This is a genomic window from Trinickia sp. NRRL B-1857, from assembly GCF_050470685.1.
Taxonomy (GTDB): domain Bacteria; phylum Pseudomonadota; class Gammaproteobacteria; order Burkholderiales; family Burkholderiaceae; genus Trinickia.
The window spans coordinates 2652061-2709731 of record NZ_JBFLUK010000011.1 but is presented as its reverse complement, the minus strand read 5'-3'; the positions used below and the strand labels follow the sequence as shown (position 1 = coordinate 2709731).

The following is a 57671-nucleotide window of genomic DNA, read 5'->3' as shown; positions in this document are numbered from 1 at the left end:
AAGAACAGGGCGAAGGCGACCGAAATGGCCACGGTGCCGCCGGCGAAATTACGCCCGGCGAACAGCCGCAAATCGACGACGGGCTTTTCCTCCGTGAGCTCCCAAATCAAGAAGAACACGAAGCCTACCGCTGCCACGATAGTGAGCAGCCAGATCACGGGCGAGTTGAACCAGTCGAGGTCCTTACCCTTGTCGAGCATGATTTGCAGCGACGCCACCCAGACGATCAAGGAAATCAGCCCGATCTTGTCGATCGGCAGCTTGCGCGCCGGCGTCTCGCGTTCTCGATAAATCATCCAGATCGCGCCGGCGGCAAACAAGCCCACGGGAACGTTGATATAGAAGATCCACGACCAGCTATACCGATCGGTGATCCATCCGCCCAGCGCGGGCCCCGCGATCGGCCCAACCGTTGCCGTCATGGCCCAGAGCGACAGCGCGCTCGAACTCTTGTCTTTGGGAAACGACGCCAGCAGCAGCGCTTGCGAAAGCGGCACCAGCGGCCCCGCCACTGCGCCCTGCACCACGCGGGCCGCAAGCAGCACCAAGAGATTCGGCGCGAGCCCGCATGCCGCCGACGACAAGACGAACAGAAGAATCGCCCCGACGAACAGCTTCACTTGACCGACCCGTTGCGTGAGCCATCCCGTTAGGGGAATCGATACGGCATTAGACGCGGCAAAGAGTGTAATGACCCACGTACCCTCATCCACGGACACGCCCAGATTGCCCGAAAGCGTCGGAATGGCAACATTCGCAATCGACGAATCGAGCACGTTCATGAAAGTGGCGAGTGCAACTGCAAACGTGCCGATACCAAATCGGATGCCGGTCAACGGTGCAGCGGCGACTGCCTTGGATTCCATGTTCATGTTTCATCCTTTAGGAGTCTTAACTAATCGGCTACTGTTGCTTCGATCGGCCGATCGATTCGCATTGGCATCCGATCCGTGGAATCGTTCTAAGCTCGACGGAGTTGATCGACGAAGCAATGCGTCGCGATCGACGAACGAAATCGATGGCTAACGCACGAGATCCGCGAGGCCCAGTGACGGAAAGCGCGGCTCCTTCGCGCTAGCACGCGCAGCGTGGCGATGCCTAACCAGGGATGCGTGAGGCATCGACGCACCTGCTCGCTCCGTGCGAAGCCTTGTACGCACCACGTGCAGAAATGCTCGCAGTTGTTCGTCAAAATCCGGTATCTGTCTTCACCCAAGCGCGATTGGGCCCGTGCCACGACATTCATTCCGCGATACACGGCATTGGGCTCCGACTGCACCCCGATCGGTCTGCCCGCAGAAAAACTTTGTAACGAAACGACTTCGACAGGCCGTCGCTCAATTGAGTGATGAAAGCCGCCGTAATGAATCACCTGTCCGTTTCCTGCATATATTCCGTGGTGCGAATAACCTTCGCGTTCGCTGACGAGATGCGCACCCAAGTCGATCGCGCCGGCATCATCCGGCGACGTTGCAATCCAGTCGATATCGAAAGTTTTCATGGCGAGCCACCCACCTCGGCGCTACGATGCGTTCATTGCCCGCAAGCGTTTTGCGAATGAATGCGTCGAAGCAGTAAGATCCCTGCCCGGGTTCGAACGCAAAGCGGCCCCCTCCGAGGCACGTTGCACCTCGGCAGAAATCGATCGCTACATGAAGTCAGTCAGATCGAGCTGTGGCCGCCTTGCGATGACTGCATGGTAGGTGTGGGGTCCGCAGCGCGGTAGATCTGCGCGCGAACACTCACCGTTTCCTGGTGGACACCAATACGCACCGTCGAGGTCGCATCGGCGAATTTAGGGTGATGTGAATTCACCCAGGCAAAGGACGTCGAGCGCCCGAATCTCGGTCGTCATGAAATCGACAAACGCTCGAATGCGCGATGGCAAGTGCTGCCGGCTCAGATAGCAGATAAAGTGGCCGCGGTCGTCGGGCACATAGCGCTTCAACGCGATCACCAGGTCATTGCGCGCGACGTAATCGCAGACTTGATAGCCGGGCAGTTGCGCGATACCGCGGCCATCGAGGACTGCCGTCAGTACCAAATCGATATCGCTGAAAGTCAATCGAGCCGCCGGCAAGTACTTATGAACGCGCCCGTCGACTTTGAACTCCCACTCCAAGACGCGGCCGCCCGCGAGTCTCAAGTTGACGCACGCGTGCTGATCCAACTCTTCGAGCGACGACGGAAGACCGTACTGCTCCGCATACGCCCGCGAGGCACAAAGCACCCTTTCCATCGGCACCAGTTGCTTCGCGATGATGCTCGAATCTTCGATGCGTCCGTCGCGGAACCCCACATCGATCCGTTCGGAGACGAAGTCGACCGGCCGATCGTCGAGCAGCAGATCGATCGCCACCTCGGGATAAGCCGCCATGAATTTTTCGAGCAGCGGGGCCACCACCTTCCTACCGAAACCGACCGTCGAGCTGACGCGCAAAAGCCCACGCGGCGGACCTTCACGGAGCTCGAGCATCTCGTTGACCGCCTCGACGATCCGCTCGACTCCCTGATGACAATTCTCGAAGAATCGCTCCCCTTCGAGCGTCAGGTGAGTCGTCCGCGTGGTTCGAAGAAACAATCGCGTGCTCAATTGCGCTTCGAGCTTTTGCACATTGCGGCACACTGCCGAACGCCCAATGCCGAGCCGCTCTCCCGCCTTCGCGAAACTGCCTTCGGTGGCTACCGCCATGAAGGCGATGATGCCGGCATAGCTCGTCGCGAAACAGGTCGATAAATCGTCGCTACGATTGGGCAAGCCAATGCGAAATCCGACCCGCTGCGTATCCGATTGGTCCATTGGCGCCCTGCTCCGCTTCGCCTGCACATCCGGCGTAGATAGGCTTGCAGTGTAGGACACATCATGTCGATCCGACACGGGGCCCAACCCTCGCTCGTTAAGCGTTTCATCCATAAATAGTGCTTTAGATTGGTGTCGAACGGGAAACACGATGCGTACCGGAACGATGCTACCGCCGGCTTCGAGCGCTGGCCTACCATTGAGTCGACCGTGCCCGTTCAGGGGAACGTGCATGACTGAATTCGAGAATGCCGATGGATGACAAGAACCTCAATTCGCCGCCGCTTGCACTGCTCGACAGGTATAGGGGCCAGGACTTTCTTCCGCTCTATACGACGACGGTCACCGTATCGGGCGGCGCCACCGGCCACGGCCGCGCCTCCGGCGTCGCGCGTTCGGATGACGGGAATTTGGATCTGAACTTGCGCCTTCCCACCGAATTCGGGGGACCGGGCGACGGCACGAATCCCGAGCAACTGTTTGCAGCCGGTTTTGCCGCGTGCTTTCACGGCGCGCTCAATCTGCTCGCCAAGCGTGACGGAATGCGGCTCGACGATATCGTCGTAGCGGCACAAGTCTCGTTCGGGCGCGACCCGATGGACGGCGGCTACGCTTTGGTCATCGATCTTCGCGTCCGAATGCCGAGCGTCGAGAGGCGCGTGGCGGAAGAATTCGTTCGAAATGCCGAACGCTTGTGCCCTTACGCAAAAATGGCACGGCAAGGGACCGTCAATATCGTCGCGGTAATCGACTAACACAGCTTGCACCTCCTGTTGCACGACACTTCTTCTCGGCCGCATACGACTCGCAATGACACGAAAGACGACGCTGAGCCCACCCCCGCTAACGCTGCTCGACAAGTACCATGGGAAGGAAATCCAAACCCTGTACTCGACCACCGTTACCGTCACGGGGGGCGAAGCGGGCCATGGTCGCGCGTCAGGGCTCGCACGCTCCGATGACGGCGAGCTCCTCATCGACTTGCGCCTGCCGAAAGCGCTCGGCGGGCCCGGGGGCGGCACGAATCCGGAGCAGCTATTCGCAGCCGGTTACGCGGCTTGCTTCCATGGCGCGTTGAGCCTGCTTGCGGCACGCGCGGCGATCCCGATTCCCGGCGCGTCGGTCGGCGTCACCGTCGATTTCGGTCGAGACCCCATGGATGGACTGTTCGTCCTCACCGCTCGCATGCGCGTCCATTTGCCGGGAGTCGAGCGGATCGTCGCCGAAGAACTGATCCGCAATACCGAGCGCTTTTGCCCTTACACGAAGATGACGAAGCAGGGAATCGTGAGCATCGTCTCGTTCGCTGAACCCGACCGCGACGTCGACCGATTGTGATGCGGTTGGAACGCCGCATACCCGAGGCGACCGCCGCTGCTTGACCTCGAGGCGGAGCCGTGTCAATAGTGCGAGCAAAGCGTTCGCCTGTAATGAGCCAGTTGCCGACTGATGCGATGGGCCAGTTCGTCCGGCAGAGCGTTCCGGCGTCCCTGTCGCAACCTTCGGGCGGTGAACGCCTGGGAAGGCGTAATCCTCCGAGCAACGGATTTCAAGCCCCATGAACGATCGATACGCTCCGGTATCCGAAACCGCCGCGCGTGAGCGCGAGCCTGTCGTCTGGTCCCTTTTGCTGGGGGCGCCCGACGCGACGGTCGGTTTGCAGCGCTGGCTCTACGACGCGTTGAGACAAGCAATCGTCACGGCACGCCTACCGCCGGGCAGCGCGCTGCCCGGCACGCGCACGCTCGCGCAGCAATACGGGCTCGCGCGCGGCACGGTAGCAAGCGCATACGAGCAACTGCTATCGGAGGGCTATCTCGTCAGCCGTAGGGGCAGCGCCACGCGCGTCAGCACGCAACTGCCAGATCCACGGTACGCCGCCGAACCGCTTACGCACTTGCAAGCCACCCCCGACGGCCGCCCCGGCCGGGAAGCGCAGGGGCCGTGGATCAAACGTCTGACGGAACACGAATCGCCGTTCCCGCTGTCGGGGACAACGTCGTTGCCGCGGCCATTCCATCCCCATCGCAGCGATATCCGTCTGTTTCCCATCGACGTATGGCGAAAGCTGCACGCGCGCCACTTGCGCCCTTCGCGTCTGCTCACGCTCGACGATGCCGATCCGGTGGGTTTGCCGGCCTTGCGCAAAGCCATCGTCGAACATCTGGCCATCTCGCGGGCGGTCACGGTTTCGCCGGAGCAGGTCGTCATCGTCGGCAGCGTGCAACAGGCGCTCGATCTTTGTTTGCGCCTACTCACCGCACCTGGCGATGCGGTCTGGATGGAAGACCCAGGGTATGTGGGCGCTCGCCAAATCATGCACGCGAGCGGTACGCGCATCGTCGACGTCCCCATCGATAGCGATGGGCTCGTCGTAGAGCACGGCGTACGAGAGGCTCCCGGCGCCGCGCTCGCTTATGTCACGCCTTCGCGCCATGCCCCGCTTGGCATATCGATGTCCACCGAGCGGCAGACCGCCCTCTTGCGCTGGGCGCACTCGCACGGGGGCGTGATTTTCGAGGATGACTACGACAGCGAATATTGCTTTCGCTCGAGGCCGCTGCCCGCATTGCGCAGCCTGCCCGGCGCCGAGTCGCACGTCGTCTTGGCCGGCACTTTCAGTAAGCTGATGTTTCCTTCGCTCAGGCACGCCTACGTGGTGCTGCCGCCGCGGCTCGTCGCACCGTTTGTGCGGGCCGCATCGATCACGGCCCGCAGCGCGAGCGGTCTCACACAGGCTGTCCTTGCGGATTTCCTCAGCGAGGGCCATTTCGATCGGCATATCCGTCGCACGCGCACCATCTATGCGGCCCGTGCGCGCGCGTTCGAGCATTTCGCGCAGAAATACTGGCACGACCTCATTCGCGTGGAGCCGATTGCAGCCGGCCTGGACGTCGCCTGCCACCTCTTGCACATCGACGAAAGCACGGCACTTCAAAGACTGAAGAGCGTCGGTATCGCGGCGGCGCCGTTGAGCAAATACACCCATCGCCATCGCCACGGTCCGGCTCTCGTCATGGGCTTTGCGCCCTTCAACGAAGACGAAACGGAACGTGCGGCACAACAGGTCGCGGCAGGCTTGCGCAACGCGGTCTAACGCGCCTGCATAGACATAAACGCGCGAGCCGCGATCGCGTCGATTGGTGCGCGCAAATCAACACTGAGAGCCCGTTTTCAGATCTACCGCGATAAGTCCCGGCCACCTACGATTGATTCCGAGCGGCGCCTTGCCGCCATCCCCATCTGGAGGCTGAACCATGAAGATCGTCGTCATCGGTGGAACCGGGCTGATCGGCTCGAAGACCGTTGCCATCCTTCGCGAGAAGGGCCATGAGGTTATCGCGGCCTCGCCCAATAACGGTATCGACACCATCACCGGCGCAGGGCTCCAAGAAGCGTTGCGCGGTGCGAAGGTAGTGGTCAACCTCGCCAATTCGCCGTCTTTCGAAGATACGGCGGTGATGCAATTCTTCGAAACGTCCGGCCGCAACCTCCACGCGGCGGAAGCGGCAGCGGACGTTGGACATCACGTCGCGCTATCGATCGTCGGAACCGATCGTATGCCCGACTGCGGATATTTCCGCGCCAAGGTTGCACAAGAGAAGCTCGTGAAAGCTTCCGGCGTTCCCTACACCATCGTTCGCTCGACGCAGTTCATGGAGTTTCTCGGCGGCATCGCGGCGACGAGCATGCAAGGCGACGTCGTGCGGCTTGCGCACGGCCTGTTTCAGCCGATTGCATCCGATGACGTAGCCGCGTTCGTTGCCGAGGCCGCACTCGCCGCGCCGCGCAACGACACGGTGGAAATCGCCGGCCCCGAGCGCGCTCCGTTCGACGAATACGTCGCGCGTTACCTGAAAGCCATCGGCGATCCGCACGAGGTCGTTTGCGACCCCGCTGCCCGGTATTTCGGCGGCGTGGTCGAAGAGAAGTCCCTCGTTCCGCTGGGCGAAGCGCGTCTGGGACACATCGGCTTCGACGAGTGGCTGCGGCGTTCTCAAGCGAAAGCGTGATCGATCCCGCGCTCATCCCAAACAACCGAAGGGCAGCTTTATGAAACGCATCCTCTGTTCGTTGCTTATCGCCGCGCTGCCGCTCGGCAGCGCGCTCGCACAAAAGCCGGAATCGAAGAGCGCGAAAGTCACGCTCGTCTACCAGCACGAATTGCCGAACGTTCCCGGCAAGAGCCTGAAGAGCGTACTTGTCGAATATGGCCCGGGCGGGTACTCGCCCGGCCATATGCATCCCAAATCGGCGTTCATTTACGCGACCGTACTCGAGGGGGCGATCCGCAGCCAAGTCAACGACGGACCCGTCACGGTCTACACCGCGGGACAAAGCTTCTCCGAGATGCCCGGCGACCGCCACGGCGTCAGCGCGAATGCGAGCAAAACGAAACCGGCCAAACTCCTGGCCGTTTTCGTGGTGGATTCGAACGAAAAGGAGTTGACGACTCCGCTCGGTCACTAGGAGTAGATTCGCTCCGAATCGGCGCCCCGTCAGTCGAGAATTGGCATGCACTTAGGTAAGTCGTACAAACTCTCCGAATTTTTGTTTTGGACTCGGCGAAAAGTCTATGTCCTTCTCGTCTGCGGGTCGGCGCCCGTCATCCTCTATCGATTGCTCGGCATTACGTGGCTGTGCGTTCCACTGACCATCGTCGTTTTGCTGGGCACGGCGACGTCGTTCATCGTCGGCTTCAAGAACGTGCAAACGTACAACAGGGCCATGGAGGCGCAAGCGATCTGGACCAATATCGTCGCTGCGAGCCGTCGTTGGGGGCAGCTGGCGCGTGATCTGGTCGATGACCGCAACCTCGCGCGAACGCTTGCGGATAGACATATCGCCTGGCTCACGGCGCTCAGATTCGAACTGCGCAGGCCTCGGATATGGGAGAGCACGCAGAAGCGTTTCAATACCGAATATCTTCGGCACTACCGTGTTCCGGAGTGGGAAAGCCATATCGGCGAGCTGCTTCCGAGTTATTTGCCGATACGGGAGGTGGAACGCGCACTGTCTTGCAAGAGCGTTGCGACTTGCATATTGAGTCTACAAGGTGCGGCATTGAAGACGCTGCATGTAGACGGACATACGACGCCGGCCGCCTACATGCAGCTTCAGGCATCGCTTAGCGATCTGTTCTCGCTGCAAGCGGAATCGGAACGGCTGAAGAACTTTCCGTATCCGCGTCAGTATGCAACCGTGAGCGCATTGTTCGTGAAGTTCTTTTGCCTCTTGTTTCCGTTCGGCTTGCTCCAAGAATTCGACAAATTGAATGAGTTCGTCAGCGGGTTCATGCACGGGAACATGGTGTGGCTGGTGGTGCCGTGCAGTACGGTCGTTTCTTGGATGTACGCCTCGCTGGAACAGGTGGGAGAAAGCACGGAGAACCCGTTCGAAGGCGGCGCCAACGACGTGCCGATCACCATGCTGTGCGATGAGATCGAGCGGGACATCAAGGACATGTTCGGGGAACATGCGTGCGACCAAACGGAAGATCGGATCATCGCGCTTTGATTCAGCTCGCCCGCGCGAACGATCGCCCGGCCGCATCAATACGGACTGGCAGCGTATCGACGTTGGATTTCCGTCAGGCACGCGCCTCGCCTCGGGCATGCCTGCATAGGCTGCGCCGATTGTTATCCGAAAGACACCAATGAATTCCGGAATCGCATATTTATCGCCGAGGGGGCGAGGCCTAGACTTCACTCACCTGCTAAACACTGATGTGCTCGCAGAGCCCCTTCAAATAAACGAATCCGGAGGTAGTAATCATGAACGCCCTTATCAAGCAAATCGCCTTAGCTGTCGCCCTGGTCGCCCCTGTCGCCGCATTCGCACAAACCAATCAGCCGTTGACCCGCGGCGAAGTTCGCGCAGATTTGGTGCGCGTCATGCAAGCCGGTTATAACCCGCTCGACCGGCTGCACTATCCGGAAAACATTCAAGCCGCCGAGCAACGCGTCGCTGCGCAAGAGCACATCGCTCAAGCGGATACGAGCGGTTACGGTTCGGATGTACAAAGTGCCTCGCAATCGGGCCACCGCGCGAAAGAAGCTTCCGTCAGCTCTTACTCGCCGACGATTTATCGATACAACTGAAGTTGCTTCACGAAGGATAGCCGGCAAGCAACGCGGAGCAGCGCTCACTGAGGAACGCATGCAACTCGACGATCGACGGCGTCAGTTGCGCACGGTGAGCGCAAATCAAGTGCAGCGGCGCAGGCTCGCAATGCTCCGGCGGAAATATCTCCACCAATCGCCCGGCCTTCAGATCGTCGATGAGATCCAGGCGCGATTTGTAGACGATGCCTTCCCCTGCGACTGCCCAGCGACGAACGGCATCGGCGTCATCGCTGATGCGATTGCCCGTGACGGCCACGGTGCGCTCGCCGCCCGGCGGCGTAAAGCGCCAGCGCTCATGTATCTGCTCGCTCCAGACGTACCGCAGGCAGTTGTGTCGCCGCAAGTCCTCAACTTTGGCCGGCGTGCCATATCGTTGGAGATACGACGGCGCGGCACACAATGCCCGCCGGTTATCGTCGACGAGCTTTAAAGCCAGCAGAGACGAATCGGGTAGCGCCCCGTAGCGCACGACGGCGTCCAGCGGCTGGCGGATGAGGTCGGCCGCGCGATCGCTCATTTTGAGGTGCAGCGACAAACCGGGATGCCGGTGCTGGAATTCATCGAGCCACGGCAACAGCAGGTTTCGCCCGAAGTCGGACGGAGCCGACAGCCGCAGCGGCCCGGACAGCGCCCCCCGCCCGCTTGCCAAGGCTTGCTCGCCTTGCTCCACCGCACCAATCATGACCCGCGCGTGCGGCAAATAACGCTCCCCGGCTTCCGACAGTTGCATGCTTCGCGTTGAGCGTGTGAACAGACGCGCGTCCAGCGCCTTTTCGAGCCGCTGCACCGACGCACTCGCATGTGCGGGCGCGATATTCAACTGACGGGCTGCCTCCGAGAAGCTTCCGTAGTCCACGGTGTGCACGAAAATTTGCACGTCATCGAGTCGAATCGTTTTCATCAAAACGCCGAAAGTGTTTGAGCTCGCGGGATGTTTATCCGTATTTCGGCGAAAGATAACATAGGCTCAAACACGCTTGGAGAACACCTGTATGAAAGCCGTCGGCTTCTATCAAAACCATCCGATCGATCACCCGCAGGCACTGCAAGATATCGAACTGCCCACACCTGAATTGCGCGATCACGACCTGCTGGTGGAAGTGAAAGCGGTGTCGGTCAATCCTGTCGACACCAAGATTCGGCGCGGCGGCGATATCGCGGAAGGGCAAGCGCGTATCGCCGGTTGGGACGCGGCGGGCATCGTCCGCGCAACCGGTCCGTTGGCCTCGCGCTTCAAGCCGGGCGACTGCGTCTGGTACGCCGGGGACATCAAACGGCCCGGCAGCAACAGCGAATTGCACGCCGTGGACGAACGTATCGTCGGCCCGATGCCGGCGACGCTGGACTTCGCAGAGGCCGCGTCGTTGCCGCTAACGACCATCACCGCGTGGGAACTGCTGTTCGACCGCTTGCGCGTTCAGGCAGCGGACCCGACCGTCAATAACGTGCTCCTCGTGATCGGAGCGGCGGGCGGCGTCGGCTCGATTCTTACCCAATTGGCCCGCGAGCTGACTGGGATGATCGTCATCGGCACAGCTTCGCGGCCGGAAACTCGCGAGTGGACGCTGGCTCATGGCGCGCATCATGTCCTCGACCACCATCAGCCCTGGGCGCCGCAGTTGGCCGCGCTCGGTATCGAACATGTCACCCACGTTGCCGGCTTGAACAATAGCGCCGCCTATGTGCCGCAGATCGCCGCCGTGCTTCGCCCGGAAGGCCAATTTGCCCTCATCGACGACTCGGCTGGACTGGACATCGGCCCATTCAAGGGGAAATCCATTTCGATCCACTGGGAACTCATGTTCACCCGGGCGATGTACACGACGGAAACCCTGGCACGGCAACACGACTTGCTGCGCCGTGCGGCGGAATTGGTCGACCAGGGCCGCCTGAAGCACACCCTCACTCGACGCATTGACGGCATCGACGCCACCAATCTCATCCAAGCGCATGCGCTCGTCGAGGCCGGCAATATGATCGGCAAGGTCGTCGTGGCGAACCCCTGAACCCGCTCGAGAAGGAGCATTGATATGACATCGCCCATCATCGGCACGGCAACGATCAGCCTCGAAGCCGCGCAAGAACTTATTGCCGAAGCACGCCGGGCATGCACCGCGCGCGGGTTTGCCGCGACCATCGCGATCACCGATGCAGGCGGTCACCTGCGCGCTTTCGAGCGCTCGGATTCCGTCCCGTTCCTGACCGTCGACGTCGCCATCGACAAGGCATGGACTGCCGTGTCGTTCGGCCTGTCCACGCATCAATGGAACCAATACATGGCCGAGCCTGCCGTCGCCCCGCTGGCCCATCATCCGCGAGTCACGCCGGTCGGCGGCGGCATGCCGATCTTCCACGATGGGCAATTGGTAGGCGGCATCGGTATCTCCGGCGGAACGTCGGTTCAAGACCATGAGGCCGCCGAGGAAGCGCTGCGTCGCGTGGGACTCTACCGCTGACACGGAATGCTAATTGGCCGTTGCCTTATGCTTATGAGCTCCCAGAACTTCACAAGGAGTTACCGACATGCGGCCGACCCTTACCGCCATATTGCCGTGCAACGATCTTGATCGGACCGAGGCGTTTTTTATGCGGCTGGGTTTCAGGCGCGAGAACGACACGCCCAACGACTATCGGATGCTCGCCGACGACTTCGGCGGGCAAATCCACCTTAATCCGGCCGTCGCAGGATGGCTCGTACCTGGCCGTAATCCATTCGGTCTTTACCTCTATCGCGAAGACGTAGACGGACTCGCCGCAATGTTTCCCGGCGAAATTCTCGGGAGCGGCGCGCCGAGCGACAAACCGTGGGGCATGTACGAGTTCGCGCTGAACGCGCCTGACGACTTGCTCGTTAGAGTGGGATGGCCGACGCGCCTTCGCTAACTACAGCTCCCTACCAACGCACGCGGCGAGCGGCGGCTTACGTCGCTTCATCGAATGCGGTACTTCGTGTCAGTGCCTCCCAGGCGTCAAAATCCCGCGCCATCGCAGCCAGTTGTTGACGCGCAAGCTGAAGCGCGTCGGCCCCCAGCAACAAATGTAACGGCGGTTGCTCCGCCTTCAGCGCCTCGATGATCGCGAGTGCACCTTTCGCCGGATCGTTCTGCTGCATTCCGTGCGAGGCGAGCAAGGCATCGCGCTGTTTGCCGAGCGTTGCTGCGAATTCGGGAAGACGAATACGGGACTGCTGCATCGATCGACCGCGAAAATCGGTTCTGAAGGCGCCAGGTTCGACGACCATCGCGCCAATGCCGAATGGTGCTACTTCCTTCGCGAGCGTTTCGGTAAGACCTTCCAGCGCGTATTTGGTCGCGTGATAGTAGCCGACGTTCGGAAATGTGGTCAGTCCTCCTATCGAACCGACGTTGACAATGTACCCCTTCCCACGCTTGCGCATCGTCGGCAGTACGGCCTGCATCATCGCGATGATGCCGTGTACGTTGGTATCGAACTGCGCGCGAATTGCTGCGTCTTCGCCTTCTTCGATCGCCCCGATATAGCCATAGCCGGCGTTGTTCACTAGGACGTCCATCTGCCCGAAACGATCAAGCGCAGCTTTCACTGCCGCGTGGACCTGCTGGGCATCTGTAACGTCGAGGCCCACCACGAGAGCTTGCCCGTCGAAACGTTCCGCCAAGTCGCGTACGTCATCCGGCGTGCGGGCGGTCACGACCGCACGGTAGCCGTGATCCAGAACCGTCTCGGCCAGTGCACGACCCAGGCCCGAAGAACATCCAGTGATCATCCACACCGAGTTGTCTTCAATCATTTCTTTCTCCTTTTACCACCTCAAAACGGCGGCACCGGTTTGGTCCAATGCCTTGACCATGAGAAAGGATAGATGCGAGCATTCGTTCAATCATCCCGGATAATTCGCAAGGGTCATGCAATCCGATCGAACGATGTCGCGCGGGGTACTGGATGACCTCGCGGTATTCGCAGCGGTGGCGCGGACACGAAGCTTTTCGCGCGCGGCGGCGGAGCTGAACCTGTCCAATTCGATGCTTAGCTACACGATCAAGCGTCTGGAGAACCGTCTCGGCTATCCGTTGCTTCGACGAACAAGCCGTAGCGTCGCACCCACCGCCGAAGGTCAAGCGCTGCTATTGACGCTGGGGCCTGCATTGGACGCAATCGATGGTGCGTTGACCGACCTTAGTCGAAGTCGCGATCGCATTTCGGGCACGCTTCGGATCACTGCCACACGACAAGGGTATGAGGCAGTCCTTCGTCCTGTCTTGAGCGATTTCTGCGCGACGTATCCGGATGCAACCGTTGAGGTCATCATCGACTACGCATTCAGCGATCTCGTCTCCGGACGTTTCGACGCCGGCATTCGGCTGGGCGAGAAGCTGGAACAGGACATGGTGGCGTTGCCGGTCGGACCGATGCTTAGAATGGCTGTCGTCGCGTCACCGGAGTACCTGTCCCAACACCCCACTCCGTCGTCGCCGGAAGCGCTTCGTCATCTGCGCTGCATCAACTACCGGATGGAAAGCGCGGACACGCTTTATTCGTGGGAGTTTGAAAACGGTGGGAAAAAACTGAAGATCGCGCTGTCGGGGCCACTGACGTTCAACGAGCCGGACCTGATGATGCAGGCCGCAATGGACGGTCTTGGCGTGGCATATGTGCTCGAGCATGAGGCCGCACCGCTTATTGAAGCGGGACGTTTGGTGCGAGTGCTGGAGGACTGGTGTCCGCCGTTTGCCGGATTCTTCCTCTACTATCCGTCGCGCAAGCAGGTCTCGCCGGTATTGGCAGCGTTATTGAAACGCCTGCGGGCACCTTGAACGACTTTCGTGGCATCGCTTCGACCTCTTCATGACAGGAAAAGAATTGACCGCGAAGCCGGCTGCTCGACGTGCCGCTGAAGTCGCATCGCACTCGAAGTCGTCGAGCTAGCGTTGGATAGGGAGCGCTGCGGCTATGTGGGCCTGCGCGCGCCGATTGTCTGCGGCAGGCGTACGATAAGCTGCATCGTCCCGTTGTGGGACGGCCTGATGAATGGAGGGTCGAGATGAGACGCCTTTATTTCCTGGCACCCGATACGGCGACGGCCAAGGCCATCGTAGACGACTTGCTTCGTGCGCGGATCACATGGCGCCACATCCATGTACTCGCGAATCACAGCGTCGCACTTGAACAGTTGCCCGAGGCATCCTTGCTGCAAAGCAGCGATGTCGTGCATTCGCTCGAACGCGGCGTGGCGCTCGGCGGTGCCACCGGAGCGCTGCTCGGCCTCGTGGCGCTGGTGTTTCCGCCCGCGGAGCTCGCTATCGCGGGCGGGGCAGTCGTCGCATTGACCTTGGCGGGTGCGGGCTTCGGAGCCTGGACCGCCGCGATGATCGGCGTCGATGAGCCGAACGCGCGACTCGAGCGCTTTCGCGACGCCATTCGTGACGGCCAGTTGTTGATCATGGCCGACGTCGCTGCATCGCGAGAACAAGAGATCGAGCAGATGGTGGCGCAGCATTTTCCGAGGGCGCATCCGGAAGGGGCCGAGCCCACGACGCCGATCTTCCCCTAAGCAGCGGGCAGATACGCGAGTTCACGCAATCGGTCATTACCCACCGTTTGCGACAGACGGCGAATCTCTAAAGAGGGTCGTTCGCCAATCGGAAGTGCATCGCCGATCACCGAACGATACGCAGTGCCTTTGCGATCTCCTCCACGAGTTGATGCTGTTGATACGGTTTGCGCAGCCGCACGATATCCATTGTGGTTCCCGACGGTAAGTCCGCGTACCCCGTCGCGATGACAATCGGAAGGTCCGGCCTCAACTCGCGCGCTGCCTGCGCCAACTGCATACCTGTCATCTTGGGCATCGAGTAGTCGGTGATGAGCAGATCCACCTTCGTACCGCTCCTGAGCACCTCCAGTGCATTCGCGCCCGAGTCGGCTTCGATCACTTCGTGCCCCAGGTCTTCGAGCAAATAGGCCGTGCTGTCGGAAATCAACGCATCGTCGTCGACGAGCAAGATCGTCACGCCGTGAGCGACGACGGCACTTTCATCCGGCATCGCTTGGACCGGCGCCGGCTTCTCGGCCGCTTGCGACGCAACGGGCAGCCACAGCTCTGCCCGCGTACCGAGGCCAATTGCACTTTCGAGCCGTAGTGCGCCGTTGAGTTGGAGGGCCAAACCGTGAACCATCGAGAGCCCAAGGCCCGTGCCCTTACCGAGTTCTTTGGTCGTGAAAAACGGCTCCATCGCTTTGGAAAGCGTCGTCGCATTCATACCGTATCCCGAGTCGATCACGCTAACGCGTATGTAATCTCCCTCCGCGAGATCCACCTGTTCGGTAGCATGCTCCAGCTCCACCGCGATCGAAATCGTCCCGCCCTCCGGCATCGCATCGCGTGCGTTCACAACGAGGTTCAACAGCGCAAGCTCGATCTGATTGGCGTCCGCAAGCGTGAGCGGCAGTTCCTCGGGCAACGCGAACGCCAATTCGATGCTTGCCCCAACGGAACGCTCCAACAGCTCGGTCATCCCGCTTATCAGCCTCGATAGGTGAATGGGTTCGATTCGGAGGTCCTGTTGTCGAGCGAACGCTAAAAGACGTTGCGTCAGCGAGGCGCCGCGCCGGGCACCCTGAAGTGCGCCATCGGCGAGCCGCGCGAGCTTTTCGTCGCGAACCTGCTTGCGCAGCAGTTCGAGATTACCCATGACCGCCATGAGTAGATTGTTGAAATCGTGAGCGACGCCCCCCGTCAATTGCCCAATCATTTCCATTTTCTGGACCTGACGTAATACTTCCTCCGCATGCTCGCGCTGTCGGATTTCGTCGAGCACAGTCTGATGCGCGTACTCGAGCTGTGCGGTACGCTCGAACACCTTTGCCTCGAGCGTCTCATTCATACGTTGCAAATTCGCTTCGGCTGTTTTTCGTGCAGTAATGTCCGATGAAACACCGACGAGCCGGGCAACCTTACGCTCCCAATCGAGCACATGCCTCGCGCGAAAATCCACCCAATGCAAGGTGTCGTCGGCCCAGATGCACCTGAATTCGATGGCGACATCGGCGCGCGTTTCGATACTGAGTCTGATCGCATCGCGCATGCGACCGCGATCGTCCCGATGCATGCAAGCTTCGAAATTCGAGTAAGTCAACATGCCGCTCGCCGTGCATCCAATGACTGCTCTCGTGGCGGCGGAAGCAGTGAAATGCGTGGGCGGCAGGTCAAGTTCCCACTGACCGAGTTGCCCGGCGGTTAGCGCGGTCCGCAGCCGCGCTTCGCTCTCGCGAAGTTCTTCCATACGCGAGCGTGCTTCGTACTGCCGATGACGCCCCCGTTGCGCCGTCGCGACCACGCTCACGAACGTCATGGGATGAAACGGACGTTCGAGAAAGACAACATTCCCGAGCGCTCTGATCAGAGTCCGCGCACCGGAGGTGTGATCGGCGACATGGCCCCTATGGGTCAGGACAATGAAGGGAAAATCCGACCATTCCGGCTGCCCCGTTACCCAGGCGGCAACCTGTGTGAGATCCGCATCGCGCAGCGCTTCCTCGGTTACCACGGCGCAGCTGACCTCATCGTTCAGCAATGTCGAGAAGTGTTCGAGATCCGCACATATGACCGCCTCGGTCCCTGCCTCGCGCAATAACGCGGCGGCGACCGGGGCGTCTCGGCCGAGAGGCGCAAGAATCAGCGCCGGACAAGCATTGCGGTCAGTCGTCGTCATTGGGCGCGGTACCGACGTCCGGCGGTGCATCTTGGCCAACGAAACTCGGCACGCCACGCAGCACGCCCTGGAAATCGCTGAGCGCTTTTCCGACGGTCAGCCCGTGAGCGCCGATCCGGAATTCCCGGATCGTCTTTTCGTGGCGGCCGGTGCGCTTCTTGATCACGGATACCGCGCGGCGAACATGGCCGCGCGCTTCGAAATAGCGCAGCAGGATCACCGTATCCGCAAGATAGGTGACGTCTACAGGCGCTTTCATGTCGCCCACCAAGCCATGCTGAGCGACTGTCAGAAACGTGCTTGCGCCCTGCCGGTTCAGATATTGCAGCAGCTCGTGAATGTGAAGCACCAGCGCATTTTCTTCCGGCATGGCAGCCTGATAGCCGTTCAGGCTGTCGATCACGACCGTTTTCGCCCGCGCGTCATCGACACAGACGCGAACGCGATGAGCAAACTCCCCGGGAGACAGCTCCGCGGCGTCGACCTGCTCGACATGCAGGCTGCCAACATCGCGCATCGCCTCCAAATCGAAACCCATCTGGCGCGTGCGATCGAACAGCAGGCCGAGTTCTTCATCGAACACGAATAACGCCGCTTTTTCTCCGCGCTTAAGCGCCGCCCAGATGAATTGCAGCCCGAAAGTCGACTTCCCCGTGCCGGCGGGGCCGAGAACGAGCGTGCTCGAGCCTCGCTCGATGCCGCCGCCCAGCAACTCGTCGAGTTCGGTCACGCCACTGCTGATGCTGCTTCGGTCGAGCCGCGAGCGATACTCTGCTGCGACCAGACGAGGGAAGACGGAAACACCACCGGTTCTGATCGCGAAATCGTGATATCCGCCTCGGAACTGCCGCCCGCGATATTTGGACACTCTTAGCCTGCGTCGCTCCGCCCCATAAGCGGGGGCCAGCTCTTCCAGCTTGATGACGGCGTGAGCAATGCTGTGGACCGTCTTATCGTTCGCGTCCGAGCTTAGATCGTCGAGCAGCAGAACCGTCGCGCCGGATCGAGAGAAGTAGTGCTTGAAGGCAAGAATTTGGCGACGGTAGCGCAGAGAGCTTTGGGCAAGCAATCGGATCTCGGACAAGCTGTCGAGCACGATACGTTTGGGCCGCACACGTTCAAACGCACTGAGTATCGTCCGCGTGGTTTCGCCCAGTTCGAGGTCGGATGAATACAGGAGGGTCTGTTGGTGTTCCGCATCGACCAGACTTTCCGGGGGCACGACCTCGAACACGTCGATTGCATCGTCAAGAAGCCAACCGTGCGAGCCTGCGCCGCTGCGCAGTTCTTTTTCCGTTTCCGACAAAGTGACGTAAAGTCCCCGCTCGCCTGCCTCCGCGCCCGTAATCAGAAAGCGCAGGGCGATCGTCGTTTTTCCCGTTCCGGGGGCACCCTCCAGAAGGAAAATGTTGCCCTCGGCGAGGCCCCCCATCAGCACATCGTCGAGGCCCGGCACGCCGGTTTTCGCCGTCGGTGTGGTTCCCGTCTTGGTATCCATCCGTCGCTCCGGTTGATCGAGGGGTTTCGGGAAGTTGTGACCTGAAATTTTTGCAAGACGTTAGTTGCGTACACGCATGCCCGGGCGCTTTTGCGGCTTTCGGGGGAGTGCGGGCAATCGTCCTGCTGTTGCCTTCCGGGAAGGCAACTTGCTGGAGCAGATCTCGTGCCCGAGAGGATGCTTCGCCGCCCGGACCTATCCTGAGCGTCGAATGCTGCACCGGCACACGGGTCGTGCCGTCAGCTGTATGCGTGCGTGGCGCTAGGCCAGAGGTTGTAAGTCCTGGAGCATGGTCGGCACCAGCTCGCTTACGGTCGGATGGATGTGCACCGCGCGGCTGATCGTGGTGTAGGGGGCTTTGGCGTACATCACGTCGAGCAGCGAATGCACTACTTCGTCACCGGTTACCCCGAGGATCGAGGCCCCGAGGATAGTCCCGGTATCCGCATCGACGATCGCCTTCATGAACCCCTGGCTCTCGCCTTTTTCCACGGCGCGTCCTACGCGCGTCATCGGCCGGGTGCCCACGAGCAGCTTGCGGCCCGACCGTTTCGCCTCGTTTAGCGTCATGCCGACGCGGCCAAGCGGCGGGTCGATGAACAACGCGTACGCCGGAATTCGGTCCGACAGCTTGCGCGGGTCGTTGTCGAGCAGGTTCGCTGCGACGATCTCGTAGTCGTTGTACGACGTATGGGTGAACGCGCCGCGGCCGTTGCAGTCGCCCAGCGCCCAGATGCCCGGGACATTGGTGCGCAGTTGGTCATCCACGCCGATGTAGCCGTGCGCGTCGGTCGCGATGCCGGCTTTTTCCAACCCGAGAGCGTCGGTGTTCGGCGCGCGCCCGACGGCGAGCAAAAGATGCGAGCCCGCAACTTCACGAGCCCCGCCGGAGCAATCGAGTCCAACGACGATGTTGCCGCCATCGCGTCGCGCGCTCAGGCAGTTGGAATCGAGCTGGACATCGATCCCCTCGGCCTCTAGGATTTCCTGCACAGCCTGCGACACGTCCTCGTCCTCGCGCGCAATGAGGCGCGGCCCTCTCTCCACAATCGTCACTTTGGACCCGAAGCGCCGATACATCTGGCCGAACTCGAGCCCGATGTAGCTACCGCCGACCACGATCAAGTGCTCCGGCAGAAAATCGACGTCCATCATGGTCGAATTCGTGAAGTAGGACACCTGATCGAGGCCCGGCATGGGCGGAATCAGCGCCCGTCCACCGACGTTGATAAAGATTCGTTCCGCTTCCAGCAATTCATCGCCGACTCGCACGGTCTTGGCGCTTTCGAAGCGGGCATGGCCCTGGTAGACCGTGCAGCGCTCTAGGCCTCGGAGCCAATTTTCCACGTTGCGACTGGAGCGTTCGGAAATCCGGTCTTTGCGCGCCTTTACCTGCTTCATGTCGACCGTGACCGGGCCGCCAATCATGACGCCGTACTCGGCAGCTCGACGAGCTAGGTGGGCCGCATAAGCGCTGGCCACCAGCGTCTTAGTGGGGATGCAGCCAGTGTTCACGCACGTGCCGCCGAACCGCCCGCGTTCGACGATGGCGACTTTCATGCCCGCGCCGGAGAGCCTTGCGGCGAGTGCCGGGCCGGCCTGTCCGGTGCCTATGACGATTGCATCGAAACGTTGAGACATCGTGCTCTCCTTTTCGGCATAGGTGCCATTGGACGGCCAGGCCGATGTTACTCATCCTCGCGGATCAGGGCTGGCGCTTGCCTCGGCCACCAGGGGGTTTGCCTGCCGGCATACGCGAACCCGCGGATGACTTGCTGGCCGGCTTGCTGCGTGGCTTTTGCGCGCTGAAAGGATTACCGCTCGACAAGTTTGCACCTTTACCCGCGCTCCGAGCATGCTGCGCCGCGGGCTTGCGTTTGTTTTCGCCACTTTGCGGGTGCGGCTTTTTGCCGAGTGCCGGCATGGCGCCGGGCGCCGCTTGCGGCACTTTGGGTTTCTTGGGCTTTTTGGGTTTCTTGATGATCTGACCCGTCGCGCTGGTTTCCGGCACGCGATGGTCGGCCTCGAAACCCGGCTCTTCTTTACGGGGCAGTGTTTGCCGGATCAGCGCTTCGATCGCAGCGAGTTGCGGCGCTTCATCGGCACACACGAGGGATACCGCCACGCCGCTGGCCCCTGCGCGGCCGGTACGGCCGATACGGTGCACATAGTCTTGCGCCACGATCGGCAGGTCGACGTTGATCACGAGCGGCAGGTCGTCGATGTCTAGCCCGCGCGCGGCGACATCGGTGGCTACCAGCATATTGACTTCGCCGCTCTTGAAGCGCTCCAGTGCGCGTAGACGCGCCGGTTGCGGCTTGTCGCCGTGAATGGTGTCGATCGCATAGCCCGCCTCATCCAGCAACGCTGCGAGATAATCCACGCCATTGCGGGTTTTGACGAAGACCAGCGCGTGCTCCCAGTGGTTCTCGGCGACAAGGTGCATAAAGAGGTCGGGCTTGTTCTTTTTGTCTACCGGCACCACCCACTGCTTGATGTTGCTGGCGGTGACATTGGGCGGGCTGACGCTAATGTTGACCGGACCGTGAAGAATGCTCGCTGCCATCGCTCGGATGTCATCGGTGAATGTGGCGGAGAACAGCAGAGTCTGGCGCCGAGCGGGCAACGCAGCGAAGACGGCGTTGAGTTCGCGCTCAAAGCCTAGATCCAACATGCGGTCGGCTTCATCCAGCACTAACGTTTGTACTTGATCGAACTGGACTGCGTTCTGGCGATTGAGATCTAACAAACGGCCCGGCGTAGCGACGAGCACATCGACGCCCTTGCGCAACTTCATCATCTGCGGGTTGATACTGACACCGCCGTAGGCCGCCAGAAATCGTAAATCGAGGCCTTTGCCGTAAGCGATAAAGCTTTGCAGCACTTGTTCAGCCAGTTCACGTGTGGGCACCAGCACCAGAACACGCGCGCGGTTGCTGGAGACCGCCGGGCCGTGTTGCACTAGCCGCTGCAACAGTGGGAGCGCAAAACCCGCCGTTTTGCCAGTGCCGGTCTGTGCCGCAGCCAAGACATCCTTGCCACTTAGCACTGCGGGAATCGCCTTCACCTGTACCGGCGTGGGGGTCCGGTAGTTGAGGTCCTGTACGTTACGGAGCAGGGGATCGATCAGGCCAAGCGAAGCAAATGACATTGGCGTATTCCGGCTAAAGCTGCAATTCTAGCGGTTACTGCCGGTGCTGGAAGGCCGACGGGCGGGAGGCCGGGCGTTGTCTTTGGGGGAGGCCGGTTCGACCGAGAGCGCAAGGGAACGTCAGCCCCCTGTTCCGTGACTTTTTGAATGCGCGGCGAGCAGTTCCCGATGGCGGGCCTCGGTTTCTTCATCGGCAGGGAACATGCATTCTAGACGTAGTTCCTGTGTCATAACGCTCTGCGGCGCACCAACGGTCGTAACCATCGAGAAATATCGAAGCATGCCCCTCTCGCTGATGAAATCCATCGGAATGACGGGCATCGTGGGCGCTGCGGACGGCCCATAATTTGTCCTCCAGTCACGCGGCACGTCCGGATATGCAAGCAGTTCGTCCAGCAAACGCGTGGTGCCGTTGTCGATGACGTTGCCGACCGATTCCCGATACACGCGTTGCAGCAAGCTTCGCGAAACAACGTCCCAATCGGCCACGAATGGACGCATTCCTTGCGGGTCGAAGATCAGGTGCAGCATGTTGCGCGGACCAGGGCGCGCGGTCATGTCGATGAAACAGTCGAAAAAGCGCGGCGCCGCGTCGTTGGTCATCAGAACGTTCCAGTGACGATCCATCACGATCGCGGGAAAAGGCTCGTGCTGGCGAACGACCCGTTCGAGCGCGCGGATGACGCTGTGCATCTCCTGTGCGTTCCACGGCGCCTCTGAATATACGGGCGCATAGCCGGCAGCCAGCAACAGGGCATTGCGCTCGCGCAGCGGCACATCGAGCGTCTGTGCAAGCGTCAGCAGCGTGTCCCGTCCGGGAACGCTGCGCCCGCTTTCGATGAAGCTGATCTGACGCTGCGAGATACCGGCCTCGAGCGACAGATCAAGCTGACTCACGCCACGCACGTCCCGCCAATAGCGCAGTAGATCGCCGAGCTCGCCCGGTGACGCTTTCGGATCGGGATGGATAGCGTTCATCGATTTTCCCAATTTGTGTGGACGGATAGGAATGGTTCAAGCCGCAGGCGCGGGCGCATGCCAAACGGCCTCCTCGAACTGCGCTTCGAGCGGAGGATGCGTTACGTTGCTCGCATAATTCGTGATCGTCGATGCTGCTACCACTGCGATCACCTCGAGTATCTGCTCGCTGCTGAACCCCGCTTCCAGGAAGCGTTTCCGGTCCAATTCGGCCACGCGGCCTCGCTTCTCTATCAGAGTGCGAGCCAATGCCGATAACGCGGCCAGTCCGGCATCGTCCGGCAAGGCACCGCGCCGGATCGCGTCGACATCGGCGCGCTGCACGCCTTCCTTCAATGCGAGCGCCGTATGAAATGCTACCGGCCATTCGCTTGCATTCGTCACCGCGTTCGTCAGCAAAAGCGTCTGAATCTGGGCTTCGGTCAGACTGCCGGCATGCACGCACTCGAACAGGCCGATAAAACCGTTGATCAGCACCGGCGATCCGGCCATCGTTGCGGCGATGTTCGGGATCAGCCCGAACGCCTGCTGTAGTTTCCGCAGCACGGGCCTCGATTGCTCGGGAGCCGATTCGATCGTGTGAAGAGGATAGGTGGACATGGTATCTCCTTGGCGGTGAGCGCGACCGGAATGGAGGCGCGACAGCCGAAGAGTAGAAGCCGGCGTTACTTGAGCCAATTACATCGCATGTAATCAACGCGGCGGAGTATGGCCGGTGGCCGCCCGATATCGTGCCGGGGGCGTGACTCCCATCCATCCTGTACGGCCCAAATCTGATTCGTACCGGACGAGCGCGCGAGCATTTATGTCCGGGGAAGCTCGGTGCCCCGGTTCATGAGTTTGATATGACCGTAGTAACCGAATAACCCGTTGCCTAGCAATATCGTCAGGGGCAGAGTAGCAAGCGGACCACCGTCGAACATCGGGTACATGAAGGTACCCTTTGACCGTGACGACGAAGCGTTCTCCCCGTGCTATTTTGAAACGACTTCTGGTTGCCTGGCTCATACCATGTCTCTGTCATCGCAGAGAGCGAATCGGCATGGAGCACATCGAACGCATGATAGATGAGCTTGGGAGCGGCGCACATCAAATCGCTGAGCGACGTGATCTGCGGGACCGCCGTCAGACCGAAGACGGTGTTGATGTCGTTGATACCCAATTGTGTGCCGTTGCGTCTTGTGGCTTGCACCGTCCCCTGTGGGATCCTGTTCGCCAGGGACCATTTCCCCTTTTGGTTAACCTTCTTTGCAAGCCTATCCATCACATCTTCCAACATAGCACGGCCAGTATCGTCGAATCCGCTATATGCGAGGATGTACCTCCCATTCCCGGTTCTCGCCATGCCCAGCATGATTGCCTGGTTGCCGGCGGCCTTCGGCACCCATGTCGCACCATAGCGTTTCGTAAGAGCCCCCTCGACGTTGAGCAGCATGTCGATCAACTTGTCCATCTTCTCGGATATATCTCTATCTTCGTAGACCTTGTGTGAAGTCAGTGTGGCACCGCAGTCGGCGCAGCGCGACATGACGGCTCCCAAGGTGGGTGACGCTATCGTTCTAGCGGTCGCATTGATACCGCTGTCGTAATCGATCTTGTCACCGCCGAACGACACCCCCGTGACTTGCGTGTTCACCAACGCCGCATAGGCAAAATCGTGAAGAACCGCTTTCGGGATCCAGCCCTCCCCCATTGACTGCTTATTACTGAAGGCAGCGATTTTGATCCACTTTACATGATGGAAAACATAGTGCGTTTGGTTTGGGACTACCCGCACCTCGTAGGCGGGAAATAGTTCTACCGATTCATTCTTCGCAAAGTCAAGGACCATGGTGACCCTGCGGGGCAAAATGTATGGTCGAGAATAAGCATCTTCAATCTGATCGGCGGTGAAGCGGGTCATAATTTCTCCGACTTTGTATTGTGGGGCCGGCAGACGAGAGTCAACGGCGGATAGCCGATACACCCTCTATCTTCCCGCCAATCTTATTGGAGTTCAGAGCATAAACGGATCCAATAGCCGCCGACAACTAGGCAATTGCAACAACTTCGGCTTCGTCCCGACTTATTCCCGTTCCAGGGCATCTGACTGAGAAAAGACAATGAAGTATTGATCCGATGCTGCTGCCGCGAGCCCACTCATGGGCAACGAAACACGAGTCCGCTGCTCGACGGGCTTGGACTGAAGATATCGTCGAAGCGCGTTGCACGTGCGATTATAGGACGGCAACGTCTCATGCCGGCCGATAGTGTTGAAAAACTCCGGTTGCTTCGGTACGTGCACGGCGCTCGAAAAATCGACCTCTCAGATCGGCGTATAAGCCGCTCGTGAGCATCCGCCAAGGGTAAGCGGACCCCTGAAAACCTCGCGCGACGCGTAGCCGACGAGTTTTTCAACGCTATCGACCCGTCTTGGACATTCGCCGACTCGTCGGTGAACGGCAGCTACCAACCCAAGTACAGACTTCGGTTGAGGAAGTTGCCCTTGCAACCGTTAGCTACTACTAGCGGTCGCAAGGGCAAGCCATTCATGCCAGCTGATATTGCGGCCTGGGAACGCGACAGCGGCGAAAGGCCAACACTTCTCAATCCACTGCATCAACTCCTCAGCCGCGAGCTGACCAAATAGGTCGTTGTGGGTTGATGTGGAAAACCAACAAAACGCCTGGGCGTTGAACAACGTCCTTCGGCAATCATTATCAAAACGCGACTTGATCGGCTTGATGTAAAGGCAGCCTGCGTAGAGACGGCGACCGTGAACTCCGGCATTCTCAAAGATCGCGTAGGCAAAGGCTTGTCGAGCGTTAAACTCTTGTTCGTGGCGTTCGAGATCCGCCAGATTCTCGACATATGTCATATCCCTGTCAGGCCATCCGTTATCGGGGCCGAACACTCCTCGAATGGCTTCAGCAGACGCCGTAACGCAATCGTAGTCCTGACGTGCATGGGCTGCTGAAAGTACCTCGAGAGCAAGACGTTCTGACGCGTAGGTTCGCAGCGGCTCGAATCCGTCGGGCAAAAATTCCATGGGGATGTCTGCCATGTTCAACAGCGCAAAGTACGCGCAGTAGATATTAAAGATCCCGCCGAATTCCGGGGCTCAAGGTCCGGTGCAGTCTATCAGCAGACGTTAAGCGATGAATTGCCAATGACCGAGAGTGGCCGCATGCGGCCCGGCGCGAGCACTTGGGCCAACGCCGTACTACACCGCAACCGAATGAGGCGGATAAAAGACGTCGAGTGTTGGAAATGCAGGAATACCGCGTAGGCAGTCCAACAGGTAAACAGCCACACCCAAGTCGCCGGTCCATAGCGCATAGCGTAGCCGTCCATACCGCGTAGCATCGGCTTCAGACTGGTGGATGCTGTGCATCGCGAATGCGCGAGCCCGATCGAGCCAGATTGCGTCTTTGGTGCGATGGTACAGCGCAAGGAATGTATAGCCGTTGCCAGCCGTGCCGTGACAGAGAGCCGCGCCCTTTGCGACCGGCCCCGCAGCCCAGACCGCTTCACCTGCGGCAATCAGGATATCGTCTAGCGTCGTGTCCGGCAGGTTCGCGAGACAGATGACGAAGCCCGGTGCGCCGTGACAGAACTGCATCAACAGGCGGTCGTTCGACGTGACCGTCGAGTCGAGTTGCGCACGCCAGTTGACCTTATTGTCCTCCCAGGTTGCCGTGCGAAGCACCGTGTTCTCAATCGCTTCCTGCCAGCGCGACCAATCTTCGGCGTCGAGAAGATGTCGTCCTCGAATCAACGGCGAAGCGGTCGCGACAAAGCCGTGCACGCCGTCAAGATACGTAACATGCTTGCCGTACAAACCCTGGGTCCAGAAGCGGCAGCCGTGCTTGTCTGACCACTGTAGCTGGTTCCATAGATGCTGCGCCGTGTCGCGAAATAATGTCGCCCAGCGCTCGTTACGCGTGAACTCAAACAGAAAACATGCAGCGAGTAATGTTCCGGGCGCTCCCCACATCAGTTCACGCGCGGGATGGTCGATATTGCATGCGATCAGCTCCGCGAGTCTGGCTTCGAGCGCTGGCGTGGGTGCCTGCGCATATTGCAGCATTAGTATCGGTAGCTCGCCCATCAAGAATGATGCATCGGCTTCGAAATCCTCCGAGGCAAGCCATGCCTGGTTGCGTAGGCGGATCGGCTCAAGCTGCTCCGGCCATCTAGTGTGCGTGCGGTGTCATCTTCCGCCATATAGGAGCCACCGGGCTTCCGGCATAAAGGAGCCGGGGCGTTTTCGGCATAAAGGAGCCACTTCGTTTCCGGCATATAGGAGCCAGCCGGTTTTCGGCATATAGGAGCCAGGGAAGGAATCGAGCATCTCGATTGTGATGCTCATTGCAGGCTTAACTTGTGGGGCGTGATCCCCCAAGGGAGGCTGCGATGGGCCGACGGAGAATCGAGATGCATCAATATCGACAGGTTCTCGTGCGCATGCGCCACGGGGATTGCGAGCGCGAACTGGCGCGCTGCCGCTACATGGGCCGACGCAAGCTCGCCGCACTGCGAGAGTTGGCCGAGCAATGCGGCTGGCTCAAGCCCGATGCGCCGCTACCGGATGACGCCGAGATCGCCGCGGCGCTAGGCCCGCCGCACAAGGCAAGGTCGACTGTTTCAGGGCTCGAGGTCCACCGCGCCTTGATTGCGTCCTGGCTCGAGCAGAACGTGCCCGGCACCGCGATTCTGGCCGCATTACGGCGTGAGCACGGCTACACCGGCAGCTATTCGTCGGTGTATCGCATGATCGTTTCGATCAACGCCGATCGGCCGCCCGACGCCACCGTGCCGCTGAGCTTTGCGCCCGGCGAAGCCGCCCAAGTCGATTTCGGCGCCGGCCCGATGCTGCCCGACGCCGACGGCGTGTTCCGGCGCACGTGGGCGTTCGTGATGACGCTTGCCTTCTCGCGACACCAGTACGTCGAATTCGTCTGGGACCAGACGGTTGCGACTTGGCTCGGGTGCCATCGCCGCGCGTTCGAATGGTTCGGCGCGGTGCCTGCGCGCGTGATCATCGACAACCCCAAGTGCGCAATCACGCGTGCCTGTACGTACGATCCCGTCGTGCAACGCGCCTATGCAGAATGTGCCGAAGGCTACGGCTTCCGCATCGACCCTTGCCCGCCGGCCGATCCGCCCAAGAAGGGCATCGTCGAAGCCGGCGTCAAATACGTAAAAGGCAATTTCTTGCCGCTGCGCCAGTTCCGCGACTTCACGGATCTGAACGAGCAGACCCGTCACTGGGTCATGCACGAAGCGGGACGTCGCATCCACGGCACTACGCGCAAGGCCCCACTCGATCTGTTCGAGCTCGAACGGCCGCTAATGCGCGAACTGCCGGACGTCGCACCCGACCTGGGCACTTGGCACAAGGTCTCGGTCCACCGCGACTGCCATGTCGCGCATCAGCGCATGCTGTATTCCGTGCCATTCTCGTTGGTCGGCAAGCGGTTGTGGCTGCGTGCGACCGATGCTTCGATCTGCATCTACGACGATTACCGACTCGTGGCTTCGCATGTGCGCGGCCGTCGTCCCGGCGATCGGCTCACCGTGCGCGACCATCTGCCGCCCGAGGCTCGCGCGTTTCTCGCTCACGATCGCCAGTGGTGTCTCGAACAGGCGAGGCGCGTGGGACCGGCTTGTGCCGAGCTCATCGAGCTGCTACTGGCCGATCACATCCTCGAACGCTTGCGCGCGGCACAGGGTGTCATGCGTTTGCAAAAGCCGTACGGCGCCTCGCGCCTGGAAGCGGCCTGCGCTCGCGCGCTGGCACACGCCAGTCCCTTCTATCGGACCGTCAAGACCATTCTTGTGGGCGGCTTCGACCAACATCCACTTAGCGATTGCAGCGAACACGTCCACGCCCCCGGCGCGCGTTTCGCCCGCGACGCACAGTCTCTGTTTGCTCCCGACGCCGACGTGCGTCATTAACCCAGGAGATGGCCATGCAACCCATGCCAGCCTTGACCCCGCATCTGAAGCAATTGCGTCTGTCCGGTATCCTCGACTCGCTCGAAGCGCGCAATCGCCAAGCGATCGATGCCAAGCTCTCTTACGTCGACTTCCTGGCGCTGCTGATCGAAGACGAAGTCGCCCGGCGTGAACAGAAGAAGTTTGCGCTGCGCATGCGACGCGCCGCCTTCCGCACGAGCAAGACACTGGAGCAATTCGACTTCGATCGGCTGCCGCAATTGAACCGCGCGCTCGTGCATGATCTGGCCGGCGGCCGTTACCTCGGCGAACATGCCCCGGTGCTCATCGTCGGGCCTTGCGGTACTGGTAAGAGCCACTTGGCCCAGGCTCTCGGCCATTGCGCCGTTCGTCAAGGCGTCGACGTGCTGTTCACCACCTGCACCCAGCTCACCACGAGCTTGAATGCAGCACGTGCCACCGGCGCTTACGAGCGCCGACTTGCCAGCTTAATGCGCGTCGAATTGCTGATCATCGATGACTTTGGGCTCAAGCCGCTACGTCCGCCCGCCGACGAGGACCTGCATGAACTGATCGCCGAACGTTACGAGGCGGCGTCCACCATCGTCACGAGCAACCTCGATCTGACCGAATGGGATCAAGCGTTCCCGGCCAATCGATTGCTCGCCTCGGCCACGCTCGACCGATTGCGTCACAACGCTTACTGCCTGGTGCTCGACGGCCACTCCTATCGAAGCCCGAGGCACCTTCCGGAGCATCACTTGAACCTTGCAAACGCCACCTAAACGGCCCATTCTTGAACAGCAAAGATGCTCGTTTCTACCCACTTCTGCTGGCGCCTATATGCCGGAAATACCCGGCTCCTTTATGCCGGAAGGTGACATGCGGGCCGCGCCCAGTGCATCGAGATAGTGAAGCGCCCAGATTACGCCGGTCGCGCCGAAGTAGAGCGGCGTCAGCGCCGGCGCGGAGTCGGCATCGTCACAGTCCAGCGGGTGCGCCGGCCACAGCGCATCGGGCGTGAATGCGGCACTTGTGTCATTGACAATACGTACAATCGTCTCCCGGACGCGCTGTGCGTCCCAGAGCATAGGTTCGTGGCGGGCCGAATCGAAGAGCATGGTGGATTGTTTGCATGGTCGGGAGGCTGCGCCAATTGTCGATGATCCAGGAAGCTATGTCGAACGGCCCTTCCTGGCCGCACGGCGACTCACGCAGGAAGGCGCCGGTTACGGAGATCGCAAACATGCTGTTTGGCGGTCGTGCATGGCTTGGGAATAAGGGACGAGGTCGTCGTCGCAACGGGCGATGTATATTCCGTAGCCGACGTACTCGTAGTAAATGCTCATCGCTTGCGCATGTGACGATGCCCAGAACGTCCATACCCACTCGCTGCCTGGCTCGTTGAGAGTTCGAGCGGCATCTTCGTCCGGTCCATGCACGTAGTTGCCCGACCCGTCCGGGCAGTACCAAACGTCATGAAGGTAAACTAGCGTCTTCCTCATCCAATACTGGCCTCGAGAACTGCTTCTTTGGGTACGCGAAATCTCGGCGATTGTCTGAGAAGCGTCGAGTGACCGAGACGGGCCCCACCCTGTTCGACTCCGCCGCTTCGACGCTCGGCGCCGCGGCGAGGTCGTAGCTCGACCGAATCCGGACGTTGGAGAGCACTTGCTCGTAAGTCGGTGGATCAAATAATTAGGTTTGACTGAATTGTAGGCGCGCTGACTGCCACTCAAGCCATACCGCCTCTGCAACAATGTCTGGGTAGCCGCGTTTCTCTTCCATCATTGCAGCTTTTGAAGCGGGCATCGCTATGCAAACTGCTTCGTCACGAATGGCGATAACTTCAGCCTCTGTCAATGGCCTGCCCAGCGTCTTCTCAGCATGGAGAAGAACGGTCACAAGCGCAGGGATGAAAACCAAGCAGAGCGGGTCTTCAGGCTGGGACGACGACGCTTGCCGCTTTTTAAACATTCCAAACATTTAGGCGTAGAAAAGCAAAAAAGAACAATCTATCAAAATTCGTGCGATGACCGCGTCTGGCCGAAACCCGGCGCATCTCGTCTGTGGCCGCGTTCAGAATACCTCGAACGAGCACCATTCGGGCACAAACCCCTCGAAGATAAAAACGTCTTCGATATACGTGAGACCAAGCTTTTCCAAAGATCTCATGCATTCGTCGGCTGCATCGCCTCCGAAGAAAGGACCAAGCGATATCAGATTGTCAGATTCGTCAAAGTATCTAGCAAGATTGAATTCGATCATGACCATTGACAGGTCGACGTTCTTGGCTGCAAGCGCGGCCCGACGGACAACAATTCCGAAATCCCGGGATACTTTCATCGATGGGAGCTTGAGTAAATGAGTCGTCACGATTGTCGGCGATCTGTGTGCCGAGGTCGAGTGTCCGAAACTGACCGAGCGTGTGTGAAAACGCACTCATCGCGTAAACTGAATCAACGCATCGAGCCAGGGTGACTCATGAAGCGATTCGTTGAAGGCGATGACCGCAAGCAAGTTTCACTTCTCCCCGAATGCATCGATGACTACATCGGACAGGACGATCCGGTCAGGGTCAAAGATGGCTTCGTCGACGAGTTGGAGCTTGAGGATCTCGGTTTCAACGGGGCCAAGATGCGCCGGTGGAACACGTCTGCGGCTGACGCCAGGCCCAACCCGCCGTTGAGACGACTAAAAACGCTATTTTAAGATAACGACCCATCGTAAAATAACGACTCTCCATATTTTACGATCGGGATCCGATGAAGCGAAGCGCTCAAGGTCGCTACCTCACCGTCTCCACCGTCGGCGAAAAGGTTCGCTCCTTCGTTCCGGCGCCACTGCCACCGCACCCACCAATTGAATGGACTCCGGCATTGCGCAACAAGTTCGACCGAGCGTTGCTTTCGCTGGGTCGGCTGGACAGCGTGTCGACGTTGCTGCCCGATACCGCGCTGTTCCTCTATATGTACGTCCGAAAAGAGGCGGTGCTATCGTCCATGATCGAGGGCACACAGTCCTCGCTTTCGGATTTGCTCCTTTTCGAACTCGACGAAGCGCCAGGCGTCGCCCTGGACGATGTCCGCGAAGTCAGCAATTATGTGGCCGCTTTGAATCACGGATTGCATCTCCTGCGAAACGGTCTTCCCCTGTCGCTCCGACTGATCCGAGAGGTGCACTCGGTACTTCTCGCGAAAGGCCGCGGTAGTCGCCTGACGCCGGGGCAGTTCAGGCGAACGCAAAATTGGATTGGCGGCACCCGCCCGGGCAACGCTGCTTTCGTGCCACCACCTCCCGAGCAAGTATTGGAGTGCATGAGCAAGCTCGAACTGTTCTTGCATGACCAACCCCTGTCGACGCCCGTGCTAGTTAAAGCAGCACTTGCACACGTCCAGTTCGAAACCATCCACCCGTTCCTCGACGGCAACGGCCGTCTCGGACGCTTGCTAATCACTTTGCTGCTCTGCGAGCAACAGGTACTGAGTGAGCCGATGCTGTATCTCAGCCTCTACTTCAAAACCCATCGTCAGTACTACTATGAACTGCTCAATAGGGTCCGCGTGGACGGCGACTGGGAAGCTTGGCTAGACTTCTTCGCTGACGCTGTAATCGTGACCTCGACGCAAGCTGTGGACACCGCGCGTCAACTCCTCGCCCTTTCCGATCACGATAGAGATGCGATCGGGACGCTCGGCCGCGCAACTCCCTCGGCTTTGCAAGTTCATCGAGCTCTGATGGAACATCCGATCGCGGACTCTGCCCGGCTTGTCGAAAAAACCGGCCTCACACCGGCTACTGTGAACAAGTCGCTAACGCTTCTCGAGGGGCTAGGTATCGTGCGAGAACTCACTGCACGGAAGCGCAACCGGTTATTCAGTTACTACGGATATATCGAGCTCATGAACCAGGGCGCGGAGCTTCCCGGGACACAAGTCGCTCAAAAGCGCCAGGCGGTAACTTCCGTCGCCGCGAGCAAAAGTCCGTCTTGCGGCATTTGAGACACCCAGAACCGGCAACGGAAGTACCGCGGCGCGAGGCGAGGCAGCCGCCGGCCCAAATTGACCTGACGCGCACGAGTGCTTTTTATTGGCGTCAGAAGTCGCAGTGCCCCGCCTCATCTCGCGAGTCCAGCTGCACCGTACATGCCTGTTCAGCTAGGCTCCCGGCTAGTCATCCAAAGGCGGCCCTTCTACGAAAATGACCCTCCCGCCCAACCTAAACGGCGTTGTCTGATTGCATAAAATCAAATCAACGCGGTAGTTCCAGCACCCAAACAACGCGAGCTCGTGAGATCTCAGAGGCCGCCTGTGTCTGGAAGAATTCCGTTAAAAAAGTGCGATTAATAAAGAAATTCCTGTATATACTGCAAATAAATAACGCAACCGACGAGGTCCGATGAGCAGCAAAGCAGTCCAGCGGCTGATGCGGGAGACTCGGCGCGGCCATCCTATCGATTCCGACATGCTAAGGAACATGGGGATCAGCGCTGCGCTCGCGGCACACATGGTCAAATCCGGGTGGCTGCAACGGCTCTCGCAGGGCGTATACCTTTTGACCGGCGACACTCCCACAAGGGACGGTTCGGTCGCATACCTGAGTCGACGAATCGCGGGCCTTCACGTCGGCGGAAAAACAGCTCTTTCCTGGCAAGGAGTCCGTCATAACATTGCGTTTCGCGAAAAGGTTGTTCTATGGGGCCAGAAGCCCTATCGCATCCCCTCGTGGGTGGGCCAGTCCCTCAGCTACTCATTTCAGACCACGACCCTGTTCGACGACGATTTGCCCTACGAAAAGGGCCTCAAACCGCTCCCAACCGGGGACCCAGACGTCAAGGTATCGATACCGGAGCGAGCGATCTTGGAACTCGCCAGTGACATCGGCAAGGGACAATCACTTGAGGAAGCGAGCAACCTGATGGTGAGCCTACGCAATTTGCGCCCCGACGTACTAGATGAGTTTTTAAGTCACTGCCACCGGGTGAAGGTGGTCAGGCTCGTGCGCGACCTCGGCCTTGAAGCGGACTTTTCGTGGGCTCGAGGACTTCAGAAGCATGTAGACCGTCTTGGCGCCGGGAAAAGATGGTCGAATCAGACAAAAAATGGCCGAATAACACTCAAGCCAAAATGAACGACATCTAGGTAGATACCGTCCGGTTGATGCTGGGCATTGCACCGATCATTTTCGATACTCCTCTGTTCGCCATGAAAGGTGGAACCGCATTGAACCTCCTCTTGCAGGAGATGCCTCGTCTTTCTGTCGACATTGATGTAGTGGTAACGGACTCAACGCTTTCCCGTGACGAAGCGATCGCCGCGATCAGCAAAGAGATCGAACGCGCGCGAGAGCGCATTGAGGCCGAAGGACATGCCACCGGGTTTTCGGCTGCCACTATGTCCGGCAAGGCCAAGGGCGATGAAGTGAAGCTCACCGTTATCTCACGGCGAAACCTCGGTCAAGGTGGAAGTCAACTACGTGTTTAGAGGCACGCTGCTGGATCCCGTCTCGCGTCCTCTCGTGAAATCCGCGGAGGAGCTGTTCAACACCCGTATCGTCGTGCCTACCCTCCACGAAGCCGAGCTATACGGGAGCAAGCTCGTAGCGGCGCTGGACCGCCAGCACCCGCGTGATCTGTTTGACGTGATGCACATGTTCTCGGTATTCGGTCTGCGCGCCGATATCGTGGATGCCTTCGTGGCCTACCTCTCCGGACACAACCGGCCGGTTCACGAAGTGCTGTTCAACCATAAGCATTCGATGGCGGCGGTTTACGAGAGCGACTTCGTCGGGATGACAATCGAGACCATCGGTCTTGACGTGCTCGAATCTACGCAGGAGCGTCTGCATCGGGAACTGCCGGCCGCCCTCACTGAACAACACCGCCAGTTCCTGATTTCCTTGGTTCGCGCCGAACCCGATTGGTCGCTGATGCCGTACGCGCAGTTGAGCGAACTGCCCGCCATAAGATGGAAACTCATCAACCTAGAAAAGCTCAGAAAAAGTAATCCGCTACTGTTCGAGAAGCAGGAGACTTTGCTGCGCGAGGGCTTTGCCGCTTGACAGTGGGACAGATGTGACCTGACAGCTGTTGGCCGACATGAGCTATTGCGGTCCAGACAATCGCGCGTGCAACGTGCTTTGACGATATCGTCAGTTGGAATCCAATGGAGTAGCAGACGCACTCTCCTCTGCCAATAACTGGGTCAGCGGCAGCAGCGCCGGGGCGACACATCCTTGTCTTTTCGCAGGCGCCTAGCCCTGGGGCGTGGGGATGCATCCGCCATCTATTCCCAAGACGGGCTTCATTACATCCAATCACAACAACGCCACCATCCAGTCACACCACCCCAAATTACTTGACACCTAAACTATTTACCCCTAAATTTCCCCCATCGACACGCGAGGAGCGATCATGCGCATCGTCTGCATCGGGGGCGGGCCGGCTGGCCTTTACTTCGGCTTATTGATGAAACTGCGCAACCCAGCGCACGAAGTCTCCGTCATCGAACGGAACCGTCCGTACGACACCTTCGGCTGGGGCGTCGTCTTCTCCGATCAAACGCTGGAAAATCTGCGCGCGGCCGATGCACCGAGCGCCGAGATGATTCTCGATGCGTTCAACCATTGGGACGACATCGACGTTCACTTCGGCGGCCGCACGATCCGCTCGTCCGGCCACGGCTTTTGCGGCATCGGGCGCAAACGTCTGCTCAATATCTTGCAGGCGCGCTGTGAAGCACTCGGCGTCGAACTCGTTTTCGAAACGAACGTCACGAACGATGACGACTACGACGCCGACTTAATCATCGCCTGCGACGGCGCCAATAGCCCCATCCGTCAGAAGTACGCCGACACCTATCGCCCCGACATCGACACGCGCGATTGCCGCTTCGTCTGGCTCGGCACGCACAAGCTATTCGACGCGTTCACCTTCGCCTTCGAAAAGACCGAATGGGGCTGGTTTCAAGCGCATGCTTACCGTTTCGACGAAGACACGTCCACCTTCATCGTCGAGGCCCCCGAACGCGTATGGCGCGCCGCCGGCCTCGACGAAATGAGCAAAGAAGCGGGTATCGCGTTCTGCGAGCGCCTGTTCGCGAAGTACCTCGACGGCCACGCATTGATGTCGAACGCATCGCACTTGCGCGGCTCCGCGCAATGGATCCGCTTCCCGCGCGTGGTCAATCAAGAGTGGGTCCATTACAGGCCGCGAGGAAAAGATACTACGACACCCATCGTGTTGATGGGCGACGCCGCTCATACGGCCCATTTCTCGATCGGCTCGGGCACGAAGCTCGCACTCGAAGACGCCATCGCCCTAGCAGATAGCATCGACGCGCACCCGAACGACCTGCACGCGGCATTGACGCATTACACGCAAACACGCAGCGTCGACGTACTGCGCATCCAAAACGCGGCGCGCAATTCGACGGAATGGTTCGAACATGTCGAACGCTATGCTTCGTTCGAGCCCGAGCAATTCGCCTACTCGCTGCTCACGCGTTCGCAGCGAATCTCGCATGAGAACCTGCGTGAACGCGATGCCCGCTATGTCCGTTCATTCGAGCAATGGTTAGCCGATAAAGCCGGCGCGAACGCCAAAACCGACGACACCCATTCCGTTCCCCCGATGTTCACGCCGTTCTCCGTGCGAGACCTCACGCTGAAAAATCGTGTGGTCGTTTCGCCGATGGCGCAATACTCGGCCGTAGACGGCACCGTAGGCGACTATCACTTGACCCATCTCGGTGCCCGCGCGATGGGCGGCGCCGGTCTCGTCATGACCGAGATGACCTGCGTGTCGCCGCAGGCCCGCATCACACCCGGCTGCCCCGGCATGTACGCGCCCGAACATCGGGACGCGTGGCGCCGGATCGTCGAATTCGTCCATCGAATGAGCGATGCCAAGATCGGAATGCAGCTCGGACACGCCGGCGCCAAAGCATCGACGCGCGTAGCCTGGGAAGGCATCGATCAACCGCTCCCCGACGGCAATTGGCCGATCGTCTCGGCCTCGCCGCAACAATATTTAGCGGGCGTGAGCCAATGGTCCAGCGCCGCTACGCGCGATGAACTACGCGAAATCGAGGCGCAATTCGTACGCGCAACGGAAATGGCCGACGAAGCCGGCTTCGATTGGCTCGAATTGCATTGCGCACACGGCTACCTGCTCTCGAGTTTCATCTCTCCGCTCACGAATCAGCGCACGGACGAGTACGGCGGCAGCCTCGAAAACCGTCTGCGCTATCCGCTCGAAGTCTTCAAAGCGATCCGCAAGGTGTGGCCGCAAGGCAAACCGATCTCGGTGCGGATTTCGGCTCACGATTGGGTCGACGGCGGTACGACACCGGACGACGCCGTGCAAATCGCCCATGCCTTCAAAGCGGCCGGCGCCGATATGATCGATGTCTCCTCCGGCCAAGTCAGCAAAGCCGAAAGACCCGTGTACGGACGCATGTTCCAAACGCCGTTCGCCGATCGGGTTCGCAATGAAGCAGGCATCGCGACGATCGCCGTCGGCGCCATCTCCGAAGCCGACCACGTCAATAGCATCATCGCGGCCGGCCGAGCCGATCTATGCGCCATCGCACGGCCGCACTTGGCCAATCCGGCATGGACGCTGACCGAGGCAGCCAAGATCGGCTACTTCGACGTCGCATGGCCGAATCAATATAAGGCGGCAAAGAGTCAGCTCGAACGCAATTTCGAGCGCGAAAGGCCGACAGCGGCCGAGGGAGCGTCGCGATGAGCGGAAACACGCATAGCACCAACGTACTCGACAACCTACACGCGGTCGTCACCGGCGGCGGCAGCGGCATCGGCGCGGCGATCGCCCGCGCCCTCGTCGATGCGGGAGCCCGAGTCACGCTGATCGGTCGCGACGCCGCCAAACTCGACGCGCAACGTTCACAGCTCGGCACATCGCATGCGGTTCACTGCGCCGCAGCCGACGTCACGCAACCCGAGGCCGTCCAGAACGCATTCGCCTCGGCACGCGACGCGCTCGGTCCCGTGGACATTCTCGTCAACAACGCGGGCCAAGCCCAAGCCGCGCCGTTCGGCAAAACGGATCTCGAACTCTGGAATCGCATGCTCGGCGTGAATCTGACCGGCACGTTCCTCTGCACGCAAGCGGTCCTGCCGGCGATGATCGAGCGCGGCTTCGGCCGTATCGTCAACGTGGCAAGCACGGCCGGGCAGATCGGATACCCCTACGTCAGCGCCTATTGCGCGGCGAAGCACGGCGTCATCGGAATGACGCGCGCGCTAGGGCTCGAAACGGCAACGACCGGCATCACGGTCAACGCGGTCTGCCCCGGATACACGGAAACACCGCTGCTGCAAGCGTCGCTCGATCAAGTCGTCGCCAAGACGCGCCGCACGGCCGACGATGCTCGCGCGGCGCTTCAACGCGCCAACCCACAGCGGCGCTTCATCGAACCCGAGGAAGTCGCGCACGCGGTGCTATGGCTTGCAATGCCCGAATCGGGCTCGATCACAGGCCAGTCGATTTCGATTTCCGGTGGAGAAGTAATGTGAGCGAGACCGTTCACGCATCAACGAAAAAACGCGCGGCGCCGCGCACGCACAATGCCGTCGACCTCGAGATGACCACGGGCGCGGACAGTCATATGAGCCTGCGCCTATGGCTGCGTCTCTTGACGACGACCAATCTCGTACAAACGGAGTTACGCCGCAGACTGCGCGCCGAGTTCGATACGACGCTGCCGCGCTTCGATTTCATGGCGCAACTCGAACGCCATCCCGAAGGCCTGAAGATGAGCGAGATCTCACGGCGGCTGATGGTAACGGGCGGCAACGTGACTGGACTGACCGATCAGCTCGAGAAAGAAGGGCTAGTCGCGCGCGATATCGATCCGAACGATCGTCGTGCATTCACGGTCAAACTCACCCCAGCCGGCCGGACCCTATTCGATAAGATGGCGCAGGCCCACGAACGCTGGGTGATCGAGCTGTTCGGCGGGCTATCCGTCGACGACAAATCCAAGGTGTATCAACGCCTCGGCAAACTGAAGGCGCATCTGCTCGATAGCATCAAGAATAGCTAAAACAAGCGCTGGCGCCGACAAACCATGGGCATGCCGGCAATGCAAACGAATAGGAGATGTCAATCATGACGGACGCCGCATTCACCGCCGACGCGCTACTCGCCGGCAATCGTACGACGCTGGCCTCGTATTCGGCGCAGCACTTCGGCTGGCGGCTCGAGGATGGCGTTGGCACGATTGTATTGAATCGGCCCGAGCGCAAGAACCCGCTGACGTTCGAATCGTATGCGGAGTTGCGCGACCTGTTTCGCCAACTCGCCTATGCAACGGACGTTAAAACGATCGTCATCCACGGCGCCGGAGAGAATTTCTGCTCGGGCGGCGACGTACACGAAATCATCGGGCCGCTGATCGGTTTGCCGATGCCGCAATTGCTGATGTTCACGCGGATGACGGGCGATCTCGTCAAAGCCATGCGTCACTGTCCGCAACCGATCGTCGCTGCCGTCGACGGCGTCTGCGCCGGGGCCGGTGCCATCATCGCCATGGCCTCCGACATGCGGCTCGGCACCTCCCGCAGCAAACTCGCCTTCCTCTTCACACGCGTGGGCCTAGCCGGCTGCGACATGGGCGCCTGCTCGATCTTGCCGCGCATCATCGGCCAAGGCCGCGCCTCGGAGTTGCTGTTTACGGGCCGCGCTGCAAGCGGCGACGAAGGCTATGCGTGGGGTTTCTACAACCGTTTGTGCGCGCCCGATTCGCTGCTTGCCGACGCCCACGAGCTCGCGCGCACCATCGCCGCCGGGCCGACGTTCGCCCACGGGGTGACGAAGACGATGCTTCATCAAGAGTGGAGCATGAGCGTGGACGAAGCCATCGAATCGGAAGCGCAAGCTCAGGCGATTTGCATGGCCACGCGCGACTTCGAACGCGCCTATCACGCGTTCGCCGCCAAAACGCGCCCCACGTTTCAAGGGGACTGACTATGACCGGCGCTCAACGGAACGACATGCTCGACTGGCCCTTCTTCGAAGATCGCCATCGCGCGCTCGTCCATGAACTCGATGCCTGGTGCGACGCCAATCGAGCCGCGCTCGAACATACGGATCCCATCGTGCCGGGGCCGCAGGGACGCGCAAGCCTCGACGACCAATGCCGGCGACTCGTGCGCGCGCTCGGGGCCGACGGCTGGTTGCGCTATGGCGTAGGCGGCACGGCGTACGGCGGGCATGGCGACGCGATCGATACGCGCGCCGTTTGCCTCTTACGCGAGACGCTCGCTCGGCATTCCGGGTTGGCCGATTTCGCCCTCGCGATGCAGGGGCTCGGATCGGGCGCCATCTCGCTGGCCGGCACCGACGAGCAGAAGCAGCGCTACTTGCCGCGCGTCGCCGGCGGGCAAGCGATCGCCGCGTTCGCGTTGTCGGAGCCCGATGCGGGCTCCGACGTCGCGGCGCTCTCGCTCGCCGCCCGCGAAGACGGCGACGCCTATGTGCTCGACGGCGAGAAAACGTGGATCTCGAACGGCGGCATCGCCGACTTTTACGTCGTCTTCGCCCGCACCGGAGAGGCACCCGGCGCGCGTGGGATCAGCGCGTTCGTCGTCGATGCCGATACGCCCGGATTCAGCATCGCCGAGCGCATCGACGTCATCGCTCCGCACCCGCTCGCGCGCCTACGCTTCGACGGCGCTCGCGTGCCGAAATCGCAGCGGCTCGGCGCGGCCGGAGAAGGATTCAAGCTCGCCATGCGGACGCTCGATATTTTTCGGACATCGGTGGCGGCCGCATCGCTCGGCTTCGCGCGCCGCGCCATGCAAGAAGCGCTTGTACGCGCCTCGTCGCGCCGTATGTTCGGGCAGACGCTCGGCGACTTCCAATTGACGCAAGCGAAGCTCGGCGAAATGGCGTTGACGATCGATTCGGCGGCCCTGCTCGTCTATCGCGCCGCCTGGATGCGCGATCAGGGCAAGCGCGTCACGCGCGAAGCCGCGATGGCGAAGTGGCACGCCAGCGAGGGCGCGCAACGCGTCATCGATGCGGCGGTCCAACTGTGGGGCGGCCAAGGCGTGTGCAGCGGTACGCCCGTAGAAACGCTTTATCGCGAGATCCGCGCGCTGCGCATCTATGAAGGTGCGACCGAGGTGCAACAACTTATCGTCGGACGCGATCTGCTTAAAGAACATGCCGAATCGTCCGGTGGTCGTCAAGAACCGAGCGTGACGCGATGACGAATGCCGCTCCCATCGTTTTCGAGCGCCCGGTACGCATCCGTTTCGCCCACTGCGATCCGGCCGGCATCGTCTTTTTTCCGCAATACCTGACGCTCACCAACGGACTCGTCGAAGACTGGTTCACCGACGCGCTCGGCATCGACTACGCCGAGATGATCGGCGAGCGGCGCATCGGTCTGCCCATCGTCAAGCTCGATTGCGAGTTCGCTCGCCCGAGCCGGATGGGGGAGACGATCTCGCTCGCGCTATCGCTGACACATGTCGGAAGCCGCTCGATCCGCATTCACATTGTCGGCCAGGGTCACGACGGCGTGCGCTTCGCCGCGACGCAGGTGCTTGTGACGACATCGCTCGCATCGGGCGTATCGATCGATATCCCCTACGATATTCGCGCGGCGCTGCTGCAAGCGGCCACCGCGACGGCAACCTCATCCACGACTGCACAGAAAGGCATCTCGTCATGAAACGACCACTTTTGCCGGCCGGTTGGCCGAAGCCGCGCGGCTATGCGAACGGTGTAAGCGCGCATGGCACTCAGGTGTTCGTCGCCGGCCAAATCGGCTGGGACGAAACGGGGCAGTTCCGCTCCGACATCTTCGCCGATCAAGCCCGCCAGGCGCTCTCGAACATCGTCGCGATATTGAAAGAGGCTGGTGCCAGCCCCGAACACCTCGTCAGAATGACTTGGTACGTGACCGATAAACGCGAATATCTCGCGGCATCGAGAGATATCGGCCAGGCGTTCCGCGAACTCATCGGCGACTACGACATCGCCATGAGCGCCGTGCAAGTCGCGGCGCTCATTGAAGACCGAGCCAAAGTAGAGATCGAAGCCACCGCCGTGATACCGGACTGACTCGGAGGGAGTCATGCAACCGTCTGCCCATGTCGATACGTTTGCGCGAGACAATCTGCCGCCGCAAGATCAATGGCCCGTCTTGCTGCTCGACTGCCCCGATGTCTCCTACCCCGAGCGCTTGAACTGCGCGACGGAACTCCTCGATGCGACGATCGCGGCCGGCCATGGCCATCGCGTCGCGATCTGGTCCGAAGCGGACGATACACCGTCCGCCACGACGTACCGAGAACTGCGCGAAATGGTCGATCGATGGGCACACGTGCTCGTCGAAGAGATGGGTCTCGTGCCCGGCAATCGCATTTTGCTACGCGGCCCCAATACGTTGGAAATGGCGACCGCGTTCCTCGCGAGTTTGAAGGCAGGACTTGTTGTCGTCCCGACGATGCCGCTGCTGCGTGCTAAAGAACTGAAGCAAGTCATCGACAAAGCGAAGATCGGCGCGGCGCTTTGCGACGCACGGCTCGTCGACGATTTGAACCGATGCCGCGACAAGGAAGGCGAATATTTCTGCGCGGATCTTATGGACGTTCGGGTGTTTCATAGCGATGAACCCGGCTCGATCGAATCGATGGCCGCCTCGAAGCCGTCGCAATTCAAGGCATGCGATACGGCAGCCGACGATGTCTGCTTGATCGCATTTACAAGCGGAACGACGGGCGCCCCGAAGGGCTGCATGCATTTTCATCGCGACGTGCTCGCGATGTGCGATCTATTCCCAAGACATATCCTCAAGCCGGTCTCATCCGACGTCTTTTGCGGCACGCCGCCGCTTGCTTTCACGTTCGGCCTCGGCGGGTTGCTGTGCTTTCCGATGCGCGTGGGCGCATCGACCGTCCTCATCGAGAAGCTGACACCCGAGACGCTGCTGCGCACCGTCGAACGTTTCCGCGCGACGACGATGTTTACGGCGCCTACCTTCTATCGTCAGATGGCGCCGCTTGTGCCGCGCTTCGACATCTCTAGCCTCACGAAAACCGTATCGGCCGGCGAGGCTTTGCCCGATTCGACGCGCGCGCTATGGCGCGAGACGACGGGAATCGAAATGATCGATGGAATCGGCGGCACCGAAATGATCCATATCTTCATTTCGTCGGCGGGCGAGAAGGTGCGCTCTTGCGCGATCGGACAGGCCGTTCCCGGGTACGAGATCGCCGTCGTCGACGATGAGATGCGCCCGGTAGCTGTCGGCGAAGTCGGCAAGCTTGCCGTGCGGGGCCCGACGGGATGCCGGTATTTGGCCGACGAGCGGCAAAAGAAGTTCGTGCGCGACGGCTGGAATCTGCCGGGCGATGCGGTCTATATCGATGCCGACGGTTACGTCTTTTATCAAGCACGATCCGACGACATGATCGTCTCCGCCGGCTACAACATCTCCGGGCCGGAGGTCGAAAGCGCGTTGATGCAGCATGACGCCGTCGCGGATTGCGGCGTCATCGGCGTCCCCGATGAAGAGCGCGGGCAAATCGTGAAGGCGTTCGTCGTCGTGAAGGCCGGATATCTGCCCGACGATGCACTTGTTGCGCAGCTACAGGGGTTCGTGAAACAGACGGTCGCGCCGTATAAGTACCCGCGCGTCATTGAGTTTCTCGACGCGTTGCCTCGCACGGAGACGGGCAAGCTCAAGCGCTTTGCGCTGCGCAGCATGTAAAGCCCCAACGATCGGTCACATCTGCTTGAACAACGCCCCATACGCGCGACTGACGGGCAGCACGGCGTCGTGACCGATCAAATGAATCCGTAGGCGTCCCAGCAGGTCGCGCTCGACACGATCGATCGCCTTATACGCAACGATCACGCTGCGATGCACTTGAGCAAATCGATCGGCATCGAGCCGCGGCAGCAATTCCTTGAGCGGCGTGCGAATTAAATGGCGTTGATCGGCCGTTACGGCTTCGGTGTATTTATCCGTCGCCTGAAAAAATAAGACATCGTCGATCGACACGAGCTTGGTCGCATCCTTCACGCCGACCGTGAGCCAACGGATCGGCGCCGCATCCCGCTGAATACAAGCGGCCACCGCCGCAGCATCTTCAGGCGTCGGCGCGCCGTGGCGCTGCAAGCGTGCAATGCATCGCATCAACCGATCGTCCGTCACCGGTTTGAGCAGATAGTCGACGGCCGATGTCTCGAACGCTTCGACGGCGTGTGCATCGTAGGCGGTGACAAAGACGACGCGCACGTCGCTCGCGAGCTGAGCCACTTTAAGCCCGTCGATGCCCGGCATCCGGATGTCGAGGAAGGCGAAGTCCGGTCGCTTCTCGTTCAGTTGAGCCAGTGCGTCGACGCCGTCGCGCGAAATGGCCACGATTTTCAGTTCGGGCCAAAAGCGCGTCAGGCGCGCCGCCAGTTCGGCGGAAAGATTCGGTTCGTCGTCGGCGATGAGGGCGGAAGGCATGTCAGCGAATAGGAATAGACAAGCTTGCGGTCACGCCCCGCGCGGCATGGGCGTTCGCCGCCACGGACACGGACGCGCGTACGCCATACATCGAGGCGAGCCGCGCGCGAACATTTGCGAGGCCCACGCCGCCGTGCAGCTTAGTGCTATGGCCGAGACCCACGCCCGTATCGATCGCTTCGAGCACGAGCATATCGCCTTCGCGGCGCCCGACCACGCGGATCTCGCCGCCTTCTATCGACGGCTCGATCCCATGCAACAGCGCGTTTTCCACGAGAGGCTGCAAGAGTAATGGTGCGAGCGGCAACTGACGCAGCGGCTCGGGCACGTCGATCGCAAATCGCAAGCGCTCGCCCAAGCGAATCGCGGCGATATTGAGCAGCGCTTCGACGAGTTCGAGTTCGTCGGCCAGCGTGGACGTCGTGCTACGCGTGCGGCTCAGGCTCGCGCGCAGATATCGGTTCAGGCTATCGAGCATCGACGCCGCGCGCGCCGGATCGCGCTCGATCAAGCTTTGTACATTGGCCAGCGTGTTGAAGAGAAAGTGCGGCTCGATTTGCGCTTGCAAAAGCGCCAAGCGCGCCGCCGTCTCCGATTGCCGCAATTCGGCCGCCTCGCGCCGCTGTGTCTCGAGCGACGCGCGCATCCGCATGGCCTGTGCCGAGACGATAAAGAATGCGCATGCTACGCCGGTCACGACAAACGACGTGCCGTAGTTCAACCAGACACCGATGTTCCCTTGACCGATCAGATGCGGCACGCCACCGACGGTAGCCGCCGTGAATTCGACGCCGATAACGACGCTGACCGGCGCGATCAGCAGCACCTTCACCACGGGTCCAATCCGGGGCGAGCCGAATCGGTTCAGCAGCGTGCTGAAGAGCGACGCGCTCAACCCGATCGCGATGCCCACGACGAGGTTCGGCAATAGCGGTTGACTGCGATGGGTAGCCCAAAACCCCACGCCGACGATACAGCTGAAGACGACGACCCAAGCGATCGACGTGAGGCCGCCGGCGATCGAGGTATCGGCCCGAGCGAAAGCGCCGCGCCGAAAAGGCGGATCGACAGGGTTCGACGATATTGAGGGGTGACGCTCGCTTTGCATGATATGACCTAACCGCAGCTCGACCGATTCGAGCCGCCTGTTAGCGCAATGTAGTCCCTCGCTCCCGCCGCATGGAAGGCCCGCGACGAACGGCATTCGCGGGCGACGAACGGTTGAAAAACGCGGCTAGCTTGCCAGGCGGACCGATACCGTGGCGCCAGCCGGATTTCAATTCGCCCGCAACGCCGTCGCGATCGGTTGGCGCGCCGCGCGAATCGCCGGCAGCAGGCCGCCGAGCATACCGATCGTGCACGCGACGAACACACCCGATACGAGCAGCGAAGCCGTCACCGTCAGACGAAAGACGATCTGCGAGAACCCGGCGCCGAGCGTATTCACCGTGTTGCCGTCGAAGAACGCCCAAGCCGCCGCCGATCCGATGACGCTGCCGACCAGCGCGAGCAGCAACGATTCGATCAGCACCGAGATCACGATCGGCGCGCCGCTAAAACCGATCGCACGGAGCGTCGCGATTTCGCGAATCCGAGTCGACACCGCCGTATACATCGTGTTGAGCGCCCCGAAGCACGCCCCGAGCGCCATGATCCCGCCGACGAAGTACGCCAGCAGATTCAACAGCTTCGACAGATTGCGCGATTGCACGGCGTAGTAATCGGCTTCGCGCTGCACCCCGACCTTAAGCGACGGGTCCGTCGTCAGCGCGCCCTTGAAGCGATCGAACGCGGCGGCCGAATCGAGCATCGCGGTCACCGATTGAAAACCGTTGCGTCGATAGGCGGACAGCACGGTTTCGACGTCGCCTTGCAACTCGGATTCATGCGCATCGCCACCGCTTTCGAAGATGCCGACGACAGTCCACTCGGAGTTGCGGAACGCGATCTTGCTGCCGAGATCGAGCCCCTTGAACTGCGCGAGCGCCGATTTCCCGACGATCAATTCGCGAACCGCCGGCCGAAACATCCGGCCCGCGATCAAATGCAACTCCGGCCTGAGCTTCATCGCGTTGGCACTGACGCCGCGCAGCGTGACGTTCGCATCGGCGTTGTCCTTCTTTTGCGGCAACGCGACGATCACCACGGCATCGGCCGATGCGATCGGGCGTCCTGCCTCGTCCTTGCGCACACCGGGCGCATCCATAATCTTCTGTGCGTCCTGGCGATCGATCGTACTTTCGAGTTCGGCCTGCGAACCGGCGCGCAGCACGATCGCCCGATCGGCACGCGCCGTTCCCTTGAGCGTGCGCTGAAAACCGGCCGCCATCGCGAGCACGGACACCATGACGGCCACGGTCACGGCAATGCCGATCACGATGACCCACGCCGTGCTGAGTCGCTGCGGCAAGCTGCGCAGGTTCATCGACGTGACTGCAACGATTTGCTTGATCATGAGCGCAGCGCCTCCACGATGACGAGCCGCTTGGCACGCCAAGCGGGAACGATGCCTGTTGCCACGGCGAGCAATGCCGCCATCAGCACGCCTTCGGCGATCACGGTCGCCGGCAGCTTCACCACGCCGAGCGTGTTACGTAGCGCGGGGAAGAGCAATTCGGCAATGCCGAGCCCGAGCAGCGCGGCCACGATACACAGCGTGAGCGACTGCACGAGGACAAGCACGAGCATGCGGGTATCGGAAAACCCGAGCGTTTTGAGCACGGCGAGCTCCGGCACTTGCTCGCGCACGGCCTGCATAACCGTACTGCCGACGGCGAACAGCAACGCGAAGAACACGGCGAACAGAATGTAAGTGACGATGAGATTGATATCGCCGATTTGCTTCATGAACGACTGCTGGAATTCCTTTTCCGTTTGCGCCTTCGTTTCATCGGAGGAATTGGCGAAATGGTCGTCGATCTCCTTCGCCACTTGCGCCGATTGCGACGGATCTTTCACGACGACGATGTACCACCCCACCGTGCCTTTCGCGAAGCTGCGTGCTTCGTCGAAGTACTTGTAGTTGAAGAACATGGCGTCTTCGCGCGAGCTATCGGCGGGATCTTGGTAGATGCCGACGATCGTGAAGTCCCAATCGGAGTTACCGTCGGCCGCCTTGACCCAGATCGTCGAATGCAAGGGAATCCGGTCGCCGATCTTCCAGCCGTACTTCTTCGCCAGGTTCGCGCCCACGACGGCGCCGTCGCGCGTATGTTCGAGCGCCGCCAGTTGATCTTTCGGCAGCAGGTACTCGGGGTGCGCCGGAAACTCGCGCTCGGGCTCGACGGGGAACGCCGCGATGAAGTTTTTCGGATCTTGGTAATACGGCCCGAACCACGATTCGTGCGAGACGCGCTCGACGCCCGGCAACGCCTCGATTTGCTGCATGTAGGCGTAGGGCAGGCTCTCGGTGATCGAGATCCGGTTCGTTACGACCAGACGGTTGACGTTCGAGCGCTCGATCGTTTGCTTAAAGGCGGAGTTCACGCCTTGCAGCATGCCGAACAGCAAGAACGCGATCATGATGGACAGCAGCGTCAGCGACGTGCGCACCTTCTTGCGCCAGAGCATCGCCCATATCAGCGGAATGAATTTCATCGCATCACGCCTCCGTCCTTTGCCGCTCGTCGACAAACCGGCCCTTGTCGAGATGCAGCGTATGCGTCGCGTAATCGGCGGCCTTTTGATCGTGGGTGACCATGACGATCGTCTTGCCGTACTCGCGGTTGAGCAACTGGAGCAAGTGCAAAATCTCGTCGGCCGTGGCGCGATCGAGGTCGCCGGTCGGCTCGTCGCAGACGAGCAATTTCGGATCGGACACGAGGGCGCGCGCAATCGCCACGCGCTGCGCCTGCCCGCCCGAAAGCTCCGACGGCTTGTGATTCGCCCGTTCCTCAAGGCCGACGATGCTCAACGCCGCATGCACGCGCTTCATGCGATCGCTCTTGCCGAGCGAAGTCAAAAGTAGCGGCAACTCGACATTGCGTTCGGCCGTCAGCATCGGCATCAGATTGTAGAACTGGAAAACGAAGCCGACGTTGTTCGAACGCCAGCGCGCAAGCGCCCCGCCCTTCAATTGATCGATGCGCTCGCCGGCGACGACGAGTTCTCCGCTCGTCGGATGGTCGATGCCGCCGATTAGATTGAGCACGGTCGTCTTGCCCGAACCCGAGGGGCCCATGAGCGCGACGAAATCGCCATCGGACACCTGCAAATCGAGGTGATGGAGCACCTCCACCGTTTGCTTGCCGCGTGTATAGGTCTTGACGATATTCTTGAGGGAAACCATGGCTGTCATTTGCTTCACTCCTCGTTCGAACTCGATTTCGGCTGCGTACTTATCGTTGTTTAGCGGTCGATCAACGATCGACGACCTTGACGTGCGCGCCGTCGGAAAGCTTCGTCAAATCGCCGACGGCAACTCGCTCTCCCGGCGACACCCCGGCGATCACCGTCTGCGTATCGGCGCTATGCGCGCCGAGCTTCACTTCACGGCGCTCGAGCGTTTCGTCGTGCAAGACATAAACGATGCCCGTCGCCGCGCCGGCACTGGCTTGAACCGCATCGGTCGGCAGCGTCACGCCACCGCCGCCGCTCGCGGACCCGTTGGAGCCATTTTGCGCGCGGCTTAGGAACGACACGCGGGCACCCATCTCCGGCAGGATCCGCGGATCGCGAGATTTGAAACCCACGCGCACTTTGACCGTGGCCTTGCTGCGATCGGCCGTCGGCACGACGGCGATGACGTAAGCCGGGATGGCCCAATCAGGATAGGCGTTCAGTTTCAGCGTGGCGGGGCCGCCCGCCTGCACGCGGCTAATGAAGTTTTCGCTGACGTCCACCTCGACCTCGAGCGAATCCATATCGACCAATGTGCAGATACCGCTGCGCGTGAACCCGCCGCCCGCCGATAGCGGCGAGACGATTTCGCCGGGCTGAGCGTTCTTGGTCGTCACGACACCGGTGAACGGCGCACGAACGATCGTGTCGTCGAGTTCGCGCTGCGCGATTTCGAGCGCCGCGCGACGCACCGCCAAGTTGCCTTGCGCCACCGCCACGTCGGTCTGCTTCTGATCGTAATTGGCCTTGCTTTGCTCGAGCGCGGTCGTACTGATGACGGCGGCCGCCGCGAGTTTGCGATCGCGTTCGTAGATCGGCGTGATGTCCGCCGCGGCCTGCTTGGCCTGCGCCAACGTGCTTTCGGCCTGCGTGACCGCCGCTTTCGCTTGCAACAGCGATGCCGACGCGTTTGTATTGTCGAGTTTGGCGACGACGTCGCCCTCCTTCACGTGCACGCCTTCCTCGATGAACAATTGTTCGAGCTTGCCCGTGATCTTCGCGGAAACGGTGGCCTGCCGACGCGCGACCACATAGCCCGATGCGTCGAGGATCGACGTGCCGGCGTCCGCCCCCGAGCCCGTCGCCACCGGCTTGGCTACGGCCTCCCGCACGACCGGCAGCGCGGCGTGCAGCCAAAAAAACGCCCCGGCCGCGAGCGCGATCAAAAGCCCGAGCAGGCCCCCGATCCACCACCAGCGATGGGAAGACGCCGCTTGCGCGGGCCGTTGGTCTCGCTCGATCCGCAACTGCCGCAACAACTCCGATTTGTCCGTCATGTAATCGACTTCCGCGGTATGAATGGATGAAATTCAGTCAACGTTCGGGGGTCGTCTTCAACGCGCCGAAACGGCTTGCTCGGGCTGCTTCCAGTCGCCGCCCAATGCAAGAAACAGCGCCGCCGTGTCTTGATAGCGAGCGGCGAGCGCTTGCACGTACGCGATACGCGAACGCTGGTATTGCTGCTGCGCGACGAGCAACTCCAGATGATTCGCACCGCCCAAACCGTAGCGCTGCTCGATGAGATGCAGGCTATCGGCCGCCGCAGCTTGCGCGCGGTATTGCGCGGCGAGCGTTTGCGCATCGGTATCGAGCGCGCGCAACGTATCGGCGACGTTCTTGAACGCGAGCAACACGGTTTGCCGGTACTGCGCGAGCGACTGGTCGTAGGCCGCGATAGAGGCGCGGCGCTTCGCGTTCAACGCACCGCCTTGAAATAGCGGCTGCGTGATGTTGCCCGCCAACGAGAACACATTACTCGTAAAGAGCGATCTGAACGAGGTGGCCGAATCCCCGAAGTTTCCGGTCAAGCCGATATGCGGCAGCATGTTCGCCGTCGCCACGCCGATTTGCGCGCTCGCTTGATGCAGCAACGCCTGCGCGCGCCTGACGTCGGGCCGCTGACGCACGATTTCCGACGGCATCATCAACGGAATGTCGAGCGGCAGTTCGAGCGACGCCAGATCGAATTGCGCTTCGCTGTATTCGCTCGGCGCCTTGCCGAGATAGACCGCGAGCTGACTGCGCGCGGCCGAAAGCTGCTGCACGAGCGGCGGCAGTGTCGCCTGCACCGAGGCCAAATTCGATTCCGCGGACGAAACGTCCGAGCGCGCCGCGCCGCCGAGTTCGAATTCTTGTCGACTCAGATCGACCTCATGCTGCGCCGACGCGACGAGTTCGTGCGTCGCCTCGATCTGCGCGCGCAGCGAGGCTTCGAGCACGGCAGCCGTCACGACGTTGGCCGCAAGCGTTTGATAAGTCGCCTGTAGCTCTTCACGCTGTGCTTCGCGCTCGGCTTCTTGCGCTTCGAGGCCACGCCTCACGCCGCCGAAAACGTCGAAGTCGTATGACAAACTCACGGACGCGTTATACAGCGTAAAAAGAAAATTCCCGGCTTCGGGAAAACCTTGCGACGCACCGTTAAGCTTTTCCCGTGTAACGCCGGCGCTGCCGCCAATGGTCGGAAACAACGCACCGCGCTGCACATTCACTTGTTCTTGCGCAATCCGCAATGCCGCTTGCGCCGATGCGATCGTCGGACTATTGGCGAATGCTTCCGATACGAGGCGATCGAGTCGGTCCGAGCCATACGCCGTCCACCAATGCGACGACAGTTCGGCAGCGGGGTCGAAGCGCTGCGCGGCCCCGCCGGCGACCGGCGTGGCTTGCGTTTGCGGCGGCAGCGGCGGCTGCGTGACGGCGGTCGCGGCAGGCGCGGCCGGCGCCTTGAAATCGGGACCCACGGCGCAACCGCCGCAGGCTAGTAAAGCCGCAAGCGAGAAAATCGCCGTCGCAACGCTGGAAGGCGGCCTATTAGGTCCGCGCACAAGCATCGATCGGAGCAGTTGGCCACGCTCGTTTTTTTTCATATCCGAATGGGGGCTGTTCTACATAATTCCCCCGATTCGTCAGCGGAGGAAAGATGAAGCTGGCTATCGGGCAATCAAATGCGGGACAGAGTATAACGCCCGAATTCGACTAACGATAGTCGCATTCGATAATCGGCATCCACTAATGGATTAAAGCTTCGCATCGGATTTTTTTGTTTTTTGCCGGCGCGACTACGAGCATGAGTACAAGCCTGCCCGTTGGCTGTTCGAGCAAGCGCGCTCGTCGTGCCTAAACGCCGTCCGTCGCCACGCAATGCAATTCGTCGCACGCGCCGCACCTGTAGCGGCGCGCGAATACACTGCGAACCGCCTAGCGCATATTGCATCGCATGCGCGCCTATTAACGGATGGAGCGACTCATCATGTTTCAGATTCCGGCCTACGTCTACGTCCTGTTTTGCGTGCTCGTGTATCTAGGCGCAAAGCGCTGCTTCCCGCGCAGCATGCGGCCGGAGCGCACGCTCGTATTTCCGCTGGCCTTTCTCGCACTCGGCGCGACCAGCCTCCATCGTCTATTTCCCGATGCACGCTTTGCGGCGCAGGCGTTGGCGCTGATTTTGATTGTGCTTGGCGCGGCAATCGGCTGGCTGCATGCGAGTCGCTGGCGCCTGCTATTCGCTCAGACGAGCGATGGCCTCAAGGTGACGCTGCCCGGCGATCCGACGCTGCTTGTTACGCTGCTGCTCTCGTTCTTTATTAAATTTGCGCAACATTACGCGCTGGCCGTCCATGCATCATGGGCCACGTCCACTGCTTTCGAATTCCTTTCGTTCGCGGCTTGGGGCGCGCTTGCCGGGATGCCGCTTGGACGCTCGGCGAACGTCCTGGCGCGAGCGGCACAGGCGAAACAATCCGCCGCGGCAAGCCCCAGCTTGGAGTGAAAGTTTCTGGTGTTGAGCGAAACTTCTCGGTAGGTATTCGAGGCCGCGTATCATAGGCGCCTGAACCCAATTAAAGAAACCCGAGAAGGCCGCGCGCAGCAACCCTTGCCGGAGGGCAGGCTAGGCAATCGCGAATTCAATGGTCTGCCGCGATCGAGCCACCGCCGCGTGTCGAAGCCTCCATCCGACAGATCCATATGTCTGACCAAAGCCCAGGACGTTCGGTCCCGAACCGATTCGCATTCCCCGCCGTGGGGATCGACGCATCGGCCGAGGACATCGAAGCGCTAAAACAGTTTTTCGACGTAATGCCGGCAAAGTCCGGCGCTGCCTTTGTGATCGTGCTGCGCGCGCTGACCGAGCCCGCGCAGTCGTTGGTCACCGCGCTTCAGCCCGCCACCGTCATGCCGGTGGTTCCGGTGCGGCAGGCGATGCACATGGAGCCGAACCATATCTATGTGGTGGAACCGCCGCTGGTCTGCAAGATCGTCGAGCACGAATTGCAGATCGGCACTGCGCGAGGCGCCGAGGAGCGGCGTTATCCCATCGACGTTTTCTTCGATTCCCTGGCCACGGACTACGGCGAGCGCGCCGTCGGTGTCGTTTTCGCGAGCGTAAGCACCGACAGCGCGTTCGGTTTCACGCGCCTGAAGGAATTCGGCGGCGTCACGTTTGCGCAAAGCAAGAGCCCCGGCAAAACGGATGGCACCCCGTGGCCCCCCAGCGTAGTCAACGCGATCGACTTCCAACTCGACGCCGGCGAAATGCCGCAGCGCATGCTTGAGCTATGGGCCAACGCCAAGAAGATTCGTCTGGCGCGCGTACCCGTGGGCAGGGAAGAGGAAGAGGCGGAAGTCGGCGAGCCCGGCGCGGGGATGAGCAACATCGAACGGACGCTGCGCGAGATCATGATGATCCTGCGCAATCGGACCGGACACGATTTCCGCCACTACAAGCGCGCGACGGTTCTACGCCGGATCGAGCGGCGTTTGCAGGTGAACGGCCTGTCGGAGCTTCAGCAATATCGCGACTATTTGCAGTCGCATCCCGAGGAAACCGCGACGCTGCTGCAAGACATGCTGATCAGCGTGACGAATTTCTTCCGCGACAAAGACGCCTACGACGTCCTCAAAGAGCAAGTCGTACCGGCCATCTTCGAGAATCGCCGTCAGGAAGAACCCGTGCGCGTCTGGGTCGTGGGCTGCGCGACGGGGGAGGAAGCCTACACAGTCGCGATGCTGTTACAAGAAGCATCGGCGGGCACGCGCGATCAAGTGCCGTTCCAAGTCTTCGCCACCGACATCAGCGAGCGCGCGATCACCACGGCCCGAGAAGGCCTTTATCCCGCCTCGATCGCGGCCGACGTCGACGCCAATCGTCTTCGCCAATTCTTTACGAAAGACGGCGAGCACTACCGCGTCAAGAAGGAATTGCGCGAACGCGTGCTATTCGCGTTGCACAACGTATTGAGCGATCCGCCATTCTCGCGGCTCGATCTCGTTTGCTGTCGCAATCTCCTTATCTATCTCGACCGCGAAGCGCAAATCGATACGCTGCGCACGTTCCATTTCGCGCTGCGCCCGCACGCGCATCTATTCCTCGGCAGCTCCGAGACGGCGGACAGTGCGGGCGGGTTGTTTTCCGTCATCGACAAAAAGGCGCGCGTCTATCGTGCGAGCATCACCGTTCGCGCCGATACGCCGCTTCCGGTCACGCAGTCGGGCGCCCTCAATACTCGCCCGGCCATCACGCATCTGCTACCTACTGGCAAGCGCAAATTCTCGTTCGGCGAATTGCATCAGCGCGTTGTCGAACAGCATGCGCCGCCTAGCGTGCTCGTGAATCGAGAATCCGACATCGTTCATCTGTCGGATCGCGCCGGACGCTTTCTCCAATACGTGGGCGGCGAGCCATCCCACAACATCTTGACCGTCGTGCGGCGCGAGTTGCGGCTCGAGTTGCGCTCCGCGATCTACCAAGCGCTGCAAGCCGACCTCAGTGTGGAATCGCGCCGCGTGCGGCTCGATCGCGACGGCCGCTCCTACTTCGTCAAGATGACGGCGCGCCCCGTGCACGACGCCGACTCCAACGCGGACTTCATCCTCATCTTGTTCGACGAGGTGGAAGACAGCGTAGGAGAAGTAGACGAAGCGGTGCCTGAGAATCAACGCGATCCGATCATCGCTCAACTCGAGCGCGAACTACAGCGCACGCGCGAGCAGTTGCAGGCCACGATCGAACATTCGGAAACGTCGACGGAGGAGTTGAAGGCTTCGAATGAGGAATTGCAGGCAATAAACGAAGAATTGCGCTCCGCGACCGAAGAGCTCGAAACGAGTAAGGAAGAGCTGCAAGCGATCAACGAGGAACTCACGACCGTCAACGCCGAACTGAAGGCGAAGGTGGAAGAGACGAGCAAGATCAACGACGACTTGCAAAACCTCGTGATGGCGAACGACATCGGCACGATCTTCGTCGACCGCAATTTGTCGATCAAGCGCTATACGCCTCGAGCGGCCGATGTTTTCAGCATCATTGCGACCGACATCGGGCGCTCGCTGTTGGATATCACGCACCGGCTCGAATACGACAAGCTGGCCGACGACGCCGCGGAAGCCTTCGGCTCGCTCCGGCTGATCGAACGCGAGCTGAAAAGCACGGACGGCCGCTGGTATCTCGCGCGGATCTTGCCCTACCGCACGACGGAAAACCGGATCGACGGCGCGGTGCTGTCGTTCATCGATATCACGTCGCGCCGCGCCGCCGAGGAACGGTTGCGCAATGTCGGCCAAACCGGCGTCGATGAAATCGAAAGGCGGCGCGACGAATTCCTGGCCGTCGTCTCGCACGAACTGAAGCATCCGCTCAACCTGATCAGCGCCAGTACCGAGTTGATCGGACGCTCCGGCGAGGCGCGGGCGAACCCCACGATCGCGCGCGCGGCGGACACGATACGGCGCACGGTCCTCGGCCAAGCGCAAATCATCGACGACTTGCTCGATATGTCGCGCATGCGTACGGGCAAACTGTCGATTACGCGCCGGCCCGTCGACCTGAAAGAGATCGTGCAGCGCATCAGTCATACGATGCAGGACGAGGCCGAACGCAAAGACATCGACTTCCGGCTGGCCGTGCCCGACGGTGCCGTCGCGATCAATGCGGATCTCACCCGTATCGAGCAGATCGTCTGGAACCTCATCAGCAATGCGCTGAAATTCACCGAAGGCGACGGCAAGATCGGCGTACTGCTATCGCTCGACGAGCATCATGCGGTGCTGAGCGTGACCGATAACGGTATCGGCATCGACGGCGCGGCGTTGCCGAACATCTTCGATATGTTCGAGCAAGGCCGTAGCAGCGCTTCCGCTCTTCGCGGTGGGCTGGGTATCGGGCTTTCGCTCGTCAAGGATCTTGTTGCTGTGCATGGCGGGGAGGTGCAGGCACACTCCGACGGCATCGGTCACGGTGCGACGTTTACCGTCAAGCTGCCGCGTATCGTCGACGCCCCGACGCACGACGGCAGCGGCACCTCGCCCACGACGTTCCTCAGAGGCGAGCACGTGCTGCTGGTGGACGACGATCACGACACGGTCGAGACGTTCCGGATGCTGCTCGAAATGGAAGGGGCTACGGTGGCGGTGGCGACGAGCGGGGAAGAAGCGCTCGATGTCATCGGCAAGCAACCGCCGACGTTGATTCTCTCGGATCTCGGGATGCCGGGCATGAGCGGCTTGGCGTTCATCGAGGCGGTGCGCAAGCGTCCGGAATTGCGTCAGGTCAAAGCAATCGCGTTGAGCGGCTTCGGCAGACAGTCCGACGTCGAAGAAGCGACGCGGGCGGGGTTCGACGCGCATTTGACGAAGCCGGTCATGCTCGATGCGCTGCTAAGTGCCATTGCGCGGGTGCGGGTGAAGTAGCGCAGTGGTTGTAGCGAGGCCTTGGGTTGCCTCGTCGCATGAAATCGTCAACAGGGCCGCGGCAAGGTTGCGGCCCGTTTGTCGAACCATTCGGCCAGCGAGGCGTCGTTCCAAGTTCGGGAAAGCCGCGTCGCTTCGGCAATGTGCTCCGCCCCCAGGGCATCCTGGCCAAGCTCGAACCTTGCCCGTCCCGCCTCGAGAAGCAGAAATGCACGATCGATGTCTTCCGGCCCATGTGCATCGATTATCGACAGGCCGCGGTGCGCAGCCTCGAGCGCTTTTGCATACCGGCTAAGACGGGCGTTTGCCAGTGCGCAAAGGTAGTCTGCACGCTCCTGCTGAAGCCAACTCCCAGCCCGGAGCCAGAGCGTACGGCAAACCTCGGCACCATGCTCAATCGCGTCACGAACGTTTTCTATTTCGATAGAGGCATCGTCTTGCTCGATCAGAGTCGAGACGATGTTGTTGAGGCTTGAAGCAATCAGCGCATCGGCTGGGCTATGTTGATTCCAATTTTCGACCGCCGAGACGACGCCAAGCAGGGCTACCGCTGTGTCATTGACGTCCCCCTGCTTGACGGCATGACTGATGATGCCTGCGTGCACGATTTGAGCGGCTTGAGCGGCGGTCACTCCGACGAGACTCATCCGTCGTTCCCAAACGAGAGCACTAATCGGTTTGCCTGCCATGAATGCGGCAACTGCCGCGTTACGCAGTGCGGCAAGTGGTAAATCCACAGGACGAGCAAGCATCCGCGATTGCAAGTCGTCTGCCGTTAGCCAATCTTCAAGCGTTTCGCCTAAAACGTGATTAATGAGCCAACCAAGGCGCGGCAACTGCTCCGGACTGATAGCCTCATTAATTAAGATGGCGAGTCGTTGTGCGGCGGCATCCGGAGCGTCGTCATGACTGGCCATTAGTGCGTCGATTTCTGCTGTTGTGTCCACGGATGGCTACCTCTAAAAAGGTGGGCGATAGATGGTGGGAAAAAAAAGAGGCTGACAATGAAATTGTATGCGCTCAGATTGTTCGGCACATTGCCATCATCGTTTTGGGCGCAGTGCTGGTAGCTATCGGTGGTGGCCCGCTTATTACACTGAAGTATGGAATAGACGCCGTTTATGTCGTCGCTCACCACGTCGTCAGAATGATCGTCGCGCAGACGCCCCCCTTATTGCCGGTCCGCTATCGGCGAGCCCAATAGACCGAACAGCACTTCTACAACAAACTCGGCGTCCCCACCCACATCAACAACGCATCGCGTTCGCCGCTGTTATGCCAATGATGGGCATCGGTCGAATCGTAATGCGCCGAATCCCCCTCGCGAAACTCATAAGTTTTGCCTTCCAACGTCAGCGTAACGTTACCGGACAGCACGTACCAAAACTGCTCCCCTGCCCGTGCGGTGATCTTGTCGAGCTTTTGCCCCGCGGGAATGCGCACGAGCAACGCCTCCATCTGCCCGCCTTCGGTTACCTGCGTCAACCGTGCGAACCGATTGTCCGCATCGGCGAATCCGAAAAACGTCAAACGATCGCCGCGCGCCACATAGCGCTCGTCGCGCGGCGCATCGAGCAAGTACTGGATTTTCACGCCGAGTACGCGCGCGATCGCCATCAACGTCATCACCGAAGGCCGAGCAAGACCACGCTCCACCTGAGATAGAAACGGCGCGGAGATGCCCGCGCTCGTTGCTACCTCATCCAACGTCAACGACAAATGCTGCCGCAGCGATCGGATCTTCGGACCGAGCACGGTCGAACTCGGGCGCTCATCGTCGAGCCAAGCGCCGCGTTCATAGGTCTTCCGGTGACGCCCCATGCCGCCTTTCATGAAGGCTCCGTTTCCGGATCGGGCACGCGCGCGCCGGCGGTGTCTTCCTTGCCGCCCTTCGGCTGGGCCCCCGATCCACCCCGTTTGCGCGTAGCGCTCATGACCAGGTAGAACGCTATCGGCGTGAAAACAAG

53 protein-coding genes and 2 pseudogenes (2 of these 55 only partly in view) are annotated in these 57671 nt (G+C 60.6%); 28 read left to right on the top strand and 27 right to left on the bottom strand.

The window, feature by feature from the left end; genetic code table 11:
- The 3 genes from AB1286_RS32425 to AB1286_RS32415 form a co-directional block, all read right to left on the bottom strand.
- Positions 1-866 carry the 5' portion of a DHA2 family efflux MFS transporter permease subunit gene (locus AB1286_RS32425; protein ID WP_430367389.1) on the bottom strand. Its footprint begins 691 nt before the window's first position, so 866 of the gene's 1557 nt are visible here — the first part of the coding sequence; the start codon lies at positions 864-866; its stop codon lies off the left edge, out of view.
- Positions 867-961: 95 nt separating this feature from the next.
- The gene (locus AB1286_RS32420; RefSeq protein WP_430367269.1) at positions 962-1501 is read right to left on the bottom strand and encodes a lecithin retinol acyltransferase family protein; all 540 of its coding nucleotides are present in this window, start codon (positions 1499-1501) and stop codon (positions 962-964) included.
- A 294-nt stretch (positions 1502-1795) separates the two neighbouring features.
- A complete protein-coding gene (locus AB1286_RS32415; RefSeq protein WP_430367268.1) occupies positions 1796-2800 on the bottom strand; it encodes a LysR family transcriptional regulator in 1005 nt (334 codons plus the stop codon).
- Between the two features lie 254 nt (positions 2801-3054).
- Between AB1286_RS32415 and AB1286_RS32410 the strand changes: the two genes are divergently transcribed.
- The 7 genes from AB1286_RS32410 (at position 3055) to AB1286_RS32380 (ending at position 8901) form a co-directional block, all read left to right on the top strand.
- Entirely contained in the window at positions 3055-3555 is a 501-nt protein-coding gene (locus AB1286_RS32410; RefSeq protein ID WP_430367267.1) for an Ohr family peroxiredoxin, read from the top strand.
- 55 nt (positions 3556-3610) lie between these two features.
- Entirely contained in the window at positions 3611-4138 is a 528-nt protein-coding gene (locus AB1286_RS32405; protein WP_430367266.1) for an Ohr family peroxiredoxin, read from the top strand.
- A gap of 220 nt (positions 4139-4358) precedes the next feature.
- Entirely contained in the window at positions 4359-5897 is a 1539-nt protein-coding gene (locus AB1286_RS32400) for a PLP-dependent aminotransferase family protein (protein WP_430367265.1), read from the top strand.
- Between the two features lie 160 nt (positions 5898-6057).
- Positions 6058-6813 (top strand): SDR family oxidoreductase, encoded by a 756-nt coding sequence (locus AB1286_RS32395; protein ID WP_430367264.1) that lies wholly within the window; start codon positions 6058-6060, stop codon positions 6811-6813.
- 40 nt (positions 6814-6853) lie between these two features.
- On the top strand, positions 6854-7270 hold the full coding sequence (locus AB1286_RS32390; protein ID WP_430367263.1) for a cupin domain-containing protein: 417 nt from the start codon (positions 6854-6856) through the stop codon (positions 7268-7270).
- A gap of 45 nt (positions 7271-7315) precedes the next feature.
- A complete protein-coding gene (locus AB1286_RS32385) occupies positions 7316-8317 on the top strand; it encodes a bestrophin family protein (protein WP_430367262.1) in 1002 nt (333 codons plus the stop codon).
- Positions 8318-8574: 257 nt separating this feature from the next.
- Entirely contained in the window at positions 8575-8901 is a 327-nt protein-coding gene (locus tag AB1286_RS32380) for a DUF4148 domain-containing protein (RefSeq protein ID WP_430367261.1), read from the top strand.
- A 7-nt stretch (positions 8902-8908) separates the two neighbouring features.
- Here the strand turns inward: AB1286_RS32380 and AB1286_RS32375 are convergent, their stop codons facing one another.
- Positions 8909-9826 (bottom strand): LysR family transcriptional regulator, encoded by a 918-nt coding sequence (locus tag AB1286_RS32375; RefSeq protein ID WP_430367260.1) that lies wholly within the window; start codon positions 9824-9826, stop codon positions 8909-8911.
- A 91-nt stretch (positions 9827-9917) separates the two neighbouring features.
- On the opposite strand from AB1286_RS32375, the gene AB1286_RS32370 reads away from it, so the two are divergent.
- The 3 genes from AB1286_RS32370 (at position 9918) to AB1286_RS32360 (ending at position 11808) form a co-directional block, all read left to right on the top strand.
- Positions 9918-10931 carry a zinc-binding alcohol dehydrogenase family protein gene (locus AB1286_RS32370; RefSeq protein WP_430367259.1) on the top strand — a complete coding sequence of 338 codons (1014 nt, stop codon included), beginning with the start codon at positions 9918-9920 and terminating at the stop codon, positions 10929-10931.
- Positions 10932-10955: 24 nt separating this feature from the next.
- Positions 10956-11381, top strand: a complete 426-nt coding sequence (locus tag AB1286_RS32365; RefSeq protein WP_430367258.1) for a GlcG/HbpS family heme-binding protein — start codon at positions 10956-10958, stop codon at positions 11379-11381.
- A 67-nt stretch (positions 11382-11448) separates the two neighbouring features.
- Positions 11449-11808, top strand: coding sequence for a hypothetical protein (locus AB1286_RS32360; RefSeq protein ID WP_430367257.1), 360 nt, complete (start codon positions 11449-11451; stop codon positions 11806-11808).
- 37 nt (positions 11809-11845) lie between these two features.
- Here AB1286_RS32360 and AB1286_RS32355 read toward each other — a convergent pair whose 3' ends face one another.
- Positions 11846-12694, bottom strand: coding sequence for an oxidoreductase (locus tag AB1286_RS32355; protein ID WP_430367256.1), 849 nt, complete (start codon positions 12692-12694; stop codon positions 11846-11848).
- A gap of 115 nt (positions 12695-12809) precedes the next feature.
- On the opposite strand from AB1286_RS32355, the gene AB1286_RS32350 reads away from it, so the two are divergent.
- Together AB1286_RS32350 and AB1286_RS32345 are read left to right on the top strand one after the other, a co-directional pair.
- On the top strand, positions 12810-13718 hold the full coding sequence (locus AB1286_RS32350) for a LysR family transcriptional regulator (protein WP_430367255.1): 909 nt from the start codon (positions 12810-12812) through the stop codon (positions 13716-13718).
- A 227-nt stretch (positions 13719-13945) separates the two neighbouring features.
- Positions 13946-14455 carry a DUF1269 domain-containing protein gene (locus AB1286_RS32345; RefSeq protein ID WP_430367254.1) on the top strand — a complete coding sequence of 170 codons (510 nt, stop codon included), beginning with the start codon at positions 13946-13948 and terminating at the stop codon, positions 14453-14455.
- Between the two features lie 106 nt (positions 14456-14561).
- On the opposite strand, the gene AB1286_RS32340 is transcribed toward AB1286_RS32345, so the two are convergent.
- The 9 genes from AB1286_RS32340 to AB1286_RS32300 all read right to left on the bottom strand — a co-directional run bounded on the left by AB1286_RS32340 (position 14562) and on the right by AB1286_RS32300 (position 26312).
- Positions 14562-16616, bottom strand: coding sequence for an ATP-binding protein (locus AB1286_RS32340; RefSeq protein WP_430367253.1), 2055 nt, complete (start codon positions 16614-16616; stop codon positions 14562-14564).
- Positions 16603-18114: an ATPase domain-containing protein gene (locus AB1286_RS32335; RefSeq protein WP_430367252.1), complete on the bottom strand. Its 1512-nt coding sequence runs from the start codon at positions 18112-18114 to the stop codon at positions 16603-16605. Before AB1286_RS32335 ends, AB1286_RS32340 begins: the two co-directional genes overlap by 14 nt.
- A 261-nt stretch (positions 18115-18375) precedes the next feature.
- Positions 18376-19755, bottom strand: a complete 1380-nt coding sequence (locus AB1286_RS32330) for an FAD-containing oxidoreductase (RefSeq protein WP_430367251.1) — start codon at positions 19753-19755, stop codon at positions 18376-18378.
- A gap of 64 nt (positions 19756-19819) precedes the next feature.
- Positions 19820-21265, bottom strand: a complete 1446-nt coding sequence (locus tag AB1286_RS32325; RefSeq protein ID WP_430367250.1) for a DEAD/DEAH box helicase — start codon at positions 21263-21265, stop codon at positions 19820-19822.
- Between the two features lie 120 nt (positions 21266-21385).
- Complete coding sequence (locus AB1286_RS32320) at positions 21386-22243, bottom strand: helix-turn-helix domain-containing protein (RefSeq protein ID WP_430367249.1); 858 nt, start codon at positions 22241-22243, stop codon at positions 21386-21388.
- A 36-nt stretch (positions 22244-22279) separates the two neighbouring features.
- Positions 22280-22843 (bottom strand): carboxymuconolactone decarboxylase family protein, encoded by a 564-nt coding sequence (locus AB1286_RS32315; RefSeq protein WP_430367248.1) that lies wholly within the window; start codon positions 22841-22843, stop codon positions 22280-22282.
- 286 nt (positions 22844-23129) lie between these two features.
- A complete protein-coding gene (locus AB1286_RS32310; RefSeq protein ID WP_430367247.1) occupies positions 23130-24146 on the bottom strand; it encodes a hypothetical protein in 1017 nt (338 codons plus the stop codon).
- A gap of 591 nt (positions 24147-24737) precedes the next feature.
- Positions 24738-25286 (bottom strand): hypothetical protein, encoded by a 549-nt coding sequence (locus AB1286_RS32305; RefSeq protein ID WP_430367246.1) that lies wholly within the window; start codon positions 25284-25286, stop codon positions 24738-24740.
- Between the two features lie 159 nt (positions 25287-25445).
- Positions 25446-26312 carry a lanthionine synthetase C family protein gene (locus AB1286_RS32300; RefSeq protein ID WP_430367245.1) on the bottom strand — a complete coding sequence of 289 codons (867 nt, stop codon included), beginning with the start codon at positions 26310-26312 and terminating at the stop codon, positions 25446-25448.
- 347 nt (positions 26313-26659) lie between these two features.
- Between AB1286_RS32300 and istA the strand changes: the two genes are divergently transcribed.
- Together istA and istB are read left to right on the top strand one after the other, a co-directional pair.
- Positions 26660-28183 (top strand): IS21 family transposase, encoded by a 1524-nt coding sequence (gene istA, locus AB1286_RS32295; protein WP_430367244.1) that lies wholly within the window; start codon positions 26660-26662, stop codon positions 28181-28183.
- Between the two features lie 14 nt (positions 28184-28197).
- Positions 28198-28968: an IS21-like element helper ATPase IstB gene (gene istB / locus AB1286_RS32290; protein WP_116134848.1), complete on the top strand. Its 771-nt coding sequence runs from the start codon at positions 28198-28200 to the stop codon at positions 28966-28968.
- A gap of 54 nt (positions 28969-29022) precedes the next feature.
- Here istB and AB1286_RS32285 read toward each other — a convergent pair whose 3' ends face one another.
- The 3 genes from AB1286_RS32285 to AB1286_RS32275 form a co-directional block, all read right to left on the bottom strand.
- Positions 29023-29304 (bottom strand): hypothetical protein, encoded by a 282-nt coding sequence (locus AB1286_RS32285; RefSeq protein WP_430367243.1) that lies wholly within the window; start codon positions 29302-29304, stop codon positions 29023-29025.
- Positions 29305-29881: 577 nt separating this feature from the next.
- Positions 29882-30169 (bottom strand): hypothetical protein, encoded by a 288-nt coding sequence (locus AB1286_RS32280; RefSeq protein ID WP_430367242.1) that lies wholly within the window; start codon positions 30167-30169, stop codon positions 29882-29884.
- 93 nt (positions 30170-30262) lie between these two features.
- Positions 30263-30529, bottom strand: a complete 267-nt coding sequence (locus tag AB1286_RS32275; RefSeq protein ID WP_430367241.1) for a hypothetical protein — start codon at positions 30527-30529, stop codon at positions 30263-30265.
- A gap of 138 nt (positions 30530-30667) precedes the next feature.
- Between AB1286_RS32275 and AB1286_RS32270 the strand changes: the two are divergent.
- The 12 genes and pseudogenes from AB1286_RS32270 to AB1286_RS32215 all read left to right on the top strand — a co-directional run.
- Positions 30668-30817, top strand: a pseudogene (locus AB1286_RS32270) (IS5/IS1182 family transposase); the annotation flags it as partial.
- Between the two features lie 131 nt (positions 30818-30948).
- On the top strand, positions 30949-32184 hold the full coding sequence (locus AB1286_RS32265; RefSeq protein WP_430367240.1) for a Fic family protein: 1236 nt from the start codon (positions 30949-30951) through the stop codon (positions 32182-32184).
- Positions 32185-32581: 397 nt separating this feature from the next.
- Positions 32582-33313 (top strand): type IV toxin-antitoxin system AbiEi family antitoxin domain-containing protein, encoded by a 732-nt coding sequence (locus AB1286_RS32260; RefSeq protein WP_430367239.1) that lies wholly within the window; start codon positions 32582-32584, stop codon positions 33311-33313.
- A 29-nt stretch (positions 33314-33342) separates the two neighbouring features.
- A pseudogene (locus AB1286_RS32255) lies at positions 33343-34243 on the top strand (nucleotidyl transferase AbiEii/AbiGii toxin family protein).
- 352 nt (positions 34244-34595) lie between these two features.
- A complete protein-coding gene (locus AB1286_RS32250) occupies positions 34596-36932 on the top strand; it encodes a bifunctional salicylyl-CoA 5-hydroxylase/oxidoreductase (RefSeq protein ID WP_430367238.1) in 2337 nt (778 codons plus the stop codon).
- Positions 36929-37723 (top strand): SDR family NAD(P)-dependent oxidoreductase, encoded by a 795-nt coding sequence (locus AB1286_RS32245; protein ID WP_430367237.1) that lies wholly within the window; start codon positions 36929-36931, stop codon positions 37721-37723. The genes AB1286_RS32250 and AB1286_RS32245 overlap by 4 nt, the downstream gene beginning before the upstream one ends.
- A complete protein-coding gene (locus tag AB1286_RS32240; protein WP_430367236.1) occupies positions 37720-38253 on the top strand; it encodes a MarR family winged helix-turn-helix transcriptional regulator in 534 nt (177 codons plus the stop codon). Before AB1286_RS32245 ends, AB1286_RS32240 begins: the two co-directional genes overlap by 4 nt.
- A 65-nt stretch (positions 38254-38318) precedes the next feature.
- A complete protein-coding gene (locus AB1286_RS32235) occupies positions 38319-39176 on the top strand; it encodes an enoyl-CoA hydratase family protein (protein WP_430367235.1) in 858 nt (285 codons plus the stop codon).
- A 2-nt stretch (positions 39177-39178) separates the two neighbouring features.
- Positions 39179-40423: an acyl-CoA dehydrogenase family protein gene (locus tag AB1286_RS32230; protein ID WP_430367234.1), complete on the top strand. Its 1245-nt coding sequence runs from the start codon at positions 39179-39181 to the stop codon at positions 40421-40423.
- Positions 40420-40890: an acyl-CoA thioesterase gene (locus AB1286_RS32225; RefSeq protein WP_430367233.1), complete on the top strand. Its 471-nt coding sequence runs from the start codon at positions 40420-40422 to the stop codon at positions 40888-40890. The genes AB1286_RS32230 and AB1286_RS32225 overlap by 4 nt, the downstream gene beginning before the upstream one ends.
- Positions 40887-41282: a RidA family protein gene (locus AB1286_RS32220; RefSeq protein ID WP_430367232.1), complete on the top strand. Its 396-nt coding sequence runs from the start codon at positions 40887-40889 to the stop codon at positions 41280-41282. The genes AB1286_RS32225 and AB1286_RS32220 overlap by 4 nt, the downstream gene beginning before the upstream one ends.
- A gap of 13 nt (positions 41283-41295) precedes the next feature.
- Positions 41296-42933 (top strand): AMP-binding protein, encoded by a 1638-nt coding sequence (locus tag AB1286_RS32215; RefSeq protein WP_430367231.1) that lies wholly within the window; start codon positions 41296-41298, stop codon positions 42931-42933.
- A 15-nt stretch (positions 42934-42948) separates the two neighbouring features.
- On the opposite strand, the gene AB1286_RS32210 is transcribed toward AB1286_RS32215, so the two are convergent.
- The 7 genes from AB1286_RS32210 to AB1286_RS32180 form a co-directional block, all read right to left on the bottom strand.
- Entirely contained in the window at positions 42949-43680 is a 732-nt protein-coding gene (locus tag AB1286_RS32210) for a LytR/AlgR family response regulator transcription factor (protein ID WP_430367230.1), read from the bottom strand.
- A gap of 1 nt (position 43681) precedes the next feature.
- Positions 43682-44788 (bottom strand): sensor histidine kinase, encoded by a 1107-nt coding sequence (locus tag AB1286_RS32205; protein WP_430367229.1) that lies wholly within the window; start codon positions 44786-44788, stop codon positions 43682-43684.
- Between the two features lie 168 nt (positions 44789-44956).
- A complete protein-coding gene (locus AB1286_RS32200; RefSeq protein WP_430367228.1) occupies positions 44957-46135 on the bottom strand; it encodes an ABC transporter permease in 1179 nt (392 codons plus the stop codon).
- Positions 46132-47277, bottom strand: a complete 1146-nt coding sequence (locus AB1286_RS32195; protein WP_430367227.1) for an ABC transporter permease — start codon at positions 47275-47277, stop codon at positions 46132-46134. Before AB1286_RS32195 ends, AB1286_RS32200 begins: the two co-directional genes overlap by 4 nt.
- A 4-nt stretch (positions 47278-47281) precedes the next feature.
- On the bottom strand, positions 47282-47977 hold the full coding sequence (locus tag AB1286_RS32190; RefSeq protein WP_430367226.1) for an ABC transporter ATP-binding protein: 696 nt from the start codon (positions 47975-47977) through the stop codon (positions 47282-47284).
- Between the two features lie 61 nt (positions 47978-48038).
- A complete protein-coding gene (locus AB1286_RS32185) occupies positions 48039-49295 on the bottom strand; it encodes an efflux RND transporter periplasmic adaptor subunit (RefSeq protein ID WP_430367225.1) in 1257 nt (418 codons plus the stop codon).
- A gap of 57 nt (positions 49296-49352) precedes the next feature.
- Positions 49353-50849: an efflux transporter outer membrane subunit gene (locus AB1286_RS32180; protein ID WP_430367388.1), complete on the bottom strand. Its 1497-nt coding sequence runs from the start codon at positions 50847-50849 to the stop codon at positions 49353-49355.
- 404 nt (positions 50850-51253) lie between these two features.
- Here AB1286_RS32180 and AB1286_RS32175 point away from each other — a divergent pair, with 404 nt between their 5' ends.
- Together AB1286_RS32175 and AB1286_RS32170 are read left to right on the top strand one after the other, a co-directional pair.
- Positions 51254-51787, top strand: coding sequence for a hypothetical protein (locus AB1286_RS32175; protein WP_430367224.1), 534 nt, complete (start codon positions 51254-51256; stop codon positions 51785-51787).
- 197 nt (positions 51788-51984) lie between these two features.
- Positions 51985-55704, top strand: coding sequence for a CheR family methyltransferase (locus tag AB1286_RS32170; RefSeq protein ID WP_430367223.1), 3720 nt, complete (start codon positions 51985-51987; stop codon positions 55702-55704).
- Between the two features lie 47 nt (positions 55705-55751).
- Here the strand turns inward: AB1286_RS32170 and AB1286_RS32165 are convergent, their stop codons facing one another.
- The 3 genes from AB1286_RS32165 to AB1286_RS32155 all read right to left on the bottom strand — a co-directional run.
- Complete coding sequence (locus AB1286_RS32165) at positions 55752-56651, bottom strand: hypothetical protein (RefSeq protein ID WP_430367222.1); 900 nt, start codon at positions 56649-56651, stop codon at positions 55752-55754.
- A 271-nt stretch (positions 56652-56922) separates the two neighbouring features.
- Positions 56923-57525 (bottom strand): helix-turn-helix domain-containing protein, encoded by a 603-nt coding sequence (locus AB1286_RS32160; protein ID WP_430367387.1) that lies wholly within the window; start codon positions 57523-57525, stop codon positions 56923-56925.
- A gap of 8 nt (positions 57526-57533) precedes the next feature.
- Positions 57534-57671, bottom strand: partial view of a multidrug efflux RND transporter permease subunit gene (locus tag AB1286_RS32155; RefSeq protein WP_430367221.1) — the final stretch only. 3027 nt of this gene lie beyond the right edge of the window; only the last 138 of its 3165 coding nucleotides appear in the window; the start codon falls outside the window, past its right edge; its stop codon occupies positions 57534-57536.

Bases quoted from the DNA above. Each gene is read 5' to 3' on its own strand.
- AB1286_RS32305 (WP_430367246.1), bottom strand. From the start codon at position 25,286: ATGGCAGACATCCCCATGGAATTTTTGCCCGACGGATTCGAGCCGCTG.
- AB1286_RS32320 (WP_430367249.1), bottom strand. From the start codon at position 22,243: ATGAACGCTATCCATCCCGATCCGAAAGCGTCACCGGGCGAGCTCGGC.
- AB1286_RS32355 (WP_430367256.1), bottom strand. From the start codon at position 12,694: ATGATTGAAGACAACTCGGTGTGGATGATCACTGGATGTTCTTCGGGC.
- AB1286_RS32170 (WP_430367223.1), top strand. From the start codon at position 51,985: ATGTCTGACCAAAGCCCAGGACGTTCGGTCCCGAACCGATTCGCATTC.
- AB1286_RS32365 (WP_430367258.1), top strand. From the start codon at position 10,956: ATGACATCGCCCATCATCGGCACGGCAACGATCAGCCTCGAAGCCGCG.
- AB1286_RS32190 (WP_430367226.1), bottom strand. From the start codon at position 47,977: ATGACAGCCATGGTTTCCCTCAAGAATATCGTCAAGACCTATACACGC.
- AB1286_RS32200 (WP_430367228.1), bottom strand. From the start codon at position 46,135: ATGATCAAGCAAATCGTTGCAGTCACGTCGATGAACCTGCGCAGCTTG.
- AB1286_RS32375 (WP_430367260.1), bottom strand. From the start codon at position 9,826: ATGAAAACGATTCGACTCGATGACGTGCAAATTTTCGTGCACACCGTG.
- AB1286_RS32310 (WP_430367247.1), bottom strand. From the start codon at position 24,146: ATGACCCGCTTCACCGCCGATCAGATTGAAGATGCTTATTCTCGACCA.
- AB1286_RS32380 (WP_430367261.1), top strand. From the start codon at position 8,575: ATGAACGCCCTTATCAAGCAAATCGCCTTAGCTGTCGCCCTGGTCGCC.
- AB1286_RS32245 (WP_430367237.1), top strand. From the start codon at position 36,929: ATGAGCGGAAACACGCATAGCACCAACGTACTCGACAACCTACACGCG.
- AB1286_RS32215 (WP_430367231.1), top strand. From the start codon at position 41,296: ATGCAACCGTCTGCCCATGTCGATACGTTTGCGCGAGACAATCTGCCG.
- AB1286_RS32360 (WP_430367257.1), top strand. From the start codon at position 11,449: ATGCGGCCGACCCTTACCGCCATATTGCCGTGCAACGATCTTGATCGG.
- istA (WP_430367244.1), top strand. From the start codon at position 26,660: ATGCATCAATATCGACAGGTTCTCGTGCGCATGCGCCACGGGGATTGC.
- AB1286_RS32285 (WP_430367243.1), bottom strand. From the start codon at position 29,304: ATGCTCTTCGATTCGGCCCGCCACGAACCTATGCTCTGGGACGCACAG.
- AB1286_RS32225 (WP_430367233.1), top strand. From the start codon at position 40,420: ATGACGAATGCCGCTCCCATCGTTTTCGAGCGCCCGGTACGCATCCGT.
- AB1286_RS32385 (WP_430367262.1), top strand. From the start codon at position 7,316: ATGCACTTAGGTAAGTCGTACAAACTCTCCGAATTTTTGTTTTGGACT.
- AB1286_RS32335 (WP_430367252.1), bottom strand. From the start codon at position 18,114: ATGGATACCAAGACGGGAACCACACCGACGGCGAAAACCGGCGTGCCG.
- AB1286_RS32260 (WP_430367239.1), top strand. From the start codon at position 32,582: ATGAGCAGCAAAGCAGTCCAGCGGCTGATGCGGGAGACTCGGCGCGGC.
- AB1286_RS32235 (WP_430367235.1), top strand. From the start codon at position 38,319: ATGACGGACGCCGCATTCACCGCCGACGCGCTACTCGCCGGCAATCGT.
- AB1286_RS32325 (WP_430367250.1), bottom strand. From the start codon at position 21,265: ATGTCATTTGCTTCGCTTGGCCTGATCGATCCCCTGCTCCGTAACGTA.
- AB1286_RS32395 (WP_430367264.1), top strand. From the start codon at position 6,058: ATGAAGATCGTCGTCATCGGTGGAACCGGGCTGATCGGCTCGAAGACC.
- AB1286_RS32205 (WP_430367229.1), bottom strand. From the start codon at position 44,788: ATGCAAAGCGAGCGTCACCCCTCAATATCGTCGAACCCTGTCGATCCG.
- AB1286_RS32180 (WP_430367388.1), bottom strand. From the start codon at position 50,849: ATGCTTGTGCGCGGACCTAATAGGCCGCCTTCCAGCGTTGCGACGGCG.
- AB1286_RS32350 (WP_430367255.1), top strand. From the start codon at position 12,810: ATGCAATCCGATCGAACGATGTCGCGCGGGGTACTGGATGACCTCGCG.
- AB1286_RS32265 (WP_430367240.1), top strand. From the start codon at position 30,949: ATGAAGCGAAGCGCTCAAGGTCGCTACCTCACCGTCTCCACCGTCGGC.
- AB1286_RS32210 (WP_430367230.1), bottom strand. From the start codon at position 43,680: ATGCCTTCCGCCCTCATCGCCGACGACGAACCGAATCTTTCCGCCGAA.
- AB1286_RS32250 (WP_430367238.1), top strand. From the start codon at position 34,596: ATGCGCATCGTCTGCATCGGGGGCGGGCCGGCTGGCCTTTACTTCGGC.
- AB1286_RS32390 (WP_430367263.1), top strand. From the start codon at position 6,854: ATGAAACGCATCCTCTGTTCGTTGCTTATCGCCGCGCTGCCGCTCGGC.
- AB1286_RS32175 (WP_430367224.1), top strand. From the start codon at position 51,254: ATGGAGCGACTCATCATGTTTCAGATTCCGGCCTACGTCTACGTCCTG.
- AB1286_RS32195 (WP_430367227.1), bottom strand. From the start codon at position 47,277: ATGAAATTCATTCCGCTGATATGGGCGATGCTCTGGCGCAAGAAGGTG.
- AB1286_RS32415 (WP_430367268.1), bottom strand. From the start codon at position 2,800: ATGGACCAATCGGATACGCAGCGGGTCGGATTTCGCATTGGCTTGCCC.
- istB (WP_116134848.1), top strand. From the start codon at position 28,198: ATGCAACCCATGCCAGCCTTGACCCCGCATCTGAAGCAATTGCGTCTG.
- AB1286_RS32185 (WP_430367225.1), bottom strand. From the start codon at position 49,295: ATGACGGACAAATCGGAGTTGTTGCGGCAGTTGCGGATCGAGCGAGAC.
- AB1286_RS32400 (WP_430367265.1), top strand. From the start codon at position 4,359: ATGAACGATCGATACGCTCCGGTATCCGAAACCGCCGCGCGTGAGCGC.
- AB1286_RS32275 (WP_430367241.1), bottom strand. From the start codon at position 30,529: ATGAAAGTATCCCGGGATTTCGGAATTGTTGTCCGTCGGGCCGCGCTT.
- AB1286_RS32405 (WP_430367266.1), top strand. From the start codon at position 3,611: ATGACACGAAAGACGACGCTGAGCCCACCCCCGCTAACGCTGCTCGAC.
- AB1286_RS32420 (WP_430367269.1), bottom strand. From the start codon at position 1,501: ATGAAAACTTTCGATATCGACTGGATTGCAACGTCGCCGGATGATGCC.
- AB1286_RS32370 (WP_430367259.1), top strand. From the start codon at position 9,918: ATGAAAGCCGTCGGCTTCTATCAAAACCATCCGATCGATCACCCGCAG.
- AB1286_RS32160 (WP_430367387.1), bottom strand. From the start codon at position 57,525: ATGGGGCGTCACCGGAAGACCTATGAACGCGGCGCTTGGCTCGACGAT.
- AB1286_RS32330 (WP_430367251.1), bottom strand. From the start codon at position 19,755: ATGTCTCAACGTTTCGATGCAATCGTCATAGGCACCGGACAGGCCGGC.
- AB1286_RS32315 (WP_430367248.1), bottom strand. From the start codon at position 22,843: ATGTCCACCTATCCTCTTCACACGATCGAATCGGCTCCCGAGCAATCG.
- AB1286_RS32300 (WP_430367245.1), bottom strand. From the start codon at position 26,312: ATGCTGCAATATGCGCAGGCACCCACGCCAGCGCTCGAAGCCAGACTC.
- AB1286_RS32340 (WP_430367253.1), bottom strand. From the start codon at position 16,616: ATGACGACGACTGACCGCAATGCTTGTCCGGCGCTGATTCTTGCGCCT.
- AB1286_RS32280 (WP_430367242.1), bottom strand. From the start codon at position 30,169: ATGTTTGGAATGTTTAAAAAGCGGCAAGCGTCGTCGTCCCAGCCTGAA.
- AB1286_RS32345 (WP_430367254.1), top strand. From the start codon at position 13,946: ATGAGACGCCTTTATTTCCTGGCACCCGATACGGCGACGGCCAAGGCC.
- AB1286_RS32410 (WP_430367267.1), top strand. From the start codon at position 3,055: ATGGATGACAAGAACCTCAATTCGCCGCCGCTTGCACTGCTCGACAGG.
- AB1286_RS32230 (WP_430367234.1), top strand. From the start codon at position 39,179: ATGACCGGCGCTCAACGGAACGACATGCTCGACTGGCCCTTCTTCGAA.
- AB1286_RS32220 (WP_430367232.1), top strand. From the start codon at position 40,887: ATGAAACGACCACTTTTGCCGGCCGGTTGGCCGAAGCCGCGCGGCTAT.